The following is a 57,671-nucleotide window of genomic DNA, read 5'->3' on the forward strand; positions in this document are numbered from 1 at the left end:
TGAATTAAGAAACCTCAATTTGATATTTATAAGTTCTAATCCGGTAGTCCGAAGATTCAAGTCCTTACTAGAGTATTGAAATAGTGAAATCACCTGATTGGTTAGCTATAGATATACTTATCAAGTTTGTAGCAAGTAAGAGTAAATAGGTGTAAATCGTTACTTTTTTTAAACTTTCTTCGAACTACGCAACGCTTTAATCACTTATAGTTTTTTTCAGTAAGGAATTGATAGAGAGACGCCTTATCTGATTAAGCCTGTCTATTCAACTAAGATATAAAAAGGGACAACATCATGAAAAACTACTATTAGGCTCGCTATTGGCTGCTTCCACTTGCGTAGCTATGATCGCTCCTGCAACAGCCGCTACTAATACTGTCTCGACAAATTCAGTGCAAGTAAAACAAAAGGGTTTGCTTTCAAAAATTAATCTAACTGCTACACAGAAAGCACAAGTTAAATCTATCCGCGATACTTATCGTGATCAAGGTAAAGACGGTCACAAACAAGCTCGTGCTGAGATTGCAAAGGTCTTAACAGCTCAGCAACGTTCGCAGTTAGATGCACTAAAATCTGAACGTAAAGCTGGTTAGAGCTGAATGGACGTGGATACTAGTTAATAACAATCAGTTAAAACCACTCTAAAGAAGTAATAAAATAGTTCATCTACAATAGATGAGCTATTTTTCTATGGCAATACTCACGATGTAAAGGTAGATTCAGACTTAATTGATAAGATAGGTTTAAGTGGTATAGACATGCTATGTGCTGATAAGAGCTATGATTCTGATGAGCTGCAAGCACATATTCAACAAGCTAGTTGTTTCAATAGTATTACTCAAAAACAGAATACTAAGGCCAAAAATAGCCATACGGACTGGCACTTGTACAAGGCTAGGCACTTAATAGAAGATGCTTTTTCTCAATTGAAAACCTACAGAGCGGTTCCAACTAGATTTGATAAGCTTAAGCAGAGTTATGAGAATACGATGATCGCTCTCGCTTGTGAGACTTTATGGTAAATAACTTTAAGTAAAAGAGTAGTCATCCCAAGCATAATACACTTATCTAACAGAATTAAGCTGAGTATCACGCTTTGAGCCATTAGTGAGCAATCAATTGCTGTTGGAAAGATGGTATACGCTAAATAGCGTATACCATCTTTCCAACATTACATCTGGTCATGGCTAAATAATTCATTGACCGTTAGATAGCTTTGAGACTACGAGACTTAAAAATTGATTTAGGAATGTAAAATGATACTACCCAGTTTGGCTGATCAACGATTTCACTAATTTTTAGCTGTCCGGCTACGCTGCACAGGGCATAAGCTAACTCTTCGTCCATACCCGCTTTTTTATTCAGCCGATCAATCATGAAGCGCACTGCATTTTTCGCACCTTCCATAAGGTCGGGGCCTACTCCCGTGGTAACAATATACCCCTCATTATGGTTATCGCTGGCAACAGCGGGCATGTCAAACATGGGAGCAGGAATACTATCGCCCTTATGCAGTCTGATTGTCGCTGTAGTTGCCATACGTGTTTCAACTGCAGTGCCACATACCTCTCCATCCCCCTGACATGCGTGTGTATCGCCAATGCTAAGAAGGCCTCCTGGCACCTGAACTGGTAAATAAAGCTTAGAACCCTTTACTAAATCGCGAATATCTAGATTTCCGCCACATATGCGTGGGGGAACAATAGAATGAGAGCCTGGTTCAGCAGGTGCTAGCCCAATAGTTCCTGCAAATGGTCGGAAAGGAATAACGACATCATCATGAAAATATACTGACTCATTATCATACTCTGAAATTTTTAACCATGGCTTTGCAAACTCTTCAGACAGCAAGCCAAAACCAGGTATTATTCCTGTCCATCCCCAGCCGCCAGGTTCGAAATCTAAAAGCTCAATTTCAATAACGTCGCCTGGCTCAGAATCTTCAATAAACAGCGGTCCACAGACAGGGTTTAAAGCATCCATAGGCAATCGCGTAAGAATCTCAGCCTTGCTATCACGAGTAATCAGGCCTCCGCTAGCATCGAGAATATCGAATCGTCGGGTATCACCGGAGCTTATAGTTTCAGCAGGCTCAAGATTATGATCAAAACAATGGTGAACATCGTGAATCGTCTTGAATTTCATATTAAATCTCCATATTGACTTGGCGGCCACGCATTTTTGCCAAATAATAGATGCCAACGCCTATTGCAGCCCAGATGGCACCAATAATAATAGTGTAGCTTTCAAAGCCACTCCATATGTATCCTACAACAGCTATGCCAAGCAACGGGCTCAAAATATGTAGAAAGAAGTTATGAGACTTTTTCTTAAGCACGAAGTAATACATGGTACTAATATTTAGAATCAAGAAGGCTGTTAAAGCCCCAATAGTGACAATAGAGGTTAGTAGAGCAAGATGAGACATAAAAGCAATCGCAACCACAATCGATATCACGCTTACTAATAATGTGCTGACATATGGTGTCTTATAACGGGAGTGCACACGAGAAAGTGCCGATGGCAGCAGGCGATCACGTCCCATACTGTAAAGAATACGCGCTGTTGCAATCTGCGCGACCAGTGAATCCGCAATACCCCAGGCAATCGCTGTCGTTGCTGCTGTTAACACTCCTAACCATTCGCCACCAGCAATACGAGCCGTTTCATAAAATGCAGTATCAAGGTTATTGAATTGTTCAGGATCAGGTTGTATCAAGGCCGCAATCCAAGTTTGTGCAATAAATAAGCCGCCAATAATAAACAGCACTAAGAAAATTGCCTTACTTACGGCCTTACCACCCCCTTTAGCTTCTTCAGCCAGAGTAGAAATACCATCGAAGCCAAGAAAGCTTAGTACAGCAATAGGTACTGCAGAAATTATAAGTCCTAATGAAAAGTTATCTACATCATAAACGGGGGCTATCGAAAACACAGCTCCGTTGACATTATTACTAATGGCAACAACCCCTACTACTAGAAATATTGCAAGAACGATAAGCTCAGCGATCAACATCCAACGATTGAACACTGCGGTGAAGCTGATGCCACGAATATTGACATAGGTATTAAAAATTACGAAAGCGATGATCAATAATATTGGTGAAATCGAAGGGAAAATGTCGTGAATAGCAAGTGCGCCTACCACATAAAGCAATGCAGGTATAAGAACATAATCCAATAGCATAACCCAACCGGCTACAAAACCGATAAAACTGTTGGTTCCTTTAGAAACATACGAGTATACGGAACCTGCTACAGGAAATTCTTTGGCCATCTGTGAGTAACTGACAGCAGTAAACAGCATACCTACCAGCCCTATTATATAGGCGGTCACGATCGTGCCACCACTGGCACTCATTACGTGCCCGAAGATGCCGAAGGGTGCAATAGGAACGATAAAGATAAGGCCGTAGATCACCAGATCCCTTAGCTCTAGCGTTCGTGAAAGCTCCTGCTTGTAGCCAAGACTTTCAAGAGTATTCTCACTCATTGATAAATTCCTTTTATTTGTAACTTCCTTTTTTGGTATTTTAAGAGTAATTTTCGTTGACCAAATCAATACAGCAATATCACATTTTCTTTTGAGGTAAATAGATACGCGTAAGTTTAAGCGTGTTTTTTAGAATACTACTATCTAACTGAGCAAATGCAATGAATTCGTATGAATCATTGTTCGAACTTTACTTTTTGTTATACCATTTATTAACGTTTTATCTATAAAATTACTGAAAGCTTCTACAATCGGAATGTGATGTATTTGCCCATAATCAGTGACCATAACGCAAGAATCGACCCCGAGAATTTTAATACTTCCAGCCGCTCAAGCTATCGTATCTAAGATTAGATGTATCCTTGAGACCAGTTTATAAAAAGTACATAGATCAAGGTATTTCTAACTTCATACAAACGAAAATCAGTGAAGACATTAGATTTCTGAGAAGGCATCTATCACGGCTATAGTCTATTTCGCTCGGGTCATGATAGGAAAGCTGTTATTTGGTGCTCCTAGGCGGGTTAAAACAACCCACATAGGAGGTTTTTTACATACTGATTATCGAGTTGGGGTCACCCGCCAGATGGTATTAGACAGGTCATCGGCAACGATAAGTGCCCCTTTTGGATCCACTGTCACGCCTACTGGTCGACCAAAGGTCTTGCCATTTTCACCTTGGAATCCAGTTACAAAGTTAATTGGGTCCCCAGCTGGCTTACCGTTGCTGAATGGGACGAACACTACATCGTAACCTGCTGGATCTGAACGATTCCAGCTGCCATGCTCACCGATGAATGCGCCTTCGCTAAACTTGCCGCCCATGGTTGCCGTTGAGAATGATATGCCTAAAGGAGCTTTGTGCGACCCAAGGCTATAGTCTGGCGCAATCGCGGCGGCTACCATATCAGGTTGCTCTGGCTTGACCCGTGGATCGACATTTTGTCCCCAATAGCTGTAGGGCCAACCATAAAACTTACCGTCTTGAACTGAGGTCAAGTAATCAGGTACCAGTCGTGGACCGAGCTCATCACGTTCGTTGATCACCGCCCATAACTGGTTAGTGCCAGGCAATATAGCTAACGCCGTTGGATTACGCAGACCAGTTGCATAAGGTCGGTGAGCACCGCTTTTGGCATCGATCTCCCAGACCATGGCGCGATCCGCCTCTACATCCAGTCCGTTTTCAGTAATGTTGCTGTTGGAACCAATGCCCACGTACAGGAATTGCCCATCTGGACTGGCCGTCATCGCCTTGGTCCAATGATGATTGACCACGCTAGGCAGGTCGGTGAGTTTGCGTGGCGGTCCACTAGCGGTAGTCTGGCCGGGCTTATAATCGAACTGCACTACCGCATCTTGATTGGCGACGTACAGTTGGTCTGCGACTAACGCAAGACCATAAGGCGCATTCAGATTCTCAGCGAATACAGTGCGTGTCTCGTAAGTGCCATCGCCATTACTATCACGCAGAAGGGTCAGACGGTTGCCCCCTTTGACGGATGTAGTGCCTTTAGCCTTGAAATAAGTAGCAATGATATCCTTAGGACGTAGCTTAGGTGCACCGCCCCCCTTGCCCTCAGCAATCAGTATGTCACCATTGGGCAAGACCAGCGTCTGCCGTGGAATCTTAAGGTCAGTGGCAATGGCTGTGATTTTATAGCCTGACGGCACTATGGGTCGGTTATCACCCCAACCTGCTGGCTCAGCGATTTTCAAGGTGGGTAACAGGCCGCGTTGGGCTTCGGGCAAGGTCGGGTTGGCACCTAACTGTTCTGCATCATCTATGTTGTTTTCGCCACAGGCACTTAAGAGAGCAGCGACTAAAAAAGATATCGACAAGATATTAAGTGTTCTCATCTTGCACCTCCAATACGCCAGCTTGTGAGGCCAATCCAGGTTGCAATGCAGGCCAGAATGACAGTGATAACAGATAGAATAAGCCCAGTCGGCATACTGGCCCAGACGTCTTTTGCATGAATGAACGAGTTGATTAAACCCAGTACAAAAGCGGCCAATAACAACAGAAAATAGACCACTGGTGTACCCATGCGCTTATCAGCGCGGGCTAGAGACAAGATCGAGCCTAACAAGGCCAGACCATTGAACATCAGTGCACCTATAAGCATCCAGGAAGCAAAGTTCTTCCATTGCAGCTCGTAGCTGGACCAATAGGCATAATCGTTAAGTAAGACTCCGATAAACAGAGGTACTATTCCGGCCAAAAAAAACGCATGCAGCGGGTGCAGCGCGGTGCCGGAGTGTCGGGCAACAGCACTAGTCATGGCGGTTTCCTTATTAATGGTAAACGAAGATTCAATTGGCCGTACTGATTGTACCGGCCCGAACTACGCATGATGGAATTCAAGTTCTACAAAATGAAATCATGGCTTGAAACATACCAAAGCCAAAAGAATTCTTCAATCCTTTTTTAGTTATTTAATGAACATAAGCTGATTTTTATTTCTTGAATAAGTACTAGCTATAGTCTTTCCTAACTCAAAAAACCTGAAGTCCAATAACTAGCGTGCTCCATCAATAACCTTCAAATATTCACTTCGCAATGACCGGTTATATATGTCAACATAAGTATGTTTGATTATTGCCGCTAGGTGGCGTAATTAAAATTTTTCAAGTTAACATCTAACAAATTGACAGCAGGGGTCAGATTGTAATAGCATCAACGATTCCCTTTACCAGTCTTGCCTATTGACCAGCAAGATCATTCCGGAGTAATCCCATGCAGTGGACTAAACCAGCTTTTCAAGACATCCGTATTGGTTTCGAAATCACGATGTATTTCGAAGCCCGTTAAAATTTACTAAACTTACATCCATTAAGAGCCCTAGGTGACTAGGGCTTTTATTTTTTGGAAATATTGATTTATGTATATTCATGTTTTAGGTTCAGCTGCTGGTGGTGGTTTTCCACAGTGGAATTGCAATTGCTATAACTGTCATGGTGTTCGGCTAGGGACTATACAGGCGAAGACTCGTACTCAATCTTCGATCGCCATATCAGGAAATGGTATAGATTGGATTTTATTAAATGCATCACCCGATATTCGTCAACAATTGTTTGAATTTAAGGCAGCGCAGCCAGCACGTGGATTGAGAGATACTGGCATTACCAATGTGGTCTTGATGGACAGTCAACTTGACCATACAACAGGACTATTAACCCTGCGCGAAGGTTGTCCGATGCCTGTGTGGTGTACTGATATGGTCTATCAAGATCTCACGACAGGATTTCCGCTTTTCAATATGTTGAAACACTGGAACGGTGGTCTGCAGTATCATCAAATTGATCCAAAACAGACCTTTAAAATTGAAGGCTTTGAAAATTTAGAACTAACGCCTTTGGTGATTAGAAGTTCAGCACCGCCCTATTCCCCGCACCGTAATGATCCACATGACGGCGACAATATTGCCCTGATTGTGAAAGATTTAAAAACACAAAAACAACTCTTCTATGCGCCAGGGTTGGGCAAAATTGATGATGACGTTATGCAAATCATGAAGAATTCTGATTGTGTAATGATTGACGGTACCCTATGGACTGACAATGAAATGCAAGAATGCGGCGTCGGCACAAAGACCGGTCAGGACATGGGCCATTTGCATATCAGTGGTGAAGACGGCTCACTGCATTATTTAGATCAGCTAGATAATTCACGAAAAATATTGATTCATATCAATAACACCAATCCGATATTGAATGAACAATCTGAACAGGCGGCAACATTAAAACAACATGGCGTTGAAGTGGCGTTTGATGGTATGCAGATTGAATTGTAAGGTAAAGACAGCAATCGTAAGGTGAAGAAAATGCAAAAAGAGCAAACAGCACTTAGCCCAGAAGCGTTTGAACAAGCGATTATGGACAAAGGTCAGTATTATCATATTTACCATCCCTTTCATGTCATGATGCATGAAGGGCAAGCGACGCAGCAGCAGATCCAAGCGTGGGTCGCCAACCGATTTTACTATCAAATCAATATCCCACTCAAAGATGCAGCCATTATGGCCAATTGTCCCGATCAGCGGGTGCGTCAAGAGTGGATTCAGCGCATGATTGATCAAGATGGCGTCTATCCTGACGGTGGGGGCCGTGAGGCATGGTTAGGTCTGGCAGAAGCGGTTGGGCTGACTCGTGAGCAAGTAATCTCTGAAGATTTGGTGCTACCAGGTGTACGTTTTGCTGTCGATGCTTATGTGAATTTTGCACGGCGTACCTTATGGAGAGAAGCTGCCAGTAGTTCACTAACAGAGTTGTTTGCCCCGCAGATTCATCAGTCGCGTTTAGAATCTTGGCCCAAACATTATCCTTGGATTAAGGAAGAAGGCTATACCTATTTCCGCTCGCGCTTGAGTCAAGCTCGCCGCGATGTTGAGCATGGTCTGACCATTACCTTAGACTCGTTCAAAACGGCCGAGCAACAAGAGCGTATGCTAGAGATATTGCAGTTTAAACTGGATATCTTATGGACGATTCTAGATGCATTGAGTTTGGCTTATGTGCACAATCAAGCCCCTTACCAAAGTGTTACCACTGACAATGTCTGGCATAAAGGATTGTTCAAATGAGTATACCTGCTAGTTTACCTGAGCTGGATCAATCTATCGTACCCGTGTGGCGTCATGGCTATCGCTTTCAGTTTGAGCCAGCGCAAGATGCCTATGTCTTGCTCTACCCTGAAGGCATGATTAAGTTAAATGAAAGTGCCAGTATCATCGGCCAACATATTGATGGTCAGGCGTCCATTGCTGACATTATCAAAAATGTGAAAGCCATGTTTGGTGATATCCCCGAAATCGAGCAAGACATCATTGAATATATGCTGGTTGCCCAGCGTGAACATTGGATTGATCTAGTATGACTGCTCCAGTCGGGCTACCGTTATGGCTACTTGCTGAGCTGACCTATCGCTGCCCATTACAATGCCCTTATTGCTCCAACCCCATTGATTATGCTCAGTATAAGCAGGAGCTAACGACCCAAGAGTGGTTTGATGTGTTTGATCAAGCTCGGACAATGGGCGCGGTGCAGCTTGGTTTTTCTGGCGGCGAGCCACTGGTTCGTCAAGATTTAGAAGAATTGGTCGCTTATGCGCACAACCAAGGTTTTTATACCAATCTAATCACCTCAGGTATGGGATTGAACGAAGCTCGGATTGCACGGTTAAAGGAAGCAGGGCTTCAGCATATTCAGATCAGCTTTCAAGCCAGTGATCCAACAGTGAATAATGCTTTAGCAGGCTCAAAACATGCCTTCGAGCAAAAGTACGAGATGTCGTGTCTGGTCAAACAGTACGACTATCCGATGGTACTCAACTTTGTGATTCATCGGCAGAACATCGACCAGATTGATCAGATTATCGATCTATGCTTAGAGCTGGAAGCCGACACGGTTGAGCTGGCCATTTGCCAGTTTTATGGTTGGGCTTTTGAAAATATACAAGGCCTACTGCCGACTAAAGAGCAGGTGGTAAGAGCCGAACGCATTACCAATGAATATCGTAAAAAAATTAAAGAGAGTGGTATCAAATGCAAACTCATCTTTGTGGTGCCTGACTATTACGAAGAGCGTCCAAAACCCTGCATGGATGGCTGGGGTAAAATATTCTTAACAGTAGCACCAGACGGTACAGCCCTACCTTGTCATGCTGCCAGACAACTGCCAATACAGTTCCCTAATGTGCGAGAGACACCGCTGTCAGATATATGGTATGAGTCTGCGAGCTTCAATCAGTTTCGCGGTGATGACTGGATGCCTGACATGTGCCAAAGCTGCCCCGATAAAGAACGCGATTATGGTGGCTGTCGTTGCCAAGCCTTTATGCTGACTGGGGATGCCAAGAATGCAGATCCTGTCTGCGGTAAATCGCCTTATCACTATCTGATTGAGGAAGCGCGTGCAAACAGTGAGATACCTGTACCTTTTGAAGATATGCTGTTTAGAAATCCAAAAAACTCTAAATTACTGAGTAACAAACAACTAAATGAAGAGCAGTTGATTCCTACTCGTACGGTAACGGATTGACGATGAATACCCAGCCTGTGATATTTGATGGACACAACGATCTATTAACCCGCCTGTGGCTGAGTCCAGCTGCCGATCCTGTGCATGATTTTATTCATGGCACATTACCCGGACATTTGGATTTAGAACGTTGTCGCAAGGCCGGATGGATGGGTGGCTTATTTTCTATTTTCTTGCCGCCCTACGCTTATGTGAAAAACAACCATCCTGACAAGTTAGTCAATTTCTCAAACTCCGATTTTGATACTCAAGAAATCATTGATATTTGCAGCGCGCAGTTGAAACTAGCACAGCAACTAGAAGCACGGTCAAACGGTCAAATTAAAATCTGTACGTCCTTAACACAAATTAAGGCCTGTCAGCGCAATCAGCAATTGGCCATTGTCATTCATATGGAAGGTGCTGAGGTTTTGGCCATCAAGCCTGAACTATTGGATCTGTTTTATGAGGCAGGGCTTAGAAGTATTGGTCCACTCTGGAACAGAAAAAGCCTGTTTGGAGATGGCTTGAACGCCTCCTTTCCGCATTCTCCAAATACAGGGTCTGGTCTTACAAGACAAGGTAAAGACCTCATTTTAGCGTGTAGCAAAAATCATATGCTGATTGATGTGGCTCATATGAATGAGCGTGCTTTTTGGGATACGCTAGAGATTATTAATCAGCCAATTGTTGTGACTCACTCCAATGCACACGCGTTATGTCAGCAAGCAAGAAATCTGACCGCTCCCCAATTGGCTGCCATCAAACAAAGTGATGGTATGGTTGGGGTGAATTTTGATGTGGCGTTTCTCCGTGCAGATGGGCAGCGTAATACCCAAACCTCACTTGATGTGATTGTCGATCATCTTGATTATCTGATTGACCATTTAGGCGAAGATCACGTCGGTTTTGGCTCTGATTTTGATGGGTGCTTGTTGCCTGATGAGTTGTCTGATGTTACTCAGCTCTCTATGCTGATTGAACGTATGCAGCAACGGCACTTCTGCGATCAATTGATTGAAAAAATTACGTCAAAAAACTGGTTTTCTGTGCTTGATAGAATATGGCAGTAATCATTAATAGGATTAAAACTCACTTATAAAATTTAATGAAATACGCTATTGGCATAGTTTTAAAATTCGAACTCATCCGAAACTCTATATCATTGTCATTTAGATTAAATACTGACTGAGGAAACCTGCTAATTATTGCAGGTTTTTTTATACCTAAATATTATTTTTGAATCAATGCATAACTCACCTGTTGGTATAGAGCAAGTTATAAAAACACAAGGTCACTAGTAGCAGTGCTTCCTGTTTATTTCCTACAGTGCCATACACACTCAAGATTAAGCTATGCTGAAGACAACCTATACTTTCAATTCTATAGAAATTGACTTGGGAGATTTTCATTACGCAACCTAACTCTAACTATTAAACCACATCTATATTAGTATTTTATAGCCTGAATCCTATTCTAGTTTTTGTTTACCAAGCTCCATCTATCTAATACGATCCTTGAAATTATAGCTTCCATTACTGTATCAATCTCAAGAATAGCAGCTGACTATCCTTCCATTCTTCCTGAATATCAAGCAACAGAAAACTCCAACTACTTATTGTCCAATGAATCATTTTCAGTGTTTTCGGACTAATCTGACAATAGAGTGGCAGTAAGAATACTATAAAAATATAGTGCCCAGATACGTGTTAAACTTTATAATATAATAGTTTACATTGTGATTTATTAATACTATTATGCATACAGGCCAATAAAATCATTAGATGTAAGATATTGCTATAATAAGGTTTTTAGTCGAGCTACCTTGACATGGTACAGGTCAGCAGTTCGAGTCTGCTTATGCCTACCAAATTTAGAAAGCCCCAATCTCACGATTGGGGTTTTTTTTGTCCGCAAAATATGGGCTGTAGAGGAAAATTCTTGCTTGTATCGACTCATAGTTATGATTATGCAATCAGCTTCAAATTATTTGAAAAAGCGACAGTGACCAACCCTTAGAAACCATTAAAATTAAAACCCTCTTTTTGACCTCTACTTCAAACTCTAAGCTAGAACCTATTTCTCTCTTTATCCTCTTTTACATATTCAAAATTATAGGAATAATGGCAGCGTCAAATCAAGCGCTAGCAGGCATAAACAAGCCCAAAGATGTGATTCATCATAGTGATCGCGGTGTTCAGTATCTATCTATTCGTTATACTTATAGTATGCCTGATCGCGGCGTGATTGCTTCCGTTGGCACAACAGGCGATTCATACGATAATGCCTTGATTGAAACCGACAACGGGCTATATAAGTCTGAGGTGATTGAGTACCTAAAAAAGCAGCGGCACGGGGTTAACGATGTTGAACTGGCAACCCTTGAATGGGTGAAATAGTTTAATAAGGCCCGACTGCATAGTGCCGTTGATTATGTCTCGCCTTTTGTGTTTGAAAAGCGGTATTATGATAATTTAACCCTGTCAGGCATTGCTACTTGGCTCAAGTAAACCAGTCTCTGATATAGCCTGCCAGATCAATACCTTTAGAGAGTTCAAACATGATCCTGAAAATTAATGTCAAACTCCATTATCGACTCTCCGCGCCGATGGACCTCTTACTTCAGATCGAAGCCGCCGATCTTGCGGACCAGCGGGTGCGTTCGGCCGAGATTTGGACATCAGACGTTGCGCATTTTTCACGGGTTACCGCCGATGATGGCATAGGAGAGCGGATTTGGATCCGCGCCGAAGGGGATTTTAGCTGCACTTACCTCGCAGAAATTGCCGTTGACCGTCCTATCTTGGACATATCGGCACTGCCCCAAACGCCACTCCATCTTTTGCCCGGAGAGACGATCAAACATTTGATGCCGTCTCGCTATTGCCCGTCAGATGAATTCCAAGCCTTCGTGGACGCCGAGTTTGGCGATCTCGCTGGCGGCGCACGGATTGCCGCGATGCGTGATTGGATCGAGTCGGCTTTTAGCTATGTGCCTGGATCGAGCCACGCACAAACCACCGCGCTCGACAGCTTTGTTCAACGTCAGGGCGTCTGCCGTGACTTCGCGCATGTTCTTGTGACACTAGCACGTGCGTCGTCGATACCGGCTAGGTTCGCGAGCGTTTATGCGCCCGATGTGACGCCACAGGACTTTCATGCCGTGGCCGAGGTCTATCTCGGGGGAAGCTGGCACCTCATTGATCCGACCGGCATGGCAGATGCCAACACGATGGCCCGCATCGGTGTTGGATCCGATGCGTCTGGCGTCGCGTTCTTAACCGCGTTCGGCTCCATAGAATTTGTCAACCAATCGGTATCCGTGACCAGACAAGCTTAGGATCCTGACCCTAGGCATGCAGGCCTGCGATTAAGACACTGACCGCTGCCCTAACAAGAGGGAGGCGGCAGTGGTCTTGCTCAATCGGTTTCGTGTTCTTCGCCCTACAGAACAAGGTCTGCGTTCAACGAATCAAGGGTACGGTAGGCATGCCATGTTGTGTGTCCAAGAATAAGCAAGTCCAAGATCTGCTACATACGAGTAATTCGAAGAAAATTTTTGGAATAACGACTCTTTTCATTGTTTCAACAAACTACCTCAAATTGGAAAAAGCGATGGTTCAAACCGTTATTCATTATTTTCTACATCTTGGCGTGCCCTTAATTATTGCCTATCTTTTTTTCCGTAATGACTATAAACGGGTATATTTAATATTATTAGCAACCATGCTGGTGGATTTAGATCATCTGCTAGCCACTCCTATCTTTTCACCTAATCGTTGCAGTATTAACTTTCATCCACTACACACTTATTATGCGATGGTAGTCTATGTGGTTATGTTATTTTTACCAAAGCCTTATAGAATAATTGGTTTGGGATTATTACTTCACATGCTAACTGATTTAAATGATTGCGTGATGACCTACCTTAATTGCCCACAGTGTTTGAGTGAAGCTCCTGCCCTTAGGCTTGTAGACTGGTTGGCTAAAGCCATTAAGTCTTGAGGTGGCTGTGACTACATCTCTTTATGTTTCTCTTATAGACCGCCTTTTCAGTAACTTCTGGAAGTAGCATGCATACATCGCTACTCAATTCTCAATTCTCAATTCTCAATTCTCAATTCTCAATTCTCAATTCTCAATTCTCAATTCTCAATTCTCAATAAGTCCTCGCATTAAACCATCTGATACTGATAAAAAAATATAAAACTAATAACGCTTTTTATCTGCACCTCTAAACGAACAGTTCTCTTTATACCTCATTGAAAAATAATATATTTTATTCAAAGACAGCTATTTTACAGTTAGTTTCATTATCCCTGTGCTTTTACAACACAGCTTTATTTCTCATAGTGCTATTTTTAAATAGTAAAAGGACGTTTGCCCACTGAGTCATATCCAAACAGGAGCACAAGCAATGAGTAATGTTTATCCCAGAAGCTTTTCGCATGTTGGTCTTTCAGTACCTGATATAGACAAGGCCGTCAAATTTTATACTGAGGTAATGGGTTGGTACACTATCGTGGCGCCTACCAAAATCGTCGAAGACGATAGCCCTGTAGGTCAAATGTGTACAGAAATATTTGGTAAGGGATGGAGTCATTTACACATAGCGCATCTATCCACTGCAGACCGAGTGGGTGTAGAGCTTTTTCAATTTAAGAATCAGGAAGATCCTGAAGATAATTTTGAATACTGGAAAACAGGTATTTTTCACTTCTGTGTCCAAGATCCAAATCTTGAAGAGCTTGTAGAGAGCATCATCGCAGCTGGCGGTAAAAAGCGTATGGAAAAACCCCGTTATTACTATCCAGGTGAAAAACCTTATCGTATGATCTATATGGAAGATCCATTTGGCAATATCGTTGAGATATATAGTCATAGCTATGAGCTGACTTATAGCCTATAAATTAGGCATTTAACTCTATTGCTCAGCTAGTGTTAGATAAACTAAAACCGCCCCGATTTATAACCATCGGGGCGGTTTTGTATGTAAGCTATTATTTTGGTCTGTGATGTATCGGTGAGCAAGGTATGTGAACATTCAACTTTTTAACCAAAGGTAGGCACAAACTAGGCCTCCGTTCATCCGAAATTAATATAAAACCTAACCTCTTTCTGCTAAGTTAAAAGAGATAGCCTTGTTGTCTATCGGTTTGGAGGTGTTATGGATAAAGAGCTAAGAGGTAGTGATTTAGCGCGTGCAATGTTAAAAAGTGGTTATAAAAACATATGGTGTGCTGTCGATGACGAGAGCGATGAACAAGCAATGATGGATAATGACGGTAATGACTTTACCGCTTATATCGTAGCATTTGAAAATGGCTATTTCCGTAGTGATGGCGGGATGCAATGGTTATATGCTGTACCAATTAAGATAGAGGAAATAAAAAATGATTATTGTGCTTGTGGTCGGCATAGAGACTAATAAATAATCAGAAATACCGTAAATACTTTATCTACCAAAAACAAGTGGGATGTGCTCACAGATTTACGCTCACAACCTGATGGATAGTTTTTGATCATAGATACTATAACCAGTTGAAATGTCAGTACAGGCGCACAGATAAGCAAACAATATTATTTCAAGTAAATTGATTGAATGCGACGATAATCAATTAATGGTTTATAGGGTAATTGTCATAGTTGTCATGCTTACTTCTGATGCAATATTAAGTATAAGCCCACTGATAGCATGATGACAAAATTTTAAAAATTAGTCGGTTTGAATATTATTTTATCTGTCGTTAAGACAAGTGAACATCTATCTTGCAGAGGGCTTATCTGCTAAAAAACGGGTTTAGTTTATTTTGCTAAACTAAACCAAGCATCATTAATTGCCGTTTCCTTTGAATTAAAGCGAACAGATATGCCCTCACTATCTGCCGTAGCATACCAAAACTCATCATTCGCGCCTACTTTTACTTCAAAGAGTTTACTGGTTACGATGTTGCCAACAGTATATGTCGATCCTGCTTTAAAAAACGGATTCCCATTCGTACATACCAATTTATCACCAGAGCATACCATGAACTGATTCTCCCATCATTAAAAATTTATACGGAATGTATATCATTCTCGACTGGATTCCAATTTAAATAATGTTAAACAAATGTTTTCTTTATGTAACTTGGACTTATATTCATGAATGATAAAAATAACTTTAAGGATGACTGATTCCCCAAATCTATTTCTAGCTTAAGCCATTAATAATAGTCCTATTGGGACGGCTTAGATGCGAAAACTTACGGATGAGCCAACCGTGAAAGTTGGCGGTTTTGAACTACTGTTAATATGCTTGGTTTGCCAAGTTTGGCTTTATAGTTTTTTCAGTATAATACGGCTTGCAAGTTGAGATGGGGCATGCAGGTACGCCAGAGTTGATCATCTTTTCAAAACCTAACCTAAAATGACCCGCCTGATGCGGGTCATTTTAGTTAGCAGACAACTGATCCTTTTTAACTACTGTTTTGTGATGATTACGATAAAGATATCATGTCTCACTTGTTCAAATACATCTTAGCCAGCCCATCATTGATCTTATCTTGATGACAACAAAGCGCACCATTCTCAGTCATTACCTATTACCCCTCCCGCTACTTTTAGTTTCATTACCTTTCAAAAGTGCGAGACGAGCGATCTTTGTAGCGACAGTGTTAAAACTGAAACTTTGTTTTGCAATTTAGCATACCTTTTACTATGATTACTTTCTTACGGGAAACTAACGATAGGTAACAATATGAAAATAAACAAGCTATATGCCAGTATCGCATTGACCAGTGCTTTATTGCTCACAGGATGCGGCGGTGATGATGACGGTGAATATATAGTAGGCAACAATGACAATACTGGCCCTATCATCAATAATGAGCTGAATTACACCGTATTCGATGCTTTTACAGATGTGTCAAATGATGAGTATATAGAGGGATGGGGCAAGCTTGCCTACAAATTTAGTAATAGTGGCTTTACAGAAACCATCTCTACCGTTGTGGGCAGCTCGGCTACTGCCTATCAAAACAGCAGAGATGATGAGGGAAATAACTCAAACTACTATGTTGGCAATAAAGTATTCATAAAAGTGAGTGATGAGTTTGACAACCGATTCTACAAGCTAAAATTTACTGATAGTGACAGCTTTGAATCAAGAATTCAGACCGATAATGCAGCCATTGATAGTGTTTATGATATCGAAACTTTAGACCTTAGCGGTATCAAGAAGTTAGCCAATAATGCTGACACAGGCATTAGCACTGTCTTAGACTATGATTATTTCCCAGACAATATTTCCTTCCCTACCGGCTCTCAATGCTATATTTTTCAGGAGACACCATCTCAGTCCTATTATTATTTTTATCAGCAAGCTTCTAGAGAAGAAATCACTATCAATGAATGGATCGCCGAACAAAAACAAGGCAACGTGGTAAAAAACCTCGTTCAAGAAAAAGTTGGACTGAATAACGAACTGTCAGCTGCTAGATATACTGATGAGTATGGCAATATTGTAGCCGCTGTTGAGTACAATGGTTTGGTCTATGATTCTGATTTTTATCAAAAAGGCGTTAAAGAAGATAGTGATACGGACTTTACGGCCGATGTTGTCGATTGTGACCTGTACAATACTGTTGCGGCTGATTTCATAGAAGCACAAATCAAAGCCAATTATTAGAAATAACTTTGTGCTAAAAGATAGCTGTCATATTACTAGCTTTAGCACTAAGCAATCATTATCTTGCCTCATAAAAATAAAATAAAAATAGCGCCTGCAATGGGCGCTATTTTAATGAGGCAAACTCTATAATTGTGCCAACGTTTCAAAGACTTCGTTCAACCATTAGCATACACCTGCTTACCCTAATCTGTACTTTCAACAACTACAATTGCGCTTCCCATTAACTAGTCTAATAGAAGTCTGCAATCACCCGTAGCACTTATGACTGTCATAAAACTGCTATTAACGAATGTCAGACGTGAGTGGCGGAAAATTCAATTATAGTAAGTACTAGTGCGTGTCCTCAATTCAATCGATAGTAATCTAAATGGATTAAAACAAATAAAAGGATGGTCTTATGAAAAATTTAGCACTGGGAGTAGTAGCAGGACTTGGATTAAGCGCTTGTGCTAGTGGCATAAGCGGTGGAACGACAGTTAATAATCAAAGTAACGACATTGATAAAGTTGTCACGCAATACCCCGTTGAGACTGCGATGCTCAACATCTATACCAAACAACGGAGTGAAAAACTGGTTGCTATTGTAGGCAATCAAAGTGCCTCAGCGGATATTCAAATCACGCCTAAGGGCAGTATTCAATTCAATAATAAAGCAGTGCAAGGTGCCGAAGTAAATACCATCAATAAAGTGAATAATCGAATCACTGATCAGTCAGTCGCTATCAATTACTTTACCCTGAATCCATTAGTGTTTCATGGCTTTACAGATAGCAAGGGCAAATACTCGCTATCGAACCAGACAACCGTTATTCCTAAGATGGCTACCGTCGGTGACTCAAATAAGTTGATGACTGAAACCGTCTATGCTAACAGCAGTATGCGTAAAAAAATAGGATCGTATGAGCAAGACTGGGCTCTTACGCGAGACACCAATAATACGGCATGGCTCTGTATAGAAAACTCAAAAAACTTATTACTGAGCTCTGATCCTATAGGCACTTCATCCGAATGCTACAAAATCAATGCTAAAGGCGATATCTTAGCGAGCAAAGTCACACTAAGGCAGCCATCTGCTAATGGTACGAAGACAGTGGTATTTACCAGTCAGTAGTTTATGCACATATCCTTGTATGTAGAGTAAGCATTGGATACTCATACAAATAGCGAGGTTTTTTCTAACGTATGACCTGTTTTTAGGTTATAGAGCAAGCCAACGATATAATTGGCTTGCTCCATTTTTCTAAAATAATTCCCGCCAACCTAAATATGTGTGTTGTCAGCTCGTTTGGAACAACACCAATATTTTTCCAGATTTTATGATCCATTTACTGTGTAGCGTACAATAACTTCATTATCGAGTACTACATTGGTTGACCAAATGAATTCAGCATCTGCTTTTTTATTATCAAAAATATCTATGAAATTGGTATAAGCTGATTTATTGTCTACCCCAATGGTTTGGTTACTATAGGTGGTGGCATTCGGCCAACTAGAATCATCAAAGTCTGCTTGTTGCCAGTTGGCAGGCAATTCCCAGTGCAGGCCGTAATCTGCCGAACCATCTTGCACATTGCCGGTGGTAACACAATTACTAGATAGCCGCTCGCTACCTGACTCACTAACACAGGACAAGTCTCTAATCGGCGCGGTATAAAAGGTTTGTGCTTTCCAGTTTTCATCGGTTTTGGCGATGATGCTATTGTCTTTATCTTTGATCACAGCGACTAGACCACCGTCTCCTGCATGAAACTCTGAGCCGTTATTGCTTTCTGAACCAATACCTAAGTTTTCTTCCCAATCTACCAGATGCATAGCAACGGTAAACGGTGCTTTTGCCTTAAAACGTACAATGTTTGAATTGAACTGAGTAAATGGTACATTGTCACGTCCGACGGCTACGCCATTTACGTACATCTCAAAATAATTATCTGCAAAGACATAAGCGGTATACACCTCACCATCTGCGTCTATTTCAATGATGTCTGAACCATCAAGTTGTTCTAACGCTTCACTGGCGGTGCGATAGTCGTTGCCCGTACAAGGGTTGTTTAAGTCAGATGCCACTGGGAAATCTGTATTGAGTAAGTTGGTCGCTGCTGGTACTGTCCACGATTTACCGTCAGTTGACTGGATACTGCCGATGTTGGTTTGACGACCGCGATCACATTCATAGGCATTTGTCACATCAGTCTGGGCAAGACCTTGAGTTAAGCTAGCAGTGCCAGTATAACTGCTGGCATCTGCACTACTTATTGATGCTGTCGTTTGCTCATTGGCATCGGTAGCTGCTGAGTCTATTTGGGTTTGGCTACACGCCGCTAGCAATACAGCAGATATTGTCGTGGTTAGCAAAGCAGGTATTAAAATAGGTTTCATTAGGGTTCCTTAGCATTATATATGGTTATTATTTGAACTCAGCTCACAGCCTCAAACATTAGGCGTTAGGCTTTAGGCTTTAATCAATGAGCACCAACAACTGGGTTTTATCATCAAATAAACGCTACTTTTTCTGTGTATCATCAGTGCGTTTATAAGTCTGTACGGTCGTACCCTCTGGATCAATAAACTCAAAAGTATAAATATCTTTGGTCGCTTCAGTAGCACCCCAACCATAGTTAAGTTTATGCTCTTGACCGTCATGGGTATACGTTAGACTATATTGAGTCGGGCTTATAATCTTGTAATCTGTGATCTCGGCTCCACGCAAAGGCGTTAGCGCTGGACGAACGCCGTGCGTATACGCTTGCGGTGAAATTTCATTTTCTGGCGCTGTCGTATCTGGATTCACAGTGACCTTACCGCGCAAACCTGCAATTAAATACGGAAACTCTGAGGTAGCATGGTATTCATAGCTACCGTCTTCATTGAATTTTCCTAAATATTCATCAAGCTCATCATCCGTTTCACCATAGACAGGAAATCCGTCTAGCGCATAAGCAATGGGCTTACCTTCACCAACTTGTGACTGTAGGTGGGTTGGTGCAAGATGATAATGGTAGTCATCAGCGCGTCCAGAATGCCCGCCCCAATTGTCTAATTCTCCGAATGCTTTGGCATCCTCACCACGATTATTTAATGGGTTGAATATAGGAATGCCATTAGCTGCAATAGCGATGGCCCCTTTCATAAAATTGTCTTTGGCCATCAAAGGCTCATCGGCAAGCTCAGGCTGTAAGGGAATGACCCAACTGTTCTCATTGGTATAATCCTGGTCAATAGGTACTTGCTGTTGCCAACTGGTGATACCTGTCATCATTTCGTGGCTTGGAATACCATTTGATTCGACATACAGATACTTATCATCATGGTGAGTACTAACGTTATCGAATGAGCCAAATACTGACGTCATCAAATCAATATCATTGGCTGGTACTGGCAAATGAGCAACCGCCTCTTTGGTCTTTTCACCGATATTTTGGGCCGTCTCAGTACTGCTACAGGCGACAAGTAAAGCCGTTGCACCCAATACTCCAAAAACTGAATAGGTAATTTTTGACGGTCGGTTTTTCTTGTGGCGTATATTCAAAACATAGAACAAAACCAAACCACTCGCTAAGACCAAGCCACCCAACAAGTAGAAAAATAAGACAGAGCGTGTGTCACTGTTATCCGTTATAACAGAGCTTTCCGCATCCATTTTGTTTAGCGCAGTCCCACTGTCATTGGCGATAACAGTAGTATCGCTTGGATTTTGGATAGCCGTTAATTGATTACTACTTACTAGATTTTCAATCACTGCTAGCTGATTGATCGCTTGAATATGTGCGTTTTTTTCCAAAATATAGGTTTGATCATTGGCTGAAAAGTCTGACAAATCAAAAGAGAGCAACTGATGGTGGCTATCCGTTAAATAAACAGTACCGTCTTCTAATTTAATAAAATCAGCAGCGACACTAGGCTGGCCGATGATCTGCCATTCTTTGGCAGGCAGAGTATGTGAACTAGGATCATGGGCGTAGGCAGAGGTCAATGATGAAACTTGTATGGCAGTGACAATAGCAAGCAAGCTGAAAGCTCGAGCCGTTTTTATAAGGGTCATAACACGCTCTCGTTTGAATTGATATTTGAAAGTTAGTCATAGTAAGACTGATATATTTATACGCACCTGTCTAACCATCATGGCTACTTATCGTTATTCACACAAAAAATTGTAGTGACAAAATCATGAATTCATTATATTGAGAAGATAATATCAATTTTTACTTTAGAGAAACTTTAAGAAGTGTTAAGTCCTATTGCCTTTTTTCCTATGAAAATCCCATAGACTATATCTTCGCCTGATGTCCTATAATCAATCGTGATGCAACGTATGACAGTAACTACTAGTGTTCTTATATTAGATAGCATCGTGCAAAATCAAAAACGCATCCCACTGTCTTCTAAACATTGCAGCGGGTTTTTATCAGACGCACAAGGTTGTATTTTTTTGAGTTCATCAAGCGATAGATATTCAAAATAATTGGTCAGTGCAACACGAGCATCTGGATCGTTTATAAAATAACCATCATCATATATTTTATCTTTCCAACTTGGATTTACTCGATACAAATAAGACTTATAGTCTATATTGGCTAACGCCTCGTCAGGGAGCTGATCAAAAGGGCCATCGTAATAGTTGTTTTTATAAACATTATTGGCATTGACGCCTACTAATATGGCAAATTTCTCCATAGGCAAGTACACAAATTGAGTCCTAGCACCCACTTTAAGTACCTCGCCAACAGGATAATAAAACTCATCATCTCTGGATAAAGGATTAATATAATAAAAGTTATCGGTAGTAGGATGAAATGCCAAATAGAGTGTGACCCCCGAATCGTCCATCATGGGTAGGTTTACTTCAAAACCTTGACTCTCAAGCGTCTTTACAAAGTAAGCATCCGTCTCTATCTGATTAATCTCAATATTTTTTTTGATATTTTTGAAGGTCAATTGATATAAGTTAGGTTGATGCTCTTTCAGGCTAAATATGTCTGATGATTTATATAGTTTATGATGCGTTTTAAACTCACCCCGTTCTTTGCCGGCTATGTCATAAAAATATATAAAGGATAAGCTGCCCTGCTGTCTTAACTTATGACCCACCAACATATTGCCTTTTATTAAGTTGCCTTGATGGTAAAAGTTAAAATAATAATAGCCTTCTGAAGGGTAAATAGTGAGGGTGTCACCAGTCTGTGATAGCACGTATGCAAAAACGTCATCTACATTATCAATATCAAGCTCAGTATCCTGATACAGTTCATTGATCATTTTCTCGTTGGTATTTAAAGCAGTGGCTTGAGCAGAATACAAAAAAAGCAAACTCATCAGTAGGTAACAAAAGGTTTTCATGAATACTCTCCAAAACGTGGCTTAGTACATAAAAAATGACAGCTAAATTTTTAACTGTCACCCTGCTTTACTTATAGATAGCATATGTAGCATTGCTCAATTATTTTGCTAGTTTCATAGACTCAAGTTCAACGTTTTCATCATTGATCCCTATTTTGGTAGTAATACAATTATGTTTTTTTATAGTTTTACCAAATAGATGACCTGCGCTTTGCGCCAGTTCTTCTTCACCACCCGCAAATTCACGTGCTTTAAAAATCTTAAATGATTTTTTGGACCAATGCGAATCAGACTTGCCCCAACGATGCCCTTGGGATTTAGTTTCTGTCATTTGGCTTTCCATAAAAGCGCCACAAACGTCACCATAGCTTTTTTCAATCATGTTATTGTCTTCAGCAAACTTAGTAAGAGCTACTTGCGATGCTGTTTCTTCCGTCGGTGCACTCACTTTAACGGTACTACGTTTACGCTTATGCCTAGGCTCTTTATCCGTTGTACTCCAGTTGTGGTTTCTGATACTCACGTCACTATTCTCAGTTAAAGTAATACCACTTTTGGCACCTGCCATATCATCGGCGGCATGGCTGAGCCCTATTAAAGACATACTAAGTGTCAGTATCGTTATTTGCTTATAAATATTCATAATATACATCCTTGTGTAAAAGTACTTAATATCAATAAATCACTGTGAATAGCTGAAACCACTGTAAGAAGCTACGTAGATTTACCATCAAATGATCCACATGACGGACTATCTGCCCGAACCTCCTTAGGGTCTTGATTGGTTCTTAAAATCTTCGATAGCTTCAAGAGCTTTGTCTTTTCTTCTTTGCCAAGGCCATCTAAATCCCTCTTCCTTATCAACTTCGACATCATTTGAATTATTAATGGCACTTGATTGATTGCTGATTTTCATTGCTTCTTTTTTCTGCATACTTGAGGGTGCAGCGTCCTTGACACTCATCATTGAGGTTTCAGAGATGCGTAAGTGTTGGATATCAACGTCTTCAGCATGAGAGATGATAGCTAACGGAAAAATAAAAATGCTAGTTAAAATGGCTTTCCATAATTTCATCGTGGTAGTCCTTTATAGTTAATGAACTAACAGCACTTTGGACGCTCAGGTGTCGCTACTTCTTTGTTCTTCTTTTGCCAAGGCCAGCGCCATCCTCGTTCAGCATCAACTTCTACATCGCTGCCGTCTTGAATGGCGTTCGATTTTTCGCTCATGTGGTCATTTTCGTTATGCATTTTCATGGTTGATGGTGCTGCTTCATTGACGCTCATCATTGAGGTTTCAGAGATACGTAAGTTTTGAGTATTAACGTCTTCAGCATAAGCGATGGTGGCTAACGGTAAAATACAGATGCTGGCGAGTATAGCTTTTGCTAATTTCATAGTTATCGTCCTTTATGGTTGCTTAACTCCGATATGCGAGATTAAAAATCCATACAGCCAATTAATTTGATTAGCAAAACTAACCAAATTAATTAGTATAACTAGGTATAGCAGAAATATTCATGATTTTCCATGAATATATTTTATACAATAGATATAGACAGCTTGTCTAAAACCAGATGACAAAATGATGTTTTAACCCTCCCCATCAACCGAAAAGCGCTTCTTTCCCGTCAATAACACCTCCATCACCGCCAGCATTTTACACCAAATTATTACCTCTCCTGTGAGCAATACTGAGATTGCTATACCAAATGCTGGCATTAGTTGAGGAAACAGCATAACCTTGGAGGCAGTATTTCGACTGAGCAGCTATCGCCACAGTACAAAGCCAATCGGGATTGGGATGTAAATGCTCATCTGCCGTGGGAGACGCCAGTAAACGGCGTCTCGGTCTGATAACGACGATCGAGTAAACATGACATTGTACTTATGGCTATGGCTATTTTTGGAGAAATGATGACTGTTGTAAGCCAATCCCGCCGAGCAGCGACATCAGCTGTGCTTGCCCTAATGATATGGAGCGTAAGTTTCTTTCTCCATTTTTTTTGGGAGATGGCACAGGTCCCGTTCTTCTCCGGCATGGCCGAAGCAAGACACTGGGACGTGGTCTGGCTTTGCACGCGTGCGACCGTCGGTGATGCCAATATTGCTTTTGGCGCTTACATGCTTGCGGCATTGTTTGTAAAAGACTGGTTCTGGATTGCAAAGCCGTGGCGTCTGTCGACTTTATCGATATACCTTGGCGTTGGCCTAGCTGTGACAATACTCTTTGAGTACTGGGCCACTGGAGCTGGCCAAAGGTGGAATTATAGTGGACTGATGCCTGATGTCCCGTTAATGAGCATAGGTGCGTTGCCGCTCACTCAGTGGGTGGTCATTCCGATAGTGTTAATCTACACTGTCAAATGGATATTCCTAGGTTGGCAGATATCCAAGTAATGGAGACTAGCATTAAAGGCAGTTGGTACTATTTAGCTCCATTACACCTGAAAGACAGGCGCGAACCCACCTCCTGGTGTACGGAAATTAGTCGTCTGACCTTGATACACACGCGCCGCAGGTAGTAGCAGTTGTCCATCATACGTATAAAGACGTATATCCACCTTTCTCGTTGTGACAGTGTCATCAATTTTTATTGATCGCTCTCCTGCAGGAACAAAGGTCTGTGCGATATAATCCTCATCAAGGATGTTCTCAAAAACGCGTCGAGTCAGCTTGCTACCGCGATAGACCCCTTTGCTTCCATGACCCGCAACTGGCTTAAAAAACAGCTGTCGCCGAGTACGCCACAACGCTGCTGCCTCGTCTTTTGATACAAGCTTAGTCCTTGGCACAGACCTTTCGAGACATTCTACTGCTGCATCATTCAGTCCCCAAGCGCGTAATGTCTGCGAATCGGATAGCAAGGTCAGGTTGTGCTTATTGGCCAACATAGCATGCACATGGGGATTGGGTGTCACCACCACAGCACCTTCTAGATATGCACGCTTAAGCAGTGCATGATCAGGCTCTTCAAATGTGAAGTCGACCAGCCGATTGTAGACCATATCGATTTTCTGTCCATGGGCTGTCAGAGCACCATCGACATAGTCGAGTTCAGAGGGATCTAGTATCACAGTATCAACGCCTCTATCTTGGAGCAGTTGACGTACTAACTCGAACTCCAAAAACATGAACTGATTCTTAGGGTCATTATCCACGATGGCTATTCGGTTGGGCATAGCAACAGCAGACTGTCTTTGCCATTCCTGTTTGAACATAGTAAACACTGACTCCTCAAATGTATCTAACATTTGAGTCGTTGCAGCGCTTTGCTGTGAGGCGTTACAACAGCGTTTTTGTGCGCGAGCGAGCAACACATTAAGAAATGCGCCTCCAGCATTGGTATTGACCTCTATGAGCTGAGGGCCATCACGACCCAAGTGAAAATCATAGCCCATCAGAGCCCCTATTGGACCTGGGTCAAAAGCAGCGATTTTGGGCGCCCATGACAATACTTGCTGTTGGTAAGATGGAAGTCTAGCAGCCGACTCGATAGCTTCAACGATCCGCTCCATCGCCGCTATCTCTGTTTTGGGAACGAACACTGGTGTTGCTGAAAAAAGCTTATTAAGCTCGTTCGCTCCTATTGAATTGTTTCTATTTTCTGCCAATTGATCTTGCAGGCTTGTATTGAGCGCCTTACGATCGAGGGTAATGCAGTAGCACTCTTGATTCAGTCGATTTGCGAGACCGTCATTCATCTCATCATTGTTGCTGGTTAGGTGTTCCATTTAAACCTCGTTGTTAAGTAGAGTACTTACGCTGACATACTCTAGTAAGTAGGCAAAGGCCACACCCGTATAGAATAAAAATATTGAAGATATCAGAACTGGAATAGTGAATTTTTTATATAATCCAGGGGCTATGAATGACCAAATTTGATACAGGATATAAGGCATTGCTAAAAATGCGGCGACGAATATCGTTAAGCGATTGGGTGCCATAAAATTTGACGTGATGTCAGTGGCAATCATATGAGTGCCGCTATTTATAAGCGGCGCGCTTCATACTTTGTGATGATCATCAGTAGTAACAGGGCTGATTTCTGTATCATCAATCTGAGTATTTGCAACTGGACTACTATTTTCACGGCTAAGTACACGATTCTTGTGATGTTGCTCGGTTTCTTCATCTTTGACTGCTTCTTTAAAACCCTTTACTGCACCGCCTAAATCTTTGCCCGCATTTTTAAGCTTAGCAGTGCCAAATACGACCACTACCACAACCAATAAAATCAGCCAATGTGTAATAGAAAAGCTGCCCATAACGTGATCCTTATATTTTAAAGTCTTGATAAGACCAGTATGTGTATGTGTGCTTTAGAAACTGATCCACCATACCAAAACTACAGTTTCAAGCGACGCAATCGCAGCGCGTTGCCAATGACAGATACTGAAGACAGACTCATCGCAGCGGCCGCTATCATTGGACTGAGCAACAGCCCAAAGAAGGGATAGAGAACACCTGCCGCAAGCGGTATACCAAGCGCATTATAGATAAACGCAAAAAACAGGTTTTGTCTGATATTTCGCATCGTAGAATGACTCAGTTTATGGGCTCTGACGATTCCCATCAGATCACCTTTCACTAGCGTGATGCCAGCACTCTCCATAGCCACATCTGTTCCTGTGCCCATGGCGATGCCAACGTTAGCTTGTGCAAGAGCAGGAGCATCGTTAATACCGTCACCCGCCATCGCCACGAACTTGCCGCTATTTTGTAGCTCTTTGATAATACGGTTTTTGTCTTCTGGAGAGACGTCAGCATGTACCTCATCAATATTTAACTGACTGGCAACGGCTCTAGCGGTTATTTCGTTGTCACCTGTTAGCATGACCACCTTTAGTCCAGCCTGATGCAGTAAAGATATCGCTTCGCTGGTACTCGGTTTGATCGGATCAGCGACTGATATTAAACCAGCAGCTTGGCCATTTACTGCTACAAACATTACCGTTTCGCCGTCTTTTCTGCGCTTATCAGCACGTTCTGAAAGCGTACTGTCAAAGCTATCAAGACGTTGCATAAACTTTGAGTTGCCTACAGCGACTTGCTTACCATTGACCAGTGCCTGCGCGCCTTCGCCAGTGGTTGAGCTGAAATCACTGGCTTTAACAATATCAAGAGAGTTTTCCTGCGCAGCTTTAACGATAGCTTCTGCCAAAGGATGCTCGCTGGCAGTCTCTACCGCAGCGACAAGTATAAGCAGTTCATTTTCATCTAAGCCACCAAGCGCTTCGATGGCCGTGAGCTCTGGTTTTCCTGCGGTTAATGTTCCCGTTTTATCAACAACGATGGTATCGACTTTTTCCATGCTCTCTAACGCTTCAGCGTTTTTGATAAGCACGCCATTCTGAGCACCCTTGCCAGTACCGACCATAATCGACATAGGCGTGGCGAGTCCTAAAGCACAAGGGCAAGCGATGATTAACACTGCAATAGCGTTGACCAGTGCAAAGGCCATGGCAGGCGCAGGTCCAAAAATAGCCCAGACGATAAAAGTTATGATAGAGCACATAAGGACAATTGGCACAAACCACCCAGCCACCTTATCCACCAGTTTCTGTATTGGTGCGCGACTGCGCTGGGCTTCAGCAACCATTTTGACGATCTTAGACAATACCGTGTCATCACCCACGTCAACTGCTTCAACCAGTAAGGTTCCAGTGCCGTTTACCGTGCCACCAGTAACCGTATCGCCTTTTACTTTAGAAACCGGAATAGGTTCCCCCGTTACCATCGACTCATCGATACTGCTACTGCCTTCAAGCACAATACCATCTACAGGGAGTTTCTCTCCTGGCTTAACCCGTAATTGGTCACCACTGATAACTTCGTCAAGGAAGACTTCTGTCTCAACGCCTTGCTCATCTACCCGCCTTGCATTTGGTGGTGCCAATTCAAGAAGAGCACGAATTGCGCCAGAAGTCTGGCTTCGGGCTTTAAGCTCTAGAACCTGACCTAGTAATACCAATGTCGTGATAACCGCTGCTGCTTCATAATAAACACCGACTCGACCGGATGCATCCCTAAAACTGTCTGGGAAAATGCCCGGAACAAAGGTTGCTACCAGACTGAAACCAAACGCTGTACCTACACCTATCGCAATTAGGGTAAACATATTTAGGTTGCGACTTTTTATAGATTGCCAACCTCGCACGAAGAAAGGCGCGGCTCCCCATACAACAACTGGGGTTGCTAAAGCTAGCTGTATCCACTGCGCAATCTGCCCAGCGATAGCGCCCTGACCGCCTTGAATGAAGCTGTCCAGATTTATACCTACCATATCGCTCATTGCGTACAAAAACAAAGGGACGGTCAGCACGGTACAAATCCAAAAACGCCGAGTCATGTCATCGAGCTCCGAGGTATCCTCTTCACCAATAGTAGCAGTCTCTGATTCAAGTGCCATGCCACATATGGGACAACCACCATTCTCAACATCTCTGACTTCGGGATGCATGGGACAAGTATAAACGGTTCCGCTGTAGCCAGCTGGCACCTTATCGTACTTGCCGCCTTTTATAGAGTTTACCTTAGTACGGTCAGTATTCTTTCCATGACAGTGTGCATGACTGTCTTCATCAGCAACCTCGTCCTCAGGTCTGAGAAACATACCGCATATTGGGCAATCGCTTTTTTCAACATCTCTCACTTCGGGATGCATAGGGCAGATATAAACGGTACCGCTATTATTTTCCGGTACTTCGTCGTACTTACTTTCTTTAGTAGGATGGGCATCAGTATTCGACGGGCTATGGCAGCTTGCATGGTCATCTTTCATTGCTACCATTTCGGCAACAGTGTCTGCAGGTTTAAGAGACATTTTGCATATGGGACAGCCGCTATCTGTAATATCTCTGACTTCAGGATGCATCGGACAGGTATAAACGGTTCCGCTGTAACCCTCTGGCACTTTGTCGTATTTACCGCTTTTGATATGCGCTTGCTTGGTCACATGTTTCATAAAAACTACTCCTTGAAGACCATAAGTAAAGATTCTGATTCAGTCATATCAACCGCTGATAGCCGTTGTCTCTACTCTTACTTTATACGCTTAATAAATTAGCTAAGAATAAGACTCAATCTGGTTTACGCAGGTGTTTGAGTAGCGACATAATAATTAATATTAATATGGCCAAAAACAGTAGGGCAAATATTAAACAGACAACCATCATCCTCCAGCTCATCTCGTGCATCATCGATCCATTCATGAGGCCATCCATAGGCCCGCTCATCATACCGTGCATCATAACAATCATGATGAGTACTCCTTACTTGTTATTTCCTTAGTATAAGTAATGATATAGTACTGGCATGTGAACGTATACCTTTCAATAGGCTGCTTACTTAATGCTACCTAATACAGAGTGCTCAAAGTTTGTGACTGTTTATTCAAGCTCATCAATCAATTGCTTCATCTCAGCGATTTCACGTTTTTGTGCTTTTATAATATCGTCAGCAAGCTGTTGTACACGCAGATCTTCGATATCTGCTCTTGAGCTGGTCAGAATAGCAATCGAGTGATGCGGTATCATCGCTTGCATCCAATCGACTTGATCGACAGTTGCTTGTGATCTAACGCCCCAAATACCGACGGCAAACATCAATACGCTCAGACCATAAATCATTAAGTTGACCTTGGTCTTCTTATACATATTGGTCATAAATGCCAACATGACCACTGCCATACCGGCACCCATGTAAAGCGCCATATAAGCTCGGGTCTCACTAAAGTAAATATGATCCCATTGATAAGTATTGAAATACATCATGATGTACATCACAATCGTAGACGTCACAATCATCAGGGTGAACTTTACATACGGGTTCATGCCCTGTTGATGATTCATGGTGTTTTGATCTGAAGCATTCATAGTATATCCCCTATTATTTTAATAAAATTAGAACCAGAATTTGACCCCCGCAGTCAAACTACTACTATCAACCGATTCATCTTCTTGACGTCGTTGACCACGAGCCTTGCCAAGCGCTGTCTCATAGCTCACACCCACATAAGGTGCTAGCTGGCGACTGAACGTCTCGTAAGTCAGCCTAACCTCAGTTTCCATCTCATTAAAGCCTTTGGTAATACCATTATCATGGTCATCTTTACTAAAGGCAGTCAATCCCACCTCCGGTATGACCACCCAATGCTGATCTAAACGCCATTCGTACTCTGCGCCCAGATCAAGGCGAAGTTGACCATCAGTATATAAGTAAGCTCTCGCATCGGTTTCGATGAAATACGGCGCGGTGCCTACAATACCTGCCATCACTGCAGCGTTATCGTTTTCAGTATCGTAAGCGACACCAGCTTCACCATTCCAAAAAATGCTCAGTGGTTTCCAATAAGCAAGCGAGCTCAAGCTATCTATTTCTTTATCATCTTTAGTCTGAGCACTACCTTCGGTGCGTAGCCTTATACGATTACTATCAGTCCCATACCAACCCGTCGCCTCGAAGTTGATTTGGTCTTCATCGAACTGATAGCCCAAGTCATCTACTGACACTCCCCATAATGGCATACTGCCCATCATCATTGGCTTACCATACTGCCCGTAGGGAACACCGTTTGAATAGTCTGGACTACGAGCATCGTCTGGTGGCTGCCCACCTTGCATCCCTGACATATCCATACTGCCATGATCCATGCCCGACATATCCATACCGCTGTGATCCATGCCCGACATGTCACCTGACATATCCATGCCGCTGTGATCCATACCAGACATATCACCTGACATATCCATGCTGCTATGATCCATATCAGACATATCACCTGACATATCCATGCTGCTGTGATCCATACCAGACATATCGCCTGACATGTCCATACCGCTGTGATCCATGCCCGACATATCACCTGACATATCCATGCCGCTGTGATCCATACCAGACATATCGCCTGACATATCCATGCTGCTATGATCCATACCAGACATCTCAGCAGCTGTTGCAAAAGATGACGTGAGCAAGACTAGCGATGACAAACCAATGAATGGCAGATTTTTCTTAAATATTTTCATAATAAGCCTCATATTTGAAGGTTTGTTAAATAACGGCAACTTCTCGGAACATACCGGCTTCCATGTGATAAAGCAGATGGCAATGCCACGCCCATCGTCCAAATTCACCCGTCACATCAAAGCTAATCTTTTGCGCAGGCTGCACCACAATCGTATGTTTACGTACCTGAAAGTCTCCAGATGGCGTGCGCAAGTCGCTCCACATACCATGCAAATGCATCGGATGGTTCATCATGGTGTCATTGACTAAGGTAATACGTACGCGTTCGTTTGGCTTAATATTGACAGGGGTTGCATCCTTAAACATGACACCGTCTAAGGCCCAAATATAGCGCTCCATGTTACCAGTCAGATGTATTTCAATCTCTCTAGTAGGCTGGCGCTGCTCCGCAAATATGGCCTCATCGACAGAGCGTAATTGGTCATAAGTCAGAACCTTTCTATCAATATCACGCAGGTTGATACCGGGATCATCGAGGTTCATACGTGGACTGTCGACACGCATATCAGATTTGAAGTCATACTCGGTCTTAGCATGCTTTGCTTTGTAGCCTTTGTCACCCATCGCACCCATCATATCGGACATGGTCAGCCATTCGATCTTATCCATAGCAGGTATTGCAGCACGTGCACCTTTTTTGGTTGCAAGCGTGGTCGCGACATAGCCCGAACGATCGATATTTTGGGCAAATATGGTATGCGCGTCTTGAGTAGGCGTGACAATGACGTCATAAGTCTCAGCCACCCCAATGCGAAAATCATCAATCGCAACGGGTGCGACGTCAATACCATCTGTTGCCACCACCGTCATTTTGAGACCCGGTATACGCACATCAAATATCGTCTGTGCTGAGGCGTTGATAAAGCGTAGTTTGACGGGCTGTCCCGCTTTCACTAGTTGTGTCCAATTGGCTGCTGTGGTCTTACCGTTCATTAAATATGTAAAGGTTTTTTCACCAGATAGATCGGTAAAGTCAGTCGGCATCATGCGCATCTGATTCCACATTTTGCGCTTATCGAACGCAGTTTTCATATCTGTTTCGGCAATATCTGACAGCAGTTTTTTGAAGTCTGGCAGATGATAATTGTCAAAGTCTGCGCGCTGTTTGAGAAGCTTCAGTAGATTGTGCGGGTTGCGGCTGGTCCAGTCACTAAGCACAATAACGTGGTCTTCCTCGATTGGATGACGTTCACGCCCTTTGGGCTCAATCACAATGGCACCCAGCATACCGGTTTGTTCTTGGAACCCGCTGTGTGAGTGATACCAATAGGTGCCTGATTGTTTGAGTTTGAATGTATAGGTAAAGGTACTGTTCGCAGGAATACCATCAAAGCTGATACCTGGCACCCCATCCATCTCAAAAGGTACGAGCAAGCCATGCCAATGGATAGAGGTTGATTCATCCATCTGGTTATGGACACGGATGATGACTGTATCGCCTTCACGCATCTTTAGCGTCGGTGCTGGCAGCGAGTCATTGATGAGTGTCGCCATGCTCTTTTTACCGTTCACAATAGCGGACTGTTTACTGACGTATAAATCAAACTCTGTACCGGTTAATACAGGCACTTCATGAGTATTTTGATCACTATTGATAGTAGCACTCTGACTGCCCGAGCGACTGGCATGTCCCAACGCACTACTGGCCATGGTTGGTATCAAGGATGCGCCAAGGACAGCAGAGGATCCGGTTAAAAAGCGGCGGCGGTTGAGCATATTTTTATTCATAATGATTTACCTAACTTAATCCATGAAATGAGTGTTGGCTCTCTCTATCTGGCAGATTATTGATAAAGCAGGTTGAGCGACTTCAAATATTAATCAAACTATATCTGCTGCTGAGGAGACTCAATAGTGGCATACACTTCTGTGGTGCCGTCTTTGTTAAGCTGCATCACTTTATACGGCATAAATTTATCTTGGTATTCCATACCAGGGCTACCGACTGGCATGCCAGGTACGGCAAGACCGATCGCATCACTTGGCGGATTCTTTAGAAACTGTGCCATGTGCTTGGCAGGGACATGACCTTCAAATACATAGCCGTCAGTAGTGACGGCAGTATGACAAGAGCGCATTTGCTGGGGTACGCTGTAGCGCTCTTTAAACAGGGACAAATCTTCAACATTCTGCGCGGTTGCATTTAGGCCATGACCTTCGACATAACCGACCCATTCTTTACAGCAGCCACAATTGGCATCTTTATAGACAGTAGCTGACACACTTCGCAAAATAGTTGACTGGGTATCTGAATGAGCACTGACAGGTATTATTTCGGCTTGTGGCTGCTCTACTAGCGTGTCTTTTTGCGTAGCGGTAGTTGGCTCAGTCGATGGTGTCGAGTCAGCAGTAGTGGCATTAGGCTGACTACAAGCGGCAATCGTTAGCGATAATGGTAATACCACGATTGCTGAGAGCACACGACCAGATATCTGATGATGTGCATTAATAAATCTATTAGTATAGCGTCTCATAAAACCACTCCTGAGCGTCTGTCTGACGAGTAAATTTATAAAAATCAAAGCCGTATTACTGAGTCATGTAATACTGGTATCACTTAAAATGACAATCGCAAAAAGCAGTACTATTAAGCACTGCCTCTCTTACAAAAAATCAATGTTGCATGCCCGATCCATCACCTGACATATCCATCTCACCATCAAATGACATGTCCAACATATCATCGTCTATCCTAGTCGTTAACATGGTGTACTGGGCTTCATTTAATTCAGGTAATGATCTGATAAAAGCAACCATTGCCCACATTCTAGCGTCATCATGCGAAGCACCCCATGCAGGCATACCTGATGCCATAATGCCGTGTTTGATGGCCCAAAAGGCTTGCTGAGCACCGGCATCTGTTTTATAGCGTTCAACCAATTCAGTATTGGTAAAGCTGGGCGGCTTTGGATATAAACTTGCACTAAAATCAGTGCTTTCTACCCCAGGAGACAAGTGACAGCCTGCACACATATCTTTATAGTCTGCCCCGCCCGAGCTGATCATTTCTGTCTTTTCTAAGTTTGGAACCGTAATGTCCTTACTAGCATTTGCTATTGAACGCGTGCGAGCGGTCTCTAAAAAATCGTAGACCAGCGGACTATGGGCCTGATCAGCACCGATATTTATCACACCACTGGTCACCACCATAAAAATGCCCACAATAGCGACAAAGACAGTAAACAGTATTCCTAGTAAAAACTTCATAGGTTTGTCCTAAAAATCCATTTTATTAATATCCAATTGTTGCTCGACAAAACCATCTAACAATAATATTCAATTTCTACGATCCACTTCTATAAGAGCAATGTCTAAGAGTCACTTTTGCTAGCAACACAGTGCTTTTGATACATCGCTTTCATTTTGCTCATGTTGGTCATCATGGCTTTCATAGCAGGATCGTTCATATCCATTTTGCTATGATCCATTTTGCCCATCATCTGCATATGCTTTTCCATTTTTTCGCAATTCATTTGGTCTTTTTCAGCATGCATTTTTGGGTCATGTGCCAAGGCTGATGTTGAAACGACCAATGCTATAGCGGTTGCTACGATTGATTTAGACAGTGGCATTGATTTGAATAGTGACATGGTAAATCCTTATTTGATTTAGTATAAAGTCGAAAAGACTTTAAAATATTAAGTTACTCTACAGCATACTTTATTGATTCTGACAGAGAGATGACTGCAAGATTACAATTCTGTCATCTTGCTATTTATGGTTTTTAATGTTGTCAGCAATCCTTTAGTATGACGTTAACGCTGATATTACTTATTACTGCTATATTTGTTTATGAAGTATTTTTCAGACTGTAGATGTTGATCTTTGTGTTCAATCTCACAAGCCACTCTAGCATCGATATAGCTTTTCATCTGTGAATTTGAGAGCTGAGCATCGTTATGATCCAAGTTTTTTGCAAAGTCAGTCACAGCGTCGCAGTTATTGATGATTGAAGTACTCAGATCAGTAGTATGTGCATTAGCAGTAGTAATACCTATAAGTACAGATACCGACAGCAATACTAATTTTTTGAATGAACCGTGAATTTTCATATAAAACCTCTTTCGTAAGTTGTTTAAATTGATTACCGATAAAAATAATTCGTAGTAGCTAGGCATTGGAAATGAGCACCTATGTACCGTTTATATAGATTAGCAAAAGAATACTGACAGTCTGATTACGAGTACATGACATCTTTGTCAGCTAGCAGTCAATGCTGTCATCTGTGCTGCTTAGAACGTTAAACAATCATAATCGTACTGAGAAATTACAATGAAAGTCCTACTGGTAGAAGATGAGTTGAAGCTTGGCGAGTATATAAAAAAAGGCTTAACTGAAGCTGGGTTTATCGTGGATCATCACCTAACCGGTCTAGATGGCTATCATGCATTGATGACAGAAGAGTTTAGCGTGATACTGATGGATGTGATGCTGCCTGATGTTAGTGGCTTTGAGCTGGTGCGCAATTACCGAGCAGCGGGTAAGCATACGCCTGTGCTATTTCTAACGGCAAAAGATGACTTAAGCGATAAAATAAAAGGGATTGAGATTGGTGGTGATGATTATTTGACCAAGCCTTTTGCATTTGCAGAACTGATCGTCAGAATAAAAAGTCTATTACGACGCGCCAATCAAGCCGATTATCAAAGTACGATCCTACAAATAGCAGATCTCAAGATGGATATTGCCAAACGCACTGTACATAGAGGCGGCAAGCCTATTAAGCTCACAGCAAAAGAGTTTTCCTTACTACAGTTTTTATTAGAGCGCCGAGGTGAAGTGCTACCACGTACCGTGATCGCCTCCCAAGTATGGGATGTGAATTTTGATAACGATACCAATGTGATTGATGTGGCGATAAGGCGTCTGCGTATAAAAATAGATGATGATCATGAGGCAAAGCTGATTCATACGGTACGCGGTATGGGCTATCGGTTAGAGGCTGTCGATACTGCACTTGATAGCACCCCATCTTATGAAGTCGGCAAGCTCTAAGATGAAATATAAGGTGGATAATCGGCGCTTACCACTATTGTGGCGTACTGTGCTATTGCTCACGATATTCGTTGTTGTGTCACAGGTCATTATTTATATATGGATACAGCACTCTGTTAAAGGTCATTTTGAGCAAATGGACGCTGAGATTATGACTCATGCGGCTTTTAACTTACGTAAGCAGGTGGCAGAGCCTAATAGCCCTATAGCCTCCCAAACCCCAACAAGCTCTCAAACGCTACTAAACAACCAACAGCCGTTAAGCTCGGCACCTGATGCGAAACCTGATATCAATACGCCTACTTCAGTGGTATCAGATGAAGCTGATCATCTGCACTCTTCTTGGCTAGATTACGATCTAAAAACCGTTATCGCCAATAAAGAAGGGAAGATACTGTCTAGTACCCCCAATAATTTTGCTCAAGAGCTGGGAGACGGGTTTAATCTGTCATCACTGAGACAAGATAATGATAAGCAACAGTTCGTGATGAATGTCAACAGCCGATACTATCGAGCGATGGTCATTGAAGATGACAAAATGCTCGCGCTTATCGCATTGCCTATCGATGTGCATCATCAGTATTTATTACAGTTCAATCGTCAGCTTAGTATGATTTTGTTCGCGATTACATTGTTACTCGTCTCAGTAGCTGCTTTGAGTGTGTACTGGGGTTTTGCGCCTTTGGCCACTATCGTCCAAAAAATGAAAGGCATCAACCTCCAAAGGTTAGACGAAAGAGTTGTGGTTGGCGATATGCCGTTAGAACTGCGGCCATTAGCAGAGTCTTATAATTCGATGATGGTCAAGCTTGAAAGCAACTTTGAGTCTTTGTCTCGGTTTTCAGACAATATCGCTCATGAGCTACGTACGCCAATAGCGACGCTGAGTACACAAACGCAGGTCATGTTAACTAAGCCAAGAGAAGGCAACGAATACATCGAGCAGCTACATCATCAGCATGACACGTTAGAGCAGCTGTCAGCCATGATAAACAATATGCTGCTACTGGCAAAAACTCAAAAAGGATTAAATGACTCGCAAATCAGTCACGTGGATACGGACCGCTTAATCACTAAGCTTATAGATTATTATGAAATAATTGCCGAGGATCGAGAGATAACTTTTGAGAAATCGGGTGATTTTGAAAAGGTATTAGGTGATGAAGGCTTATTGCAACGGCTGTTTGCCAACCTGATGTCAAATGCCATTTATTACGCAGCTAGCGGTAGTACGATCATGATATCCGCTACCGTCCTCGCCTCAACTACCTCAACTAATCTAGCAAAAAACGAGGTTCGGCCCTCAAAGCAGCCATGGTTAAGAATAACAATGACCAATCGTTTAGACAAACCATTGGATCAGAGTCAAGCGGATAAATTATTCGAGCGATTCTATCGTCATGATAAGACTAGCCATCAGTACGCAGGTACAGGATTGGGACTGTCTATCGTGCAGGCTATCTCTAATGCCCATAAAGGTAGAGTGAGTATTACTATCAAAGAGGAATATTGTTTTGAGGTTAAGGTAGCGTTGTTGATGGCCAAGTAAACCCCTCCTCATACTATGAAGCTTGGGGTTTAGAAACGATACGTATCGATGAATTAACAGAATATTAAGTTAGGTTTACTCATATTGTGAGAATAATAACAGCCCCCCAGTGAGGACTTGAACCTTAGGCTTTAGACTGCTTATATCAATAGTCTAAGTTATTGACATAACAGTGTGTACTTCACATACATATTCGTGATCGGTGCGCTATATAAGCATCCATCACCAGCCAGTTCTATTGATTCAAAACAACTGGTTCACTTTTAATGCGTGGTAATAGACCTAGTCCAAAGTGACCCTTGCTGTCAATCCCGTAGATTTAAGCTTGGGAGATTTTAATCAGACAACTGGCGGAAAAACGTTAAGGTATACCCCAATGGAACCATCCTAAAAATCCCCTTAAACCTATCCCGAAATCAAACAGTTCAGTGGGGTTTCTTATAAGATCTGACAAGCCTCATCAAAATCCAACCTTGGGAGACGGCTATATAATTGATCGGGTTCGCCATAACCTATATTAATCAGTAGATTTGAGGTCCATTTGCTATCTTTAAGAAAGGTGTCATCTACCAATTCATTATTAAATCCAGACATAGGGCCCGTGTCTAAACCCAAGGCTCTGCAAGCCAAGATCAGATAAGCCGCTTGCATAGAACTGTTTCTAAACGCCGTTTCTTGTATGAGTTCAGGGCTAGAGTTAAACCATGATCTGGCATCCGTATGTGGAAACAATTTAGGAAGTTGCTCATAAAATTCATTATCATGAGCGACAATCACTGTGATAGGTGCTGTCATTGTTTTTTCGATATTACCTGATGACAGTGCTGGCTCTAAACGCGCTTTAGCGTCATCAGATCTGAGAAATACAAAACGTGCCGGTGAACAATTGGCCGAGGTAGGCGCCATTTTCACTAAGTGATAGATCTCTTCAAGTAGTGCATCTGGTACGTCTTTTTTTTGCCAAGCGTTAAAGGATCTGGCCTTACCAAACAGCTGATCAAGACCTTCTGAGGATAACGATAGGGAATCAGTCATAGTACGTCCTAATTGATATTAAATTTTGGATAAGAATTGAAGGATTTTGCTATTGGTTGAGCAGGTTTCTGTGATTGTGCTGGCATGTCCACCTGTCAGCATTAACTCAAATTGAGCATTTTGCATATTTTCAGCCAAAGCCAGACCGCGTTGCCATGGCACCAAAACATCATCAAGATTGCTTAAGACTAACGTCTTGTTTTTGATATGCTTAGCGTTTATCAGAGGCTGATAAGACTGCAAGGCTTTTAACCTCGTTAAGACGTTCTTAACTGGGGCAAAGTTAGCAATGGCTTTATCTTCTTTTTGTGTGAGTGCCTCTATGTTGTCTGAGATCCATATAGGCGGGTACAAAAATATCGCTTGCGCGCGTACAAACGCCTCTACCCCTGTATCTTGTAGCAAACTGGTTCGCATACTAAAACATTTAATAGTGTGAGGATCTAGGCTCTCCCAACCATTCAAGATAACTAACTTGTCTAATAGCTCTGGTGCCTTGTAAGCGACTTCCATACCGATAAACCCGCCAAGCGCGTGACCGACGAAATGACAGTTAGAAAGCCCTTCTTGTTTTAAGATTTCAATTAATTGATCCGCTAAATCTTGCATAGAATAGTCATCGGGTAAGAGATCGCTATCAGGCGATACCCCCTCTTGTTCATAGCAAATCACATTGTAATGCTCGGTAAAACTCTCAATTTGAGGTAACCAAAAATCAGCATGCCCGCCTAAACCTGAACTAAATACGATCGTTTCTGTCGTGTCGTTCTTACAAGGATATTTTTTAACTAACATAGGGTTTCATCCAATTTTGGTAAATTTCAAATTGCGGTAAAAGTATCTAATAGCTTATAAAATCAAGTTAAATTAAACTGACTAAATCAATTCAACGGTACGCTCATCGCTTTCATCATATTCATACGCTACGGTTTCTTCGAAATTTTCGACTTCGCTTTCATTTTTACTTTTATTTTCAACAGCCTCTTGAGACTTAATATATTTGATTAACGCGTCTATGGTGCCGACCTTTAGATTATGAGTATCGGCGAATTTCATCAGATCATTTCTACGAGCCATTTCACCATCTTGGTTAATAATCTCTACGATAACCGCAGCAGGTTCTAAACCAGCCAGTCTCGTTAGGTCACAACCTGCCTCAGTATGCCCAGCCCGCTCTAAAACACCGCCTTCTTTAGCCACTAATGGAAAAATATGACCTGGGGTTACGACGTCATCAAAGGTAACGTCTTGAGATACGGCAGTTCTAATGGTTTGAGCCCTGTCTGCCGTTGATATACCTGTACTTACGCCTTTTGCTGCATCAATGGAAACGGTGAAATTTGTACTGTAAGGTGCTTGGTTGTCTTTGCACATGAGAGGTAGTTTTAATTTTTTGCAACGCTCGGAGGTCAAGGTCAAACAAACCAAACCTCTGGCATGTGTAATCATAAAGTTAATATCATCAGGTTTGGCCAAACTGGCTGCCATAATCAGGTCACCTTCATTTTCCCGATCCTCATCATCCATGATTATGACCATCTTGCCTGCTCTAATATCTTCAACGATTTCTGGTATTGTATTGATATTCATAAAATCCGCCATTTGCATTTATATTTGCTTTTGTATGTTGTTATGTAGAGACTATTTTCAATTAATCACACGCTCTACATAACGTCCTACGTTTGATACGGCCGTATAGCTACTTCATAGAGATAGTGGTATTTACGCCTTCACTAGCATCTTCATCAAACCAGCGTGATATCACCGTTTTAGTCTGTGTATAAAACTGCACCGCTTGCTTACCGTAAGGACCTAAGTCACCGAGCTTACTCGCTCTAGACCCTGTGAACGAAAACATCGGTAGCGGTACTGGAATTGGTAAATTAATACCGACTTGTCCAACATCGATATCTTGTTGGAACTTGTGTGCATGGGCGCCAGATTGGGTGAAAATTGCGGTGCCATTACCATTTGGATTGGTATTGATAATCTTAATGGCTTCCTCAAGCGTGTCGGCATACATAATGCACAGGACAGGACCAAAAATCTCTTCGGTATAGCAGCTCATATCAGTGGTTACATTGTCTAAGATGGTCGGGCCAACAAAGTTACCCTCTTCATAACCTGCTACCTGACAACCACGACCATCTAGTCTTAGATGCGCCCCTTCGTCTATGCCCGCTTGGATTAAGCGCTCGACACGGGCTTTGGCTTGCTTAGATATTAGCGGACCTAAGTCTTTATCATCCTTGCCAGCAGACACTACTAGCTGTGCTGATTTCTCTACAATCTCATCAACCCACTGTTTAGATTCACCAACCAATACCACGACAGACAGTGCCATGCATCGCTGACCTGCTGCACCAAATGCTGCGCCTGCTAACTGATTCAGACTTTGTTCTTTGTTAGCGTCAGGCATAATAACGGCATGGTTTTTCGCACCCATCATGCATTGCACACGTTTGCCAGCCTGACCTGCACGGTCATATACGTGCTTGCCCACCGCAGTTGAACCCACAAAAGATATCGCTTTTATATCTGGATGATCGCACAGCGCATCCACCGTATCTTTACCACCATGAACGACACTTAATACCCCTTTTGGTATACCTGCTTCAAGCGCCAACTCGACCAATCTCATGGTAACGATTGGGTTTTGCTCAGATGGTTTTAAAATGAACGTGTTGCCTGTAGCGATGGCCATTGGAAACATCCATAGCGGTATCATGGCAGGAAAGTTAAAGGGAGTAATACCTGCACAGACACCTATTGGCTGCTGAACGGTATACATATCGACACTACTGGCGACATTTTCAATGTAGCCACCTTGTTGCAAGTTGCCGATACCTGATGCGTGTTCTACGACCTCAAGGCCTCTAAATACATCGCCTCTAGCATCTGCCAGTGTCTTACCTTGTTCTTCAGTCAATAGCGCTGCCAGCTCATCCATATTTTCACGTATCAGTTGTTGATACTTTAGAAACACACGAGCTCGTTTGCTGATGGGTGTGATACGCCAACTCTGAAAAGCCTCAGATGCCGTTTTGATGGCTTGATCAATTTCCTCAGGTGTTGATTGTGGTACCTTTGCGATAACCTCTTGAGTGGCTGGATTGTTGATATCAATCCATTCTGTGGTAGTCGATTCAGTAAATTCGCCGTTTATCAATTGTTGTACGTTGCGTAGTTCTGCAGTCATGACACGATTCCTTAAGGTAATATCAAATAGGGTTTAAATTTATGGATTGAGCTTCAAGAGCGGTTCTGATGTAGCAATTTCTCTCTCAGTGGTCACGCTCATCTCTTTTTGTTTGTTTTTAAAATTGAAAGCGAGGTTCATAAGAATGGCTAAAAAAGTAGCGGTACCGATACCACCTAAATCAAAGCCAGCAATGTTTAGTGAATAGTTGCCAGTGCCTAGGATGACTGGAACGGCGGCTACCAACATATTGCCATTCTTACTAAAATCAATTTTTGCATTCATCCAAATACGCGCGCCGGCGATCGTAATCAAACCGAAGACAACGATTGAAGCACCGGTCAAGATGGCTACAGGAATGGTACTGATCAGGGTGCCAAACTTAGGTGATAAGCCCAATAGAATGGCGAAGACACCTGCTATGACAAAGACGACTGTAGAGTAAATTTTGGTCGCTGCCATGACGCCGATGTTTTCTGCATAAGTCGTCATACCAGTGCCGCCTACCGAAGCCGAAAGCGTGGTACAAAGGCCGTCAGCGAAGAAAGCTCTACCCATATAAGGTGAGATGCTTTTGCCAGTCATGGCCTCTACTGCTTTGAAATGCCCAAGGTTTTCAGCGATCAAGATGATAAAGACGGGTGCGATGACTAATATGGCACTGGTCTCAAAGACAGGAGAATATAGTGTTGGCAGACCGAACCAGGCAGCATTCGCAATTGGACTAAAATCGATAGGTTTGCCCATACCCATCACATTCGTTAATAGGAAATAAATAAAATATGCAGCGACCAGTCCTATTAACAGTAGCAAGCGTCTGACCATACCTTTGGTGAATACGGCGACTGAACAGATACACAACACGGTGACTAACGCCATCCAAGAATCAAAGCTACTGCCAATGACGCTTTGTATGGTGACAGGCGCTAGGTTCAACCCGATAATCATCACAATGGACCCAGTGACCACAGGTGGCATCAAATTCTCAATCCATCCTGCACCTGTCTTCATCACTAGCAGACCCATCAGTGCGTATAAAACCCCGCAGACCAGTGTGCCCCCAAGCGCAATGCCAATATTTGGATTGATACCAGTACCGCTATAGCCAGTTACTGCTGCTACCGCCCCGATAAATGCAAAACTAGAACCTAAATAACTTGGTACGTGCCCGCCAGTAATCAGAAAGAAAAGTATCGTGCCTATACCAGTAATCAGCATGGTCAAGCTAGGATCAAAGCCCATTAATAATGGGGCTAAGATTGTCGCACCAAACATTGCGAATGAGTGCTGTGCGCCTAACACCACACTTTTACCCATTGGTAGATACTCATTGATACCTACCGGCGTCGTTTCTAGGTTTCCAGTATAGGGACGCCATTTAACAAACCATTTATCCATTTTCAATATCCTTAAAAAGTAGAGGGATGATACTTAGTTCGTGCACTTACTTAATTGATGGTAGTCTCGATTGAAATAGATGAGACTGTCACAATTAGGCTTGTGTTTGATATCCAATACTTCACAAATAAGAATATCGTGAGTTCCCACCGAGCTAATGAGTTTGATCTTGCAATCAAAAGAAATACTGGCATCTTCTAGTACAGGCGAGCCTGTTGACAGCGTAGACCAACTGCCTTGCTCAAACCTTTCTTCTAGAGATTTTTTACCCCCGAACACACCGCTTAGATCTTTATGTTCAAGAGCAAGTGTGTTGACGCATAGCACCATGTTTTCTTTAAAATAATGATATACAGAAGCGCTTCTGTTTAAACACACCAATAGGGTTGGTGGTGAGTCAGTGACACTACACACAGCAGAGGCGGTAAATCCTGCCCGCCCTGCTGGACCCTCAGTGGTGATAATGTTGACGGCGGCAGCCAAATTACTCATCGCATCTCTAAAAGATTGCTGCATGTCAGTTAAGTTTGCTGCCGTAGAGGTGAATGATTCTTTAGATTTATGTTTCATTAATGAGGATTGCGTTACTTGGCTTTCTTTAATTACTGTATTCATCTGTCATTTCCTTTTAAACAATATTCCGCCACATGTGTAGTTAACTAAAGCGCCCTACTACAGTCCAATATTAAGGGGTTCAATGTCAGGTAACTTTAAATTCACTAACTGCAGTCATTTTTAAACAGGTCTTTATCCAATGTGCGCTATGGACGCGATTTCAACCAAAGCGTCTGGCTTTACCAACCCGCATTGGATACAAAATCTTGCTGGCTTTTCATTGGGGAAGAATTCTGCATAGACTTGATTGACTGCGTCATAATCTGCCCAATCTTTTACAAAGATTGAATTAAACGTCACGTCATCCATATCGCCGCCAGCAGTTTGAATCACGTTTTTGATCGTCGTTAACACATGGCGAGTTTGAGCAGCGGCATCACCCACATGTACGACATCGTTGTTTTCATCGAAAGGCAAAGTGCCGGAGACATAAACGATATTGTCGGCCTTAGTCGCTGGTACATAAGGGGCTAATGGTTTGCTGGTACCTTCAGGGATAATCACTTGTTTAGACATATCTACATTCCTATTGCGGTTAGGTTAAGTATGAAAAGCATGGTTTAGGTTGCTAAAAACTGGCTAATTAAAACGTTAGCTATCTGTAAAACACTGCTGCATGCTTGCAACATCAGAGACCCAACCAAAAAAGGTTTTTACGTTATATAGTGTGGCCTCATGAGCCTCTACTGGTCCTGCCTGATAACAAGCGTCATCTAATAACACCCCAAAATACTCAAGAAAAAATCCATCTCGAAGCGTAGATTCAACACAGACGTTAGTCGCTATACCAGTGAGCAATAGATTACGTATGCCTCGTGACCGCAATACGCTATCAAAGTTAGTGTTCGCAAAGCCGCTATATCGAGGTTTATCTATAACGATGTCTTGAGGTGCAGGGCTAAGCTCGTCGACCAACTCGTAATCCCAGCCCCCTTTCGCCAATAACGTTCCTTCAATTTCAGGATTCTTACGCATGGTTTTTAAGGCATTTGATTTGTGATAGTTGGGCGACCCACTACCACCAGCCTCCACATATTTATTGTCCCAGCCATTTCTAAAATAGATAACTTGTATGCCAGCTTGGTGTGCAATATCCACGGCTTGCTTGATTTTATCTATAACGGGCTTAGTCGTTGTGACATCAAACCCAGCCAAATCTAGATAACCGCCTTGGCTGGCATAAGCGTTTTGCATATCTACTACGATCAACGCCGTCTGTGAGGGATCTAACTTGATAGGTTCAGGCAACGACTCTAAAACAGGAGAAGATTCCTTGGTAAAGTCTGCACAAATTGTATTAACCGAATTCATATCCGCTCCTTTTATTAGGCTTCGCTGACAGCTTGACTGGCAATTGGGGTATCGACATTAATGCGGCTCTTCATCAGGGGCTGAATCTTACTGCCAAAATCTTCAACACCTTGCACGAAATCATCAAAGGTAAGTAAGACGCCATCCGTACCTTGTATCTCACCAACTTCGTCTAACATGCTGGCGACATTTTCAAAGGAGCCGACCAGCGTACCCATATTTATATTGACTGGTGAAACACTTGAGGCCATATGGCGAATATTGGTATCTTTGCCTGATGTTTTGTCCTTGCCACCTTGTGACTGTAGCCAATCAATGGCTTCAAAATCCGCACCTTCATTGTACGACTGCCATTTTGCTTGGGCTTTTTCATCGGTCTCATCTGCAATGACCATAAAGAGAACATAGGTCGGAACATTACGGCCCGTCTTATCCGTGTGTACCTTTAATCGGTCATTGATACCGGCATAAGCGGTAGGTGTGTTTAGACCTTTACCAAAGACAAAGTTGTAATCAGCATGTTTTGCAGAAAACGCTAACCCTGTATCTGATTGACCTGCACAGATAATCTTCATATCCGCTTTTGGAATGGGCTTCACTTGACAGTCATCCATCTGGAAGAACTCACCCTTCAAATCAGATTGGCCTGTCGCCCACAAATCTCTCAAAATTTGGACATATTCAGATAGGTAGTCATAGCGCTTACCAAAATAATCGTCGCCTGGCCACATTCCCATTTGTCCATATTCTGCTTCTTGCCAGCCAGTCACGACATTCAATCCAAAACGTCCGTTTGAGATGCTATCAAGCGTCGAAGCCATTCTTGCTACGATTGCAGGTGGCATGACCAACGTCGCCGATGTAGCATAGATTTTTATTTTGGATGTGACCGCAGCCAATCCTGCCATTAAGGTAAAGCTTTCAAGGTTATAATCCCAAAACTCAGTCTCCCCGCCAAAGCCGCGTAGCTTAATCATCGAGAGCGCAAAATCAAAACCATAGTGCTCAGCACGTTGCACAATTTGCTTATTAAGCTCAAATGTTGGCTTGTACTGCGGCGCGTTTTTTGAAATTAACCAGCCATTGTTGCCAATCGGACAAAAAATACCTATTTCCATAATTTCACCTATAAGTTTGAGGAAGAAAGAGCTATAAAAGAAATAAAGATTATTTCATGTTTTTTACGCAGCATAATTTATGCCAAATTAATTAATTGTTATTTATCAAATACTTAACGTTTTTATACACAAAAATTTTTAGACCATATGGTTTAAAAATATGCATGAAAATAGTGCGGATGTTATAAAATAGTGCAGAATGTTGTAAAATGGTGCACAAATGTAGAAACGCTTCAAAAGTGCATTTTGAGAGCAATTTGGATGAAAATGGCGCTAAATGAGTGGTAAAAAAAACTAACTGATACTAGATTGGCACTAGGTTACTGAACTTGAATGACACTAGGCTGATGAGACAGGATGACGCTAGGTTTCTGAGTTCTCTGACGCTATATTGCTACAGTCAGAGAGCTCATGAATCGACACAGTGTTGAACGCTGTTGACGCCATTAGCATATCCGTTTGGGTCAATTGGTGGCTTGTGTGCTTGGTTGCTTTGACCCTTTTTTAAATTGAATCAACTGTCATTTAATAGAGTTATATGACTTTATAGTGAGGGACAATATAGTGAGAGAAGATGTGCTAAAGAAAGAGATGGAAACGAGTTCAAAGGTATTAAAAAAGAAAAAGCACATCATTAAGGCTGCGTTGATCGTATTTTCCCAAGAGGGATTGAACGGGGCGCGAATGGAGAAAATTGCTGAAGAGGCTGATATATCTAAATCAAATATATTTTACTACTTCGACAGTAAAGAGACGCTTTATATTGCAGTTTTGGAGACGGTGCTGAGTGAGTGGTTGTCACCTTTAAACGAGATGAGTGCCAACCAAGATCCAAGAGAGGCTCTTATAACTTACATCGAAGAAAAATATAAAACGTCAAAAAAGTCGCCTGCAGCGTCAAGACTGTACGCATTAGAGATTATTCAAGGGGCGCCTCATTTAATGACCTTATTAAAAGGACCTTTGAAGTCCCTAGTTCGAGAAAAAGTAGCCGTGATTGATGGCTGGATTGCAGACAACAAGATTAAGTCGGTTTCTGCCATCCACTTAATTTTCCATATTTGGGCGGTCACTCAGCACTATTCTGATTTTTCTACGCAAATTGAAGCAGTGTGTAATCATAGTTTGAAAAATAAGAAGTTCGCTACTAGCGCGTTAGACACTAGTATTCAACTTCTGGTAGACAGTCTGATTGTATGATCTATAGTCAATCCTCTATAAAAGAGTGACAGCGTTAACCTCGTTTGAAGTATCACCTATACATCTACACTCGGTTGCCTTGACTCTCTTTTAAACTGAATCAACTCTATGCTGTTAATCACAGAATTGACATAACAACAGGGCATGAGATGCTATTTCTCAAAAACTGGACTATAGTAAATGTCAGTAATATCTGATTAAGCAAACTAAGGGATTAAACCATGAAAACACTAGGAGTTTGTGTTGCAGCAGGATTGTTATTAAGCGCTTGTGCTAGTGGCATCAGTGGTAGCATGACGATTAATACCAACTCAAACAAGATAGTGACTCAGTATCCTGTTGAGACGGCTTTGCTCAATATCTATACCAGAGCGTATAGTGATCGATTATATACGCTGATTGATGATCAATTGGTCGTTGTTGATACCCAAATAACACCAAAGGGCGTTATGGACTTTAATAATAAACAGGTACAAGGTGCTGAGGCCGTTGCTACCACGATAGTCAATGATCAAGTGGTGGATGAATCAGTCGGTATCAATTACTTTACTTTGGAGCCACTGGTATTTCATGGTTTTACTGGTGATGTAGACGAATATTCAGTTGCAACCCAAACCAAACCTATACCAAAAATAGCCAACATTAATGAGTCAAGCACCTATCTAACTGAGCAGGTGTATAGTGATAGCAGTAAGCGTAAACATTTAAAAACGTATACACAGACTTGGTCATTAAAACGAGAGAGTAATGACACCGCATGGTTCTGCATAGAAAGCTCTGAAAACCTATTACTCAGCTATGATCCTGATGGCCCCACAACTGAATGCTACAAGATAAATGCTCAAGGCGATATCTTAGCGAGCAAAATCACTATCAGACAAGCCAATGATGACGGCAGTACTGAGGCTATCACCTTTGTCAGCCAGTAACCTGTGACTTAGACTTGATTGTGAAGTACGTACTGGATACTAATACACGTAGTGCGTTTAGGTCTAAAATATGATCTGTCTTAAGATTACCTATCTATAGTCGGTACAATATAATTTGGCTACAAGGAAGATGAGCAAAAGTGCTACGAATTGTAGACTGAGCGAGTCTGACACCGTACCCACTTTATATGGGATTGACTATCACCAGTATTGACACTATTTGCTTCTATAAATAGCAAAAAACCACCTTGATAGGTGGTTTTTTACTGCTAATCTTTTGCTCAGGATTGGTGAGTCTGGCTTTCAGAAAATCCTCTTTTGAAGCAAAAATTGCAATTTAATACTATTAAAAAATCATATGAGCACATATCGCAATAATCGGTAATGAGATAATGGTTCTCAATAGAAAGATTATTAATAGCTGAAAAAAGCTCACTGGAATTTTGGTTCCCAAGATCAATCCACCCACTTCAGACATATAGATCAATTGAGAGACTGACAAGCAAGCGATGACAAATCGGGTCAACTCTGATTCTATTGAAGAGCCAATAATCGCAGGTAAGAACATATCCGCAAAACCTACCATGATCGTTTTTGACATTTCTGCTGCAAAAGGTATATTCAATAACTCTAAGAATGGGATAAATGGCATGCCTAAATAATCAAATACAGGGGTTTCTTCTGCAACGATTAAACCCATCGTCCCGATTGCCATAACGACAGGCAATATCCCGATCCACATATCTAAAATATTTTTTAACCCATCATTTAAGAAGGTAGAAAAGCTTGGACTCTTTTCTGCTTTTTGAACGGCTTTATGTAAGCTGTGGGTAAATAATGTTTTTCCTTCAGGGATGGTCTCATGATCTCTATCACTATTTTCTACTACATACGTATCGTCAATTTTAGATAAAGGAAATAACCTTGGTACTATCAAGGCACAAACAATCCCGCATAAAGCAACCACTCCAATCATGTTGAGGAAGTAGGTTTCTAGCTTAACCTGAGAGATGACGACCAAACAGAATGTAATCGAGACTGCTGAAAAGCTTGTCGCAATAACGGCTGCTTCTTTTTTGGTATAAAACCCACCTTCCAATTGTTTATCAGTTAATAACACGCCAATAGTGCCATCACCTAACCATGAGGTTAAACAATCTACAGAGGACCTACCGGGCAAACCAAATAAAGGTCTCATTACTTTACTTAATAAAACACCAAAAAACTCTAATAAGCCAAAATCGAGCAGTAGTGGTAGCAATAACCCAGCTAAGAAAAACACGATAAAAAGTATTGGCATTAACTCATATAATATTAAGCCGCCAATATTATCTGAATATATTGCCTCAAACCCAAATTTAAAATAGGTAACGACAACAAAAAACGCACCAAGCATTCTAATAATAAGCCAAGGGGTTGTGACGTTCAGTAAGTTGTTTAAAAAGGCATTGTTTAAAATCAACGAAGGCTTCATGATTTTAGTATATAACGTACAACACAGTGTAATCATAATGGAGATTACAACAAACAGTGGCAAAAGGCTGCCCATATAACCCTGTATGTAATCCTTTAATACAGAGATAGGAATGGTAAATCCTTCTGCATATGATACAAACTTACCATCTACATAGGGAATTGGAAATACGAAGAGCAACAGACCGATTATAGAGGGTATAAAGAATTTTAAAAACTGTCTGATACTGATACTGCTAACATCTTGACTTGAAGAACTAGATTTAATAATGTCCATATTATTGTTACTCGCAGTCCATTTTTTAACTAGCCTAAAAAATATTTTCAATAAATACATTTAGGCCAGATGCTTTAACTCATTTTAAATATTTAATATTAGTAATTCTTTAAAAGAGACTGTGTAACTTTTTCTAAGATTTTAAATATTCTGGTTGAGTCATCTTTTGAATTGTTATACAAAGGATTAATTTCTGCCATTTCCCAGCAGCATACTTTCTTATTTTTGATTAGCTCTATATTAAGTTGCATGGCTTGTTCGTATGACAGGCCATTCATTGCAGGCGTACCGGTTCCTGGCACGTACAAAGGGTCAACACTATCAACATCAAATGAGACATAGATATGATCGCAATATTCTAGCTTCTTAAAGATTTCCTCTACTGTAGAACTGATGCCTTTTTGAGTTATCTCAGCAACGCTATATAAAGGGATTTTATGTCTTCTAATTAAATCCATTTCTTCTTCTTGATAGTCTCTAACGGCACAAAAGACCACATTTTCTGGCTTGATAGATGGTTCGCTTGATGCCATAAATTTTAATTTTTCCCAATACTCTTTTTCTTTTTCAGAGAGCTCATTGCGCTGACATTCCAGATTATCAATGGCACACGCCATGGCCAAAGGCATGCCATGCATGTTTCCTGATCCACTGGTGTAGGGTGAATGAAAATCAGCGTGTGCGTCTATATAGACCACGCCAATTTCAGCATCAGGATGCGCCATTTTTAGGCCGTGCATCGTTCCTGCGCAGCTAGAATGATCTCCAGCTAAGACAATGGGGAATTTATTCTCATTTCTTATATCTCTTACCTTATGTGCTAATTTAGAGATAATTGGTTCAATCACATCAGCATATTTTGCATGCGCAAACTGTGATTCCCCCTCACTGTTGCTATCATCCTCAATACTGTCAAATTGCAATTTTTCAAAATAATCTGCATTGAGCTCTTTTGATGATGCTTTTAATGCATCAATGCCTAGAGAAGCGCCTTTTTTATATCCTGCGATATCTGAATAAACTTCTACTATTCTTATATTTTTCATCATATCAGTCATGATTTTGTCTCTATTAAATAAAATAATTTTTACATCATTTAAGTTAAATTCATTTTTATATAGTAAAGCTCTTGAAAATTAGCAGATAGATTTAACGTAATAAACATATCTACAACTATCCAAGAGCCATACTAAATATAGAAAAAATTTAAAAAATAATGTTGGTTTTAAACGTTATAAAAAGTGAGAAAGGCTTATCATTTTCTTGTATTAATTACTGCTATATGAATAGCGATTGTATTAATCACTTACGACATAACCACAGACTCAGCTTCATTCGTCACTAGGCTATGATTTTTGCTATGGCCTTTCACTACCGAATATAAGTTTTTAGGGTCAGCTTGCTGAGGTATCAGATCTAAAATCTCATACCCGCCCTGCTTTTTGATCAAGTCGCGTAAAAATACCAACGCCGTAAAGTCTTCTGAGGCAAAACCAACGCCATCAAACACGATTAGATCATCAGCTGAGGTTCGAGCTTGCACTTCACCTTTGAGGATGCGATGAAATTCAGTAACAGGGAAGTCGCTTGATAGATTTTGAATCTCTCCCTCAATGCGTGTCTGAGGCTCAAACTCTACAATCACATGATCTGCTCGCATTAGTATGTTGCTATCTAGCTCTGTCTTACCAGGACAATCACCGCCTATCGCATTAATATAAACACCCTTTGTGATTATATCGTCGCGTAAGATAGTGGCATTGGTTTTGTCAGCCGTACAGGTAGTAATGATCTCTGCACCCAAAACCGCTTCTTCTAACGTGCGACAAACAATGATGTCCAAACCTGAGTCTGCAAGGTTGTCAGCCGTTTTTTGCGATGCCGCTGGATCAATATCATACAAACGAACTTCTGAGATACCCATAATGGCTTTCATACCCAAGGCTTGAAACTCAGACTGAGCACCGTTTCCTATTAGCGCCAGTTTTGTAACGCCTTTTGGCGCACAATGTTTGGCCAACATAGCTGATGTGGCAGCCGTACGTAATGCCGTCAGGATACACATCTCTGTCAGTAAAATAGGATAGCCATTTTCGACATCAGACAAGATACCCATCGCCGCTACGGTCTGTAGATTTCGTGTGGTATTAATCGGATGACCATTGACATACTTACAAGCAAACATCTCTCCATCGCTGACTGGCATCAACTCGATGACACCGTCTTTTGAATGCGAAGCAAAGCGAGAAGATTTTTCAAATTGATCCCAACGAAGATAATCTTGCTCTAAAGCATCCACTAGATCTGTAATGCATTGCTCAACGCCATAATCATGAATCATTTTAGCCATCGCTTGTACACTAACGAATGGCACGCCTTCCTTGGGTGATACGATAAACTTAGACATTAATGCTGTTCCTTTTCATGAATATTGTTTGTTGAACCGACAATTAATATGCTACCAATTATAATTGTCAGTTAAAATGTCAATAAGTTATTAAATATGGGTATATTTTTGATATATTGTTAGGTTCTGCTTAGCATAATGTCAAAATTCAATGAAGGAAGTATTTTTATGGCGTATTACACTTATGACTCTTTAGATAGCGAACTGATATCTGAACTGCGACAAGATGGTCGAGCAACCATCTCAAACCTTGCTAAAAAACTCAAAGTTTCTCGTGCCACTGTCCAAAACAGATTGGATAGACTGATGCATAACGGCGCTATTTTAGGATTTACGATTCGAGTGCATGAAGCATTAGATAAAGAGACTGTCAAAGCGATGATGATGATTGAAGTAACAGGAAAGTCTACGTCACAAGTGATTAGGAAATTACGAGGTATCCCGCAACTGATTAAGCTACATACAACCAATGGGGCGTGGGACTTGGTTGCAGAGATACACACTACAAGCTTGAGAGAATTTGACGAAGTGCTGCGTCAAGTCAGAGAGATTGATGGCATTCTGAATAGCGAAACTAGTGTTCTGCTTTCGAGTTTGTAATATATAGTCAGCGAACTGCTAAACTGGATACGGTGTCAGTCGCGCTTAGCCTACTAACCAAATTTAAAAAGCCCCAATCTGATGACTGGGGCTTTTTTGTGCCTGTAATATATAGGCAGTAGCAGAAAATATCCGCCTGTATCAATTCATAGTCATAGTTCTTAAATCAGCTTTACATTGCTGGAAAAAGTGATGCTGACCACAGCAACGGTGACCATTTTTAATGATACTTATCTATTAAAACTAGGTTGTAAAGTTAAAAATAACTGATGTTCGAATTAGTGCTTCCCTACCCACACTCTATAGATATGGTAAGGTGGCTGACCTTGATCGACAGTGCCAGTGAACGGCGGTGTTTTATGTAATTGGTTTACCGCAACGTATAACCAGCCATTGGTATCTAAAGACACGTTGTCAGGCCAATCAAATCGACTGTCTCGTACCAACGAGGTTAGCTGCCCTTTATTATTAAGCACATCTACGCCATTATCGTTTAAGTTGGTAAAGTAGTGGTTTCCATGACTGTCTGTAGTAGCACCATCAGATACGGGCTTGTCACCGACACGGATAATGCTATTGCCAATCTGTTTATCACTGGCTTTAGCTCTAAATAAGGTAGCATCTAAGCTATACCAAGATTTACCATTCATCGCGCCAAAATAAATCGTATTATTATCAGCTGACATCGTGATCGGATTTATGCCATTGTTTGTCGGCTGACCCCCTAGCATGATATCCACACCATTGATCACCATTTTTGCGCCAGCTTCGGGTTGTAAAGCGACGTGATTGCCAAAACGACGTATTTCATTGGTGTTCATATTAATAGCAATAATGGCTGGATTGGGGATATCGGCTAAATAAATAAATCCATTTTTTCTATCGACCACTAAATCTTGCACAAAGCTATTTTTTGGTGCGATGTCTATAGGTATGTCGATTTTGCTAATCAATGCACCGGTTTTAATATCAAAGCCCCAAACACGAGTTTTACCGATGTGCTGACCCATATCGACAATCCATAATCCACCTTGATTGTCTTTGGTGATACCTAGTGGCGTATCAATGGTTGCTTCACCATATTGGCCTTTAGGTGATTGAAATTTATTTGAAGGCCAAGGCTGATAACTGTTGGCGCCAGTCACTTCAAATAACTGCACGCCCTGCTCACCGTCGTTCGGATGCACGGTAGAAAACACCCGACCATCGCTAGTAGCCGTGACGTTACCTGGACGAATAGGTAAACCGATCACGTTTTCTATCTGTCCCACTGTCGCAACGTCGCTTTTTACTTTCGTCACGGGCTTTACTTGCGTCACGGACATAGTGTCGCGCTCAAATGAGCTACAGCCTGCTAGGACAGTAGCGACTAATCCAATAATAAAAATATTTTTCATCGTGAATTCCTGAATATTTAAAGAGGCCTATAGCGGCCCCTTTCTCTGATAGTTTCGATCTAATTAAAGGTGCTCATAGGGTTTTTACGGATTTGACAGCATAGGTCAGATCGCCAAAAATTAATTAACCAATCTATAAGCCTCGTACTTTCACATAACAAAAAGCCATAATAAATTATGGCTTCTTGTCATTTAAAGAGTAGATAGCAAATCAATAAATCCTAAAGCAATCAACTTTAAACCATCTTGTTTATAGTATGGTGATGTCATTATGGATATATAAGTTAACTGCTGGATCTATGGTGCTTTGATACTGAGTGTAGTCTGCTTGATCAGACACTTGCTGCGCCACAAAATCTGCGGTCAAAGATACCTCATCACCATTATTACCATTATTACCATTATTACCATTATCACCGTTAATAAATAGCTCATTATTGCTGTCGGTCATGGCGATGACGTCACTAGTACTGAGATTAATCAATGACTGCGCACCATTCCCAGTCATGTCAATTATTTCCATGTTATTAATCACGCTACTATCAAAGTCACCAAAGTCCATAGTGGTATTATCCACATTGATCAGTAGAGTATCAATACCATCACCACCATCCATCAAGGCATTGATAGCAGAGAATACTAGCGTATCATTGCCAGCGCCGCCTATTAGTGTATTGACACCAGTACTGCCATCGAGGAAGTCATCACCAGCGCCGCCAGTGATGCTATCATCGCCTGCACCAGAGTTTACAGTAGTGCTACTATTTGTGGTGGTGATAGTGTCGTTCTGCTCCCCTGTTTCGATAGCGACAGACTCACTCAGGTTCAGATCGGCAGTTTTTATCTCTTCGCTAGAGAAGACTTGCTCAGGGTCTGAGGTCTCGACAGTTTTGCCTGTATAAGTGATGGTGCCGTTATACGCTTGATACAAAATCTGTATATCGTTAATACTACTGCTAGGCACACCACTTAATACATAGCTACCCCCTACAAATTCAACAGATACCCCATCGCCATCGTTATCGGCATTACGTAAGCCGATAACCTCTCCTGTGTCGCCAATCCTAAATAGCATGGACTCGTCGAAGGGTTTGCCATCTTCAGGAGTAATCGTCAATGTTAATGTCTCACTGCCGCCTTCATCAATACCATTGCCATCGGTGTCTTCCATCTTAGCATTGGTATTTAACTCGACCCATGTATAGGCCTTGCCAGCTGAGTTTTGCGGGGTTAACTCAACACCATCAGCTATTGGGTTAAATACTAGATCTACGGTCGTGGTGTCACCCTGTAGGCCGTCTGTACTTAATACTGAAATAACTGCGCTACTCGTACCGCTATAATTCTCTGGTGCTTGGATAAATATTTCAGGCGTCGGATTTGTCTCGGTACTTGGCAAGCTCCACGACCCTGTCCCTGTTTTGTTGGCTATGACGATATCTCCACCATCATTGACATAGTATACGGTAAAGTTATCATTGACATTATTAAGTATGAAGGTCGCAGGCTGATCATCTTCATCAGTTTGTACGGTGTCATACACGATACTAACGACATTGATATCAGTATCGGCACCGATCTCGCCCTGATCTTCATCTACAGTTAAGTTTGACGCGGCCTCATTGACGACGAATAGCAAAGGATCAGGGCCTTTTTCCACAGTAACTTCAAAATCTTTGCGTGATACTAGCGTGGTTGTGTCATGATCTGGGATATCTGTCGTTTCCTTATGCACTACATACGCCTCAATCACAGTCGCGCCATCTTCGTTCCGTTCAGGAATGAAATTGAAGTTAGCAGACGCAGGATTGTTTGCGCCTACTGGCAATACAAAATACTCCCCTACAGGCAATCCTGCAGGATTAGTAGCTGTAGCTAAAGGCACGCCATTAGAGTCCTCAAGCGTACCGTTGATGCTGGCATTGTTAGCGAACCGAAGATAGACACTACCACCTATAACTTCGACATTACCTACATCAGCAGTTTTGGTCAGATCTAACGTTAATGTCCTAGTCTCATCTTCTGCTATCACGATATTATCATCACTCTGTGGTGCTGTAGGATCGTCTTCATGAAAACCGAAGTAATCGGTAATGGGCAGCACAATCAAGGTACTGTCATTGGTGTCTGGATCACCTATTGGAAACTCTGGATCGGCTGCTGTCACAGTCTCAGAGTCGCCATTACTGTCAGTCGCTGTAAATGAGATATCTAAAGTAACTGCCTCACTTTGGTTGTTTGTACTGTAATCACTGGTGGGAACAAGCGTAATATCATTTAATATAGTAACAATATCAGCGTTTTCGATCGCATTGCCACTGATCAACCACGTATCACCCTGCTTGCTTATTGACACTTGTTGGTCAGAGCCATTGTAGCTCAATAGCACATCATCGGGTAAGTTGCCTATGGTAAAGGAGAAAGGCGCGGCGGCTTGATTAGCATACGCTACATCATTTAACGTAGCAGTGATATGATTACTCAAAGGCTCAGCCGCACCATCCTCAGTCAAAGTTATCGGCTGCACGATGAGATCTGCTACCAACTCAGGAGGCTCTTCCCCATTATCATTCGTACCTGTGACAAGCGTCAACTTAAAGGCTGCCCGTGCTAATTGC

Annotated in this window: 53 protein-coding genes and 4 pseudogenes (1 of these 57 only partly in view); 21 read left to right on the forward strand and 36 right to left on the reverse strand. The window is 41.9% G+C overall.

Annotated features, from left to right (window positions below; genetic code table 11):
• Positions 1-344: 344 nt before the first annotated feature.
• The gene (locus tag I6E86_RS10505; protein WP_197177412.1) at positions 345-593 is read left to right on the forward strand and encodes a hypothetical protein; all 249 of its coding nucleotides are present in this window, start codon (positions 345-347) and stop codon (positions 591-593) included.
• 99 nt (positions 594-692) lie between these two features.
• Positions 693-1,022 (forward strand): annotated as a pseudogene (locus tag I6E86_RS10510) (transposase); the annotation flags it as partial.
• A gap of 184 nt (positions 1,023-1,206) precedes the next feature.
• On the opposite strand, the gene I6E86_RS10515 reads toward I6E86_RS10510, so the two are convergent.
• From I6E86_RS10515 to I6E86_RS10530, 4 genes are all read right to left on the reverse strand, one after another.
• Positions 1,207-2,145: an acetamidase/formamidase family protein gene (locus I6E86_RS10515; protein WP_197177413.1), complete on the reverse strand. Its 939-nt coding sequence runs from the start codon at positions 2,143-2,145 to the stop codon at positions 1,207-1,209.
• 1 nt (position 2,146) lies between these two features.
• On the reverse strand, positions 2,147-3,493 hold the full coding sequence (locus I6E86_RS10520) for an APC family permease (protein ID WP_197177414.1): 1,347 nt from the start codon (positions 3,491-3,493) through the stop codon (positions 2,147-2,149).
• Positions 3,494-4,054: 561 nt separating this feature from the next.
• Complete coding sequence (locus I6E86_RS10525; RefSeq protein ID WP_197177415.1) at positions 4,055-5,353, reverse strand: PQQ-dependent sugar dehydrogenase; 1,299 nt, start codon at positions 5,351-5,353, stop codon at positions 4,055-4,057.
• Positions 5,350-5,778 carry a DUF2231 domain-containing protein gene (locus I6E86_RS10530; RefSeq protein WP_197177416.1) on the reverse strand — a complete coding sequence of 143 codons (429 nt, stop codon included), beginning with the start codon at positions 5,776-5,778 and terminating at the stop codon, positions 5,350-5,352. Before I6E86_RS10530 ends, I6E86_RS10525 begins: the two co-directional genes overlap by 4 nt.
• A gap of 455 nt (positions 5,779-6,233) precedes the next feature.
• Here I6E86_RS10530 and pqqA point away from each other — a divergent pair, with 455 nt between their 5' ends.
• The 11 genes and pseudogenes from pqqA (at position 6,234) to I6E86_RS10585 (ending at position 14,942) form a co-directional block, all read left to right on the forward strand.
• A complete protein-coding gene (pqqA, locus tag I6E86_RS10535) occupies positions 6,234-6,308 on the forward strand; it encodes a pyrroloquinoline quinone precursor peptide PqqA (protein WP_075107140.1) in 75 nt (24 codons plus the stop codon).
• Between the two features lie 70 nt (positions 6,309-6,378).
• On the forward strand, positions 6,379-7,290 hold the full coding sequence (gene pqqB / locus I6E86_RS10540; protein ID WP_197177417.1) for a pyrroloquinoline quinone biosynthesis protein PqqB: 912 nt from the start codon (positions 6,379-6,381) through the stop codon (positions 7,288-7,290).
• Between the two features lie 30 nt (positions 7,291-7,320).
• Positions 7,321-8,079, forward strand: coding sequence for a pyrroloquinoline-quinone synthase PqqC (gene pqqC / locus I6E86_RS10545; RefSeq protein WP_197177418.1), 759 nt, complete (start codon positions 7,321-7,323; stop codon positions 8,077-8,079).
• Complete coding sequence (gene pqqD, locus I6E86_RS10550; RefSeq protein WP_197177419.1) at positions 8,076-8,372, forward strand: pyrroloquinoline quinone biosynthesis peptide chaperone PqqD; 297 nt, start codon at positions 8,076-8,078, stop codon at positions 8,370-8,372. Before pqqC ends, pqqD begins: the two co-directional genes overlap by 4 nt.
• Positions 8,369-9,535, forward strand: coding sequence for a pyrroloquinoline quinone biosynthesis protein PqqE (gene pqqE, locus I6E86_RS10555; RefSeq protein WP_197177420.1), 1,167 nt, complete (start codon positions 8,369-8,371; stop codon positions 9,533-9,535). Before pqqD ends, pqqE begins: the two co-directional genes overlap by 4 nt.
• A gap of 2 nt (positions 9,536-9,537) precedes the next feature.
• Positions 9,538-10,587, forward strand: a complete 1,050-nt coding sequence (locus tag I6E86_RS10560) for a dipeptidase (RefSeq protein ID WP_197177421.1) — start codon at positions 9,538-9,540, stop codon at positions 10,585-10,587.
• Positions 10,588-11,634: 1,047 nt separating this feature from the next.
• Positions 11,635-12,024: pseudogene (locus tag I6E86_RS10565) on the forward strand (integrase core domain-containing protein); the annotation flags it as partial.
• Positions 12,025-12,074: 50 nt separating this feature from the next.
• Positions 12,075-12,854 (forward strand): transglutaminase-like domain-containing protein, encoded by a 780-nt coding sequence (locus I6E86_RS10570; protein ID WP_197177423.1) that lies wholly within the window; start codon positions 12,075-12,077, stop codon positions 12,852-12,854.
• Positions 12,855-13,129: 275 nt separating this feature from the next.
• Positions 13,130-13,519: a DUF6122 family protein gene (locus I6E86_RS10575; protein ID WP_197177424.1), complete on the forward strand. Its 390-nt coding sequence runs from the start codon at positions 13,130-13,132 to the stop codon at positions 13,517-13,519.
• Positions 13,520-13,931: 412 nt separating this feature from the next.
• Positions 13,932-14,423 (forward strand): lactoylglutathione lyase family protein, encoded by a 492-nt coding sequence (locus I6E86_RS10580; RefSeq protein WP_197177425.1) that lies wholly within the window; start codon positions 13,932-13,934, stop codon positions 14,421-14,423.
• A 258-nt stretch (positions 14,424-14,681) separates the two neighbouring features.
• Complete coding sequence (locus tag I6E86_RS10585) at positions 14,682-14,942, forward strand: hypothetical protein (RefSeq protein ID WP_197177426.1); 261 nt, start codon at positions 14,682-14,684, stop codon at positions 14,940-14,942.
• Positions 14,943-15,319: 377 nt separating this feature from the next.
• Here the strand turns inward: I6E86_RS10585 and I6E86_RS10590 are convergent, their stop codons facing one another.
• Positions 15,320-15,544: a hypothetical protein gene (locus I6E86_RS10590; protein WP_197177427.1), complete on the reverse strand. Its 225-nt coding sequence runs from the start codon at positions 15,542-15,544 to the stop codon at positions 15,320-15,322.
• A gap of 709 nt (positions 15,545-16,253) precedes the next feature.
• Between I6E86_RS10590 and I6E86_RS10595 the strand changes: the two genes are divergently transcribed.
• Together I6E86_RS10595 and I6E86_RS10600 are read left to right on the forward strand one after the other, a co-directional pair.
• Positions 16,254-17,183 (forward strand): hypothetical protein, encoded by a 930-nt coding sequence (locus I6E86_RS10595; RefSeq protein WP_197177428.1) that lies wholly within the window; start codon positions 16,254-16,256, stop codon positions 17,181-17,183.
• A gap of 400 nt (positions 17,184-17,583) precedes the next feature.
• Positions 17,584-18,297, forward strand: coding sequence for a hypothetical protein (locus tag I6E86_RS10600; protein WP_197177429.1), 714 nt, complete (start codon positions 17,584-17,586; stop codon positions 18,295-18,297).
• A 203-nt stretch (positions 18,298-18,500) separates the two neighbouring features.
• Here I6E86_RS10600 and I6E86_RS10605 read toward each other — a convergent pair whose 3' ends face one another.
• The 6 genes from I6E86_RS10605 to I6E86_RS10630 all read right to left on the reverse strand — a co-directional run bounded on the left by I6E86_RS10605 (position 18,501) and on the right by I6E86_RS10630 (position 23,918).
• Complete coding sequence (locus tag I6E86_RS10605; RefSeq protein WP_197177430.1) at positions 18,501-19,562, reverse strand: hypothetical protein; 1,062 nt, start codon at positions 19,560-19,562, stop codon at positions 18,501-18,503.
• A 124-nt stretch (positions 19,563-19,686) separates the two neighbouring features.
• Positions 19,687-21,225, reverse strand: coding sequence for a YHYH protein (locus I6E86_RS10610; protein WP_197177431.1), 1,539 nt, complete (start codon positions 21,223-21,225; stop codon positions 19,687-19,689).
• Positions 21,226-21,542: 317 nt separating this feature from the next.
• Complete coding sequence (locus I6E86_RS10615; protein WP_197177432.1) at positions 21,543-22,520, reverse strand: hypothetical protein; 978 nt, start codon at positions 22,518-22,520, stop codon at positions 21,543-21,545.
• A 100-nt stretch (positions 22,521-22,620) separates the two neighbouring features.
• Positions 22,621-23,163, reverse strand: a complete 543-nt coding sequence (locus I6E86_RS10620) for a hypothetical protein (protein ID WP_197177433.1) — start codon at positions 23,161-23,163, stop codon at positions 22,621-22,623.
• A 126-nt stretch (positions 23,164-23,289) separates the two neighbouring features.
• A complete protein-coding gene (locus I6E86_RS10625) occupies positions 23,290-23,595 on the reverse strand; it encodes a hypothetical protein (protein ID WP_197177434.1) in 306 nt (101 codons plus the stop codon).
• Between the two features lie 26 nt (positions 23,596-23,621).
• Positions 23,622-23,918, reverse strand: coding sequence for a hypothetical protein (locus I6E86_RS10630; RefSeq protein WP_197177435.1), 297 nt, complete (start codon positions 23,916-23,918; stop codon positions 23,622-23,624).
• Positions 23,919-24,410: 492 nt separating this feature from the next.
• On the opposite strand from I6E86_RS10630, the gene I6E86_RS10635 reads away from it, so the two are divergent.
• Positions 24,411-24,920 carry a hypothetical protein gene (locus I6E86_RS10635; protein WP_227680625.1) on the forward strand — a complete coding sequence of 170 codons (510 nt, stop codon included), beginning with the start codon at positions 24,411-24,413 and terminating at the stop codon, positions 24,918-24,920.
• A gap of 41 nt (positions 24,921-24,961) precedes the next feature.
• Here the strand turns inward: I6E86_RS10635 and I6E86_RS10640 are convergent, their stop codons facing one another.
• The 11 genes and pseudogenes from I6E86_RS10640 to I6E86_RS10690 form a co-directional block, all read right to left on the reverse strand.
• Entirely contained in the window at positions 24,962-26,254 is a 1,293-nt protein-coding gene (locus tag I6E86_RS10640) for a hypothetical protein (protein ID WP_197177436.1), read from the reverse strand.
• A 42-nt stretch (positions 26,255-26,296) separates the two neighbouring features.
• A pseudogene (locus tag I6E86_RS10645) lies at positions 26,297-26,497 on the reverse strand (twin-arginine translocase subunit TatC); the annotation flags it as partial.
• A 30-nt stretch (positions 26,498-26,527) separates the two neighbouring features.
• A complete protein-coding gene (gene tatA / locus I6E86_RS10650) occupies positions 26,528-26,788 on the reverse strand; it encodes a Sec-independent protein translocase subunit TatA (RefSeq protein ID WP_197177437.1) in 261 nt (86 codons plus the stop codon).
• Between the two features lie 80 nt (positions 26,789-26,868).
• Positions 26,869-29,487 (reverse strand): copper-transporting P-type ATPase, encoded by a 2,619-nt coding sequence (locus I6E86_RS10655; protein ID WP_197177438.1) that lies wholly within the window; start codon positions 29,485-29,487, stop codon positions 26,869-26,871.
• 424 nt (positions 29,488-29,911) lie between these two features.
• A complete protein-coding gene (locus tag I6E86_RS10660; protein WP_197177439.1) occupies positions 29,912-30,397 on the reverse strand; it encodes a DUF305 domain-containing protein in 486 nt (161 codons plus the stop codon).
• Between the two features lie 27 nt (positions 30,398-30,424).
• Entirely contained in the window at positions 30,425-31,549 is a 1,125-nt protein-coding gene (locus I6E86_RS10665) for a copper resistance protein B (RefSeq protein WP_197177440.1), read from the reverse strand.
• Positions 31,550-31,574: 25 nt separating this feature from the next.
• A complete protein-coding gene (locus I6E86_RS10670) occupies positions 31,575-33,278 on the reverse strand; it encodes a copper resistance system multicopper oxidase (RefSeq protein ID WP_265090687.1) in 1,704 nt (567 codons plus the stop codon).
• A 98-nt stretch (positions 33,279-33,376) separates the two neighbouring features.
• Positions 33,377-34,024, reverse strand: coding sequence for a DUF411 domain-containing protein (locus I6E86_RS10675; protein WP_197177441.1), 648 nt, complete (start codon positions 34,022-34,024; stop codon positions 33,377-33,379).
• A gap of 139 nt (positions 34,025-34,163) precedes the next feature.
• On the reverse strand, positions 34,164-34,757 hold the full coding sequence (locus I6E86_RS10680) for a c-type cytochrome (RefSeq protein ID WP_197177442.1): 594 nt from the start codon (positions 34,755-34,757) through the stop codon (positions 34,164-34,166).
• Positions 34,758-34,861: 104 nt separating this feature from the next.
• Positions 34,862-35,140, reverse strand: coding sequence for a hypothetical protein (locus I6E86_RS10685; protein ID WP_197177443.1), 279 nt, complete (start codon positions 35,138-35,140; stop codon positions 34,862-34,864).
• A 177-nt stretch (positions 35,141-35,317) separates the two neighbouring features.
• Complete coding sequence (locus I6E86_RS10690; RefSeq protein WP_197177444.1) at positions 35,318-35,602, reverse strand: hypothetical protein; 285 nt, start codon at positions 35,600-35,602, stop codon at positions 35,318-35,320.
• Positions 35,603-35,822: 220 nt separating this feature from the next.
• On the opposite strand from I6E86_RS10690, the gene I6E86_RS10695 reads away from it, so the two are divergent.
• Together I6E86_RS10695 and I6E86_RS10700 are read left to right on the forward strand one after the other, a co-directional pair.
• Entirely contained in the window at positions 35,823-36,545 is a 723-nt protein-coding gene (locus I6E86_RS10695) for a heavy metal response regulator transcription factor (protein WP_197177445.1), read from the forward strand.
• Position 36,546: 1 nt separating this feature from the next.
• The gene (locus I6E86_RS10700; protein WP_197177446.1) at positions 36,547-38,094 is read left to right on the forward strand and encodes an ATP-binding protein; all 1,548 of its coding nucleotides are present in this window, start codon (positions 36,547-36,549) and stop codon (positions 38,092-38,094) included.
• Positions 38,095-38,532: 438 nt separating this feature from the next.
• Here I6E86_RS10700 and I6E86_RS10705 read toward each other — a convergent pair whose 3' ends face one another.
• From I6E86_RS10705 to rutA, 9 genes and pseudogenes are all read right to left on the reverse strand, one after another.
• Positions 38,533-39,129: a malonic semialdehyde reductase gene (locus tag I6E86_RS10705; RefSeq protein WP_197177447.1), complete on the reverse strand. Its 597-nt coding sequence runs from the start codon at positions 39,127-39,129 to the stop codon at positions 38,533-38,535.
• A gap of 18 nt (positions 39,130-39,147) precedes the next feature.
• Entirely contained in the window at positions 39,148-39,924 is a 777-nt protein-coding gene (gene rutD / locus I6E86_RS10710; RefSeq protein WP_197177448.1) for a pyrimidine utilization protein D, read from the reverse strand.
• A gap of 111 nt (positions 39,925-40,035) precedes the next feature.
• Positions 40,036-40,719, reverse strand: a pseudogene (ribB, locus tag I6E86_RS10715) (3,4-dihydroxy-2-butanone-4-phosphate synthase); the annotation flags it as partial.
• 109 nt (positions 40,720-40,828) lie between these two features.
• Positions 40,829-42,328 carry a CoA-acylating methylmalonate-semialdehyde dehydrogenase gene (locus I6E86_RS10720; protein WP_197177450.1) on the reverse strand — a complete coding sequence of 500 codons (1,500 nt, stop codon included), beginning with the start codon at positions 42,326-42,328 and terminating at the stop codon, positions 40,829-40,831.
• Positions 42,329-42,367: 39 nt separating this feature from the next.
• Positions 42,368-43,726 (reverse strand): solute carrier family 23 protein, encoded by a 1,359-nt coding sequence (locus I6E86_RS10725; RefSeq protein WP_197177451.1) that lies wholly within the window; start codon positions 43,724-43,726, stop codon positions 42,368-42,370.
• Between the two features lie 33 nt (positions 43,727-43,759).
• Positions 43,760-44,341: an NADH-dependent FMN reductase RutF gene (gene rutF / locus I6E86_RS10730; protein ID WP_197177452.1), complete on the reverse strand. Its 582-nt coding sequence runs from the start codon at positions 44,339-44,341 to the stop codon at positions 43,760-43,762.
• Between the two features lie 132 nt (positions 44,342-44,473).
• The gene (gene rutC / locus I6E86_RS10735; RefSeq protein WP_110923384.1) at positions 44,474-44,857 is read right to left on the reverse strand and encodes a pyrimidine utilization protein C; all 384 of its coding nucleotides are present in this window, start codon (positions 44,855-44,857) and stop codon (positions 44,474-44,476) included.
• Positions 44,858-44,932: 75 nt separating this feature from the next.
• Positions 44,933-45,652, reverse strand: coding sequence for a pyrimidine utilization protein B (gene rutB, locus I6E86_RS10740; RefSeq protein ID WP_197129781.1), 720 nt, complete (start codon positions 45,650-45,652; stop codon positions 44,933-44,935).
• Between the two features lie 14 nt (positions 45,653-45,666).
• Positions 45,667-46,770, reverse strand: coding sequence for a pyrimidine utilization protein A (gene rutA / locus I6E86_RS10745; protein ID WP_197177453.1), 1,104 nt, complete (start codon positions 46,768-46,770; stop codon positions 45,667-45,669).
• Positions 46,771-47,334: 564 nt separating this feature from the next.
• On the opposite strand from rutA, the gene I6E86_RS10750 reads away from it, so the two are divergent.
• Both I6E86_RS10750 and I6E86_RS10755 read left to right on the forward strand, forming a co-directional pair.
• On the forward strand, positions 47,335-47,970 hold the full coding sequence (locus I6E86_RS10750; RefSeq protein WP_320158534.1) for a TetR family transcriptional regulator C-terminal domain-containing protein: 636 nt from the start codon (positions 47,335-47,337) through the stop codon (positions 47,968-47,970).
• Between the two features lie 221 nt (positions 47,971-48,191).
• On the forward strand, positions 48,192-48,899 hold the full coding sequence (locus I6E86_RS10755) for a hypothetical protein (protein WP_197177454.1): 708 nt from the start codon (positions 48,192-48,194) through the stop codon (positions 48,897-48,899).
• Between the two features lie 346 nt (positions 48,900-49,245).
• Here I6E86_RS10755 and I6E86_RS10760 read toward each other — a convergent pair whose 3' ends face one another.
• The 3 genes from I6E86_RS10760 to I6E86_RS10770 all read right to left on the reverse strand — a co-directional run bounded on the left by I6E86_RS10760 (position 49,246) and on the right by I6E86_RS10770 (position 53,056).
• Entirely contained in the window at positions 49,246-50,649 is a 1,404-nt protein-coding gene (locus tag I6E86_RS10760) for a YjiH family protein (RefSeq protein WP_197177455.1), read from the reverse strand.
• 98 nt (positions 50,650-50,747) lie between these two features.
• Entirely contained in the window at positions 50,748-51,707 is a 960-nt protein-coding gene (locus I6E86_RS10765) for an arginase (protein WP_197177456.1), read from the reverse strand.
• 248 nt (positions 51,708-51,955) lie between these two features.
• Positions 51,956-53,056, reverse strand: coding sequence for an ornithine cyclodeaminase (locus I6E86_RS10770; RefSeq protein ID WP_197177457.1), 1,101 nt, complete (start codon positions 53,054-53,056; stop codon positions 51,956-51,958).
• Between the two features lie 168 nt (positions 53,057-53,224).
• On the opposite strand from I6E86_RS10770, the gene I6E86_RS10775 reads away from it, so the two are divergent.
• The gene (locus I6E86_RS10775) at positions 53,225-53,656 is read left to right on the forward strand and encodes an Lrp/AsnC family transcriptional regulator (protein ID WP_010199089.1); all 432 of its coding nucleotides are present in this window, start codon (positions 53,225-53,227) and stop codon (positions 53,654-53,656) included.
• Between the two features lie 278 nt (positions 53,657-53,934).
• Here I6E86_RS10775 and I6E86_RS10780 read toward each other — a convergent pair whose 3' ends face one another.
• Together I6E86_RS10780 and I6E86_RS10785 are read right to left on the reverse strand one after the other, a co-directional pair.
• A complete protein-coding gene (locus I6E86_RS10780; protein ID WP_197177458.1) occupies positions 53,935-55,053 on the reverse strand; it encodes an L-dopachrome tautomerase-related protein in 1,119 nt (372 codons plus the stop codon).
• A 250-nt stretch (positions 55,054-55,303) separates the two neighbouring features.
• Positions 55,304-57,671: the 3' end of a VCBS domain-containing protein gene (locus tag I6E86_RS10785; protein ID WP_320158535.1), read on the reverse strand. It continues 7,511 nt past the right edge of the window; the window shows 2,368 of its 9,879 coding nt (coding positions 7,512-9,879); its start codon lies off the right edge, out of view; the stop codon is at positions 55,304-55,306.

It is taken from the genome of Psychrobacter sp. SWN149, from assembly GCF_015864565.1.
Classification (GTDB): Bacteria; Pseudomonadota; Gammaproteobacteria; order Pseudomonadales; family Moraxellaceae; genus Psychrobacter.

Excerpts from the sequence above, each read along its gene's own strand:
- I6E86_RS10505 (WP_197177412.1), top strand. The coding sequence starts at position 345 with ATGATCGCTCCTGCAACAGCCGCTACTAATACTGTCTCGACAAATTCA.
- I6E86_RS10515 (WP_197177413.1), bottom strand. The coding sequence starts at position 2,145 with ATGAAATTCAAGACGATTCACGATGTTCACCATTGTTTTGATCATAAT.
- I6E86_RS10520 (WP_197177414.1), bottom strand. The coding sequence starts at position 3,493 with ATGAGTGAGAATACTCTTGAAAGTCTTGGCTACAAGCAGGAGCTTTCA.
- I6E86_RS10525 (WP_197177415.1), bottom strand. The coding sequence starts at position 5,353 with ATGAGAACACTTAATATCTTGTCGATATCTTTTTTAGTCGCTGCTCTC.
- I6E86_RS10530 (WP_197177416.1), bottom strand. The coding sequence starts at position 5,778 with ATGACTAGTGCTGTTGCCCGACACTCCGGCACCGCGCTGCACCCGCTG.
- pqqB (WP_197177417.1), top strand. The coding sequence starts at position 6,379 with ATGTATATTCATGTTTTAGGTTCAGCTGCTGGTGGTGGTTTTCCACAG.
- pqqC (WP_197177418.1), top strand. The coding sequence starts at position 7,321 with ATGCAAAAAGAGCAAACAGCACTTAGCCCAGAAGCGTTTGAACAAGCG.
- pqqD (WP_197177419.1), top strand. The coding sequence starts at position 8,076 with ATGAGTATACCTGCTAGTTTACCTGAGCTGGATCAATCTATCGTACCC.
- pqqE (WP_197177420.1), top strand. The coding sequence starts at position 8,369 with ATGACTGCTCCAGTCGGGCTACCGTTATGGCTACTTGCTGAGCTGACC.
- I6E86_RS10560 (WP_197177421.1), top strand. The coding sequence starts at position 9,538 with ATGAATACCCAGCCTGTGATATTTGATGGACACAACGATCTATTAACC.
- I6E86_RS10570 (WP_197177423.1), top strand. The coding sequence starts at position 12,075 with ATGATCCTGAAAATTAATGTCAAACTCCATTATCGACTCTCCGCGCCG.
- I6E86_RS10575 (WP_197177424.1), top strand. The coding sequence starts at position 13,130 with ATGGTTCAAACCGTTATTCATTATTTTCTACATCTTGGCGTGCCCTTA.
- I6E86_RS10580 (WP_197177425.1), top strand. The coding sequence starts at position 13,932 with ATGAGTAATGTTTATCCCAGAAGCTTTTCGCATGTTGGTCTTTCAGTA.
- I6E86_RS10585 (WP_197177426.1), top strand. The coding sequence starts at position 14,682 with ATGGATAAAGAGCTAAGAGGTAGTGATTTAGCGCGTGCAATGTTAAAA.
- I6E86_RS10590 (WP_197177427.1), bottom strand. The coding sequence starts at position 15,544 with ATGGTATGCTCTGGTGATAAATTGGTATGTACGAATGGGAATCCGTTT.
- I6E86_RS10595 (WP_197177428.1), top strand. The coding sequence starts at position 16,254 with ATGAAAATAAACAAGCTATATGCCAGTATCGCATTGACCAGTGCTTTA.
- I6E86_RS10600 (WP_197177429.1), top strand. The coding sequence starts at position 17,584 with ATGAAAAATTTAGCACTGGGAGTAGTAGCAGGACTTGGATTAAGCGCT.
- I6E86_RS10605 (WP_197177430.1), bottom strand. The coding sequence starts at position 19,562 with ATGAAACCTATTTTAATACCTGCTTTGCTAACCACGACAATATCTGCT.
- I6E86_RS10610 (WP_197177431.1), bottom strand. The coding sequence starts at position 21,225 with ATGACCCTTATAAAAACGGCTCGAGCTTTCAGCTTGCTTGCTATTGTC.
- I6E86_RS10615 (WP_197177432.1), bottom strand. The coding sequence starts at position 22,520 with ATGAAAACCTTTTGTTACCTACTGATGAGTTTGCTTTTTTTGTATTCT.
- I6E86_RS10620 (WP_197177433.1), bottom strand. The coding sequence starts at position 23,163 with ATGAATATTTATAAGCAAATAACGATACTGACACTTAGTATGTCTTTA.
- I6E86_RS10625 (WP_197177434.1), bottom strand. The coding sequence starts at position 23,595 with ATGAAATTATGGAAAGCCATTTTAACTAGCATTTTTATTTTTCCGTTA.
- I6E86_RS10630 (WP_197177435.1), bottom strand. The coding sequence starts at position 23,918 with ATGAAATTAGCAAAAGCTATACTCGCCAGCATCTGTATTTTACCGTTA.
- I6E86_RS10635 (WP_227680625.1), top strand. The coding sequence starts at position 24,411 with ATGGCTATGGCTATTTTTGGAGAAATGATGACTGTTGTAAGCCAATCC.
- I6E86_RS10640 (WP_197177436.1), bottom strand. The coding sequence starts at position 26,254 with ATGGAACACCTAACCAGCAACAATGATGAGATGAATGACGGTCTCGCA.
- tatA (WP_197177437.1), bottom strand. The coding sequence starts at position 26,788 with ATGGGCAGCTTTTCTATTACACATTGGCTGATTTTATTGGTTGTGGTA.
- I6E86_RS10655 (WP_197177438.1), bottom strand. The coding sequence starts at position 29,487 with ATGAAACATGTGACCAAGCAAGCGCATATCAAAAGCGGTAAATACGAC.
- I6E86_RS10660 (WP_197177439.1), bottom strand. The coding sequence starts at position 30,397 with ATGAATGCTTCAGATCAAAACACCATGAATCATCAACAGGGCATGAAC.
- I6E86_RS10665 (WP_197177440.1), bottom strand. The coding sequence starts at position 31,549 with ATGAAAATATTTAAGAAAAATCTGCCATTCATTGGTTTGTCATCGCTA.
- I6E86_RS10670 (WP_265090687.1), bottom strand. The coding sequence starts at position 33,278 with ATGAATAAAAATATGCTCAACCGCCGCCGCTTTTTAACCGGATCCTCT.
- I6E86_RS10675 (WP_197177441.1), bottom strand. The coding sequence starts at position 34,024 with ATGAGACGCTATACTAATAGATTTATTAATGCACATCATCAGATATCT.
- I6E86_RS10680 (WP_197177442.1), bottom strand. The coding sequence starts at position 34,757 with ATGAAGTTTTTACTAGGAATACTGTTTACTGTCTTTGTCGCTATTGTG.
- I6E86_RS10685 (WP_197177443.1), bottom strand. The coding sequence starts at position 35,140 with ATGTCACTATTCAAATCAATGCCACTGTCTAAATCAATCGTAGCAACC.
- I6E86_RS10690 (WP_197177444.1), bottom strand. The coding sequence starts at position 35,602 with ATGAAAATTCACGGTTCATTCAAAAAATTAGTATTGCTGTCGGTATCT.
- I6E86_RS10695 (WP_197177445.1), top strand. The coding sequence starts at position 35,823 with ATGAAAGTCCTACTGGTAGAAGATGAGTTGAAGCTTGGCGAGTATATA.
- I6E86_RS10700 (WP_197177446.1), top strand. The coding sequence starts at position 36,547 with ATGAAATATAAGGTGGATAATCGGCGCTTACCACTATTGTGGCGTACT.
- I6E86_RS10705 (WP_197177447.1), bottom strand. The coding sequence starts at position 39,129 with ATGACTGATTCCCTATCGTTATCCTCAGAAGGTCTTGATCAGCTGTTT.
- rutD (WP_197177448.1), bottom strand. The coding sequence starts at position 39,924 with ATGTTAGTTAAAAAATATCCTTGTAAGAACGACACGACAGAAACGATC.
- I6E86_RS10720 (WP_197177450.1), bottom strand. The coding sequence starts at position 42,328 with ATGACTGCAGAACTACGCAACGTACAACAATTGATAAACGGCGAATTT.
- I6E86_RS10725 (WP_197177451.1), bottom strand. The coding sequence starts at position 43,726 with ATGGATAAATGGTTTGTTAAATGGCGTCCCTATACTGGAAACCTAGAA.
- rutF (WP_197177452.1), bottom strand. The coding sequence starts at position 44,341 with ATGAATACAGTAATTAAAGAAAGCCAAGTAACGCAATCCTCATTAATG.
- rutC (WP_110923384.1), bottom strand. The coding sequence starts at position 44,857 with ATGTCTAAACAAGTGATTATCCCTGAAGGTACCAGCAAACCATTAGCC.
- rutB (WP_197129781.1), bottom strand. The coding sequence starts at position 45,652 with ATGAATTCGGTTAATACAATTTGTGCAGACTTTACCAAGGAATCTTCT.
- rutA (WP_197177453.1), bottom strand. The coding sequence starts at position 46,770 with ATGGAAATAGGTATTTTTTGTCCGATTGGCAACAATGGCTGGTTAATT.
- I6E86_RS10755 (WP_197177454.1), top strand. The coding sequence starts at position 48,192 with ATGAAAACACTAGGAGTTTGTGTTGCAGCAGGATTGTTATTAAGCGCT.
- I6E86_RS10760 (WP_197177455.1), bottom strand. The coding sequence starts at position 50,649 with ATGGACATTATTAAATCTAGTTCTTCAAGTCAAGATGTTAGCAGTATC.
- I6E86_RS10765 (WP_197177456.1), bottom strand. The coding sequence starts at position 51,707 with ATGACTGATATGATGAAAAATATAAGAATAGTAGAAGTTTATTCAGAT.
- I6E86_RS10770 (WP_197177457.1), bottom strand. The coding sequence starts at position 53,056 with ATGTCTAAGTTTATCGTATCACCCAAGGAAGGCGTGCCATTCGTTAGT.
- I6E86_RS10775 (WP_010199089.1), top strand. The coding sequence starts at position 53,225 with ATGGCGTATTACACTTATGACTCTTTAGATAGCGAACTGATATCTGAA.
- I6E86_RS10780 (WP_197177458.1), bottom strand. The coding sequence starts at position 55,053 with ATGAAAAATATTTTTATTATTGGATTAGTCGCTACTGTCCTAGCAGGC.